Below are 57671 nucleotides of genomic sequence, written 5' to 3' on the forward strand. Positions count from 1 at the left end.
TTGCAAGTATTGTGCTGGCATTTGGAATGGGGTACGCATTTAGTAACCTGAGCCATTTCCATCGATCCACCGAATTGAAAAGGGTAACCGGTATAGGTGGAATTTTCTTCAAGTGTAAAGATCCTAAAAAAGTAAGAGCTTGGTATGCCGATCATTTGGGACTGGCTACAAATTCTTACGGCGCTGTATTTGAGTGGTATCAGGGAGCTGATAGTACGAAAAAGGGATTTACGCAATGGAGTCCTTTTAAAGAGAGCACGGCCTATTTTGGCCCTTCGGAAAAAGATTTTATGATCAATTATCGGGTAGCCAACATTGAGCTTTTAATCGATGAATTGAAGAAGGAGGGAGTTACGGTCCTTGATACGATCGAATCCTTTGACTATGGCAAATTTGCTCATATCATGGATATTGAAGGAAACAAAATAGAGCTTTGGCAGCCCAATGATCTTGCTTATGAAAAGATGGGCATCGATTTGGGGGCCAAAACCACGAAGTAGGTCTATTTAGTTCGTAACGTAGGATCTGTCTTTAACATTTGATAATTAAGATAATCAAGGAATGCAGCTCCGATGGCTCCCAGGCAGTAAGCCGCTAGATCCGACCATAAAAAGCCCTGTCCAAACACGAGCCGCAAAAGCGGATTGCTTCTTACCCAGATTAGTAAAGGATATTGTACAAGCTGTAAAAATTCGATGGCAAAACAAAATACAATTGTCGTCGCAAAAGAAAATAATAACGATTTCCTCGTAAGTAAAAAACGTGATAACCAATAAATCATAACCGCATAAAGTACATCGCCGGTAATGGTAGGAATGGCGGATATTTTCCGTGACAACAAACCCAGGAAGATGGTTAAAGCGACGAAAAGTAGATAATGTATTTTTGGTTTCATCGAAACGAATGTGCTACAGTGTTATTGCCTGAAATATGAGATCGTTTCAACGGGATTACCAAAGATCTTTTTGGTTCCTTTTTTCTGTGTAAATCCAACATGTTGTGCGATTATATTTGCAATGGAGAAAATAACATTCATATCGTTTTGAGGGTGAATAGTGGTAAGTAGTTTTCCATTCTGGTCGAATAGTTGAAGTTGGTTGACCAAGGAACGATTTATTTCCATGGAATGAATTACTTCTAACGGAATCATTTTGTCCTCCTTTCTCGGTTGTTTAATAGATAAGTTATTTTTATCAACTTGTATTTCTATCTTGGGATTGATGAATTGCAATAGTATGACTAGGGGACCGATTACAACGACAGCAACCAATATCCCAAGACCTTTTGCTGAACCAAAATTGTTTACTGCATCGGCTAGTCCGTTTATACCGCCAAAAATTAAACAGCATAGGATAAATACAACAATTAGGTAACCAAATCCAAAGATCAAGCCCTTTTTAACATTATGTGATTTAAATTGAAAGGTATTCATAGCAGTGGCTTCTATTTTTACGCGTTTTTATTTTAGTAAAGATATTTATATTTATGCAATCAGAGCTATCTTAGCGACGGAGATTTTGTTATTTCATTAAAGAAAGCATTGGAAAATATCATTGAAATTAAAAGAACTAATTTTCAGCGGAAGTCAGCATACTTTCAGCTGTTGAATTATGCGCTGTTTTCAATTCTCGGAATTGTGAGTATATTTTGGGATTGGAAAGCCGGTATTGCGCCAATAGTCTGCGTCATTATCTTCTATTTAATCGAGCGGAAAATTGACTTTTGGTCAAATGTTATTTGGTTTATCATCGCTTTTTTACTCCTTTCATTTTCTTTGTCATGGATATTCAGCTTGTCTTTTGGTATATTTATTTTCCAATGTCTATTACTAGCAGCCATTAAGCCTGCTATCGTTATATGGAAAGAAACCAAACAAGAACATACCGATGTGATCTTCGCAATGAGTTCGGAGTATTTTGTATGTTTAAGTCCAGATAACAGTGACTACAAAGGATATGCAATGAATCCTATGGGGTTTAAAAAGCGCTTTCCAATGTCAGCAGTTATTTCAGTTCAACGAGATGGAAATAGTTTAGTTATTGCCTTACAACAGCAGATTGTACGTCCTCGTGAATTGCGTTCAGAAGAAATCGAAATTATTCTCGAATATTTTAGAAAGAATAGACCGGATGTTTTAGCCGCAGTTGAAACAAAAATTATCCGTAAGGAAGAAGACCGAATATATTGGGTCAAGCTTATTGTTATCGGTATTCCATGTATATTGGTTGGACTATCCATCTATTTTTTGGCAGACAACGGAAGGAATACATTGGTCACAATACTTAGTATTGTTGCCGCATTGTTTCTTGGCCTGATTTTATTGAAAATTACAAATTTGATATATCGTTCATAACGATGGAAAAGCCATTTATTTATTTTAAAAAGTCTCCGTACCAATGTCCAGAGGATTTGACGATGCGCTGTTGATTGTTGAAATCAACATAAACTAGTCCAAATCTTGGACGGTATCCTTCAGCCCATTCGAAGTTGTCCATGAATGTCCATACAAAATACCCTTTGACATTTATTCCTTCTTGTTTTGCACGGTAAACCTCCTGTAAAGCTTGTTGTAAATAGCTCAATCTTTTGGGGTCATGCACTAAACCATTTTCAATTTGATCAGGAAATGCTGCGCCATTTTCGGTAACAATTAAAGTGGGGATATTAGGGTAGGCACTAAATTTCTTGAGCATATAATAAATGGAGGCTGGGTAAACTTCCCAGTTCATTTCGGTCATCTCAACTTTGCGCTCTTTCGCCGATACTATCTTCGCTTGAAGATAAGGAACGAACATGGCGTATCGTATAATTTCCCGTGTATAATTTTGTACGCCAATAAAGTCCATATCAAATTTCAGATCTCGCTCATCATTCGCGTGCATATACTTTTCAATTCTACCCAGTATTTTAATCTCTTGCGTTGGATAGCCCATTCCTAGTAGTGGTTCTATAAATAGGCGGTTGAGCAATACATCTGCTTTCTTCGCCGCAACAATGTCTCTGTCTTTCGACGTAAAGGGCTCAACATGGGAGCAAGAAAAAGTCGTTCCTACTTCGCTATTAGGCTGTAAAGACTTAATAATTCGGCCGCCTTGAGCCTGTGCTAATGCAGCATGATGGGCCGCAGCCAAAAAATTGCCCAGACCTTTTCTCTCTGGCGCATGTACACCGAAGAAATAACCTGCAGCAGTAAATACTGTAGGTTCGTTGAGAACCATCCAATGCTTGACCCGGTCCCCGTAGGTTTGCACACATTTGGAAACAAATTCTCCAAACCAATCTTTCACATCACGGTTTACCCAGCCACCTTTCTTTTCTAATGCATGTGGAAGATCCCAATGATATAAGGTAGGCCAAGGCGTTATCCCTAACTCAAGGGATAAATCGATCAAACGATCATAAAAATCCAATCCAGATTGATTTACCTCACCAATGCCAGCAGGAAATATACGACTCCATGATAAAGAGAATCTGTAATTAGGAATATGCATTCCCTGCATCAAATACAGATCCTGGACATAGCGATTGTAAAAATCACAGGCCTCATTACCATGTTGATTTTGAAATATACGGTTTCTTTTCTTGACGAATATATCCCAGATAGAAGGACCTTTTCCATGCAAATCATGTGCTCCTTCAATCTGGTAGGCAGCTGTAGAAACTCCCCAAATAAAATCTTTGCCAAAGGCATCTTTGGTTAATAGCATTTACAAAAATAAAATTATCGGACCTCAATGCCGTTTTTAAAAACAATTAAGTTTTGTGGAATCTTAATGGTGAATAGAATGAACTGAATCGACCTAAAAAGATTCTAAATATAATCCGCTGGAAAAAATAGTTTATCGTTTTCATAATAGATACATTAACTCCGTTGACTACATTAACTATCGCATTATAAAGTAACAAAACTTATATGAACTGGATATAAACTATATGTTAAATATACGAAAAAATAATTTCGATGATCATCGGTAGCTAATTCTTCCGCGTAACGGCTAAGACACTATCCCTCGAGCGTTATTTTTTCATTCAACCATTGAATCGAGTACGCTGGTTGATTGGTGACAGAATCGGTATGGCATCTATTTGATTTCAAATTCTGTAAATATTGTTCTTTTAAATTCTAAAACTTCGGGAGCAATTTTAAAACCTTCACCACCATAGCCCTTATTAAATGTTTCTAAAGCCATCCCTGTTCTGTACTGCGTTGATTCGTTGGATGCGCTTCCATCATTGGACAGAAATAGCAGTTTTCCGATTTTAACATCAGCCCTAGATGCAAGTTTTTTTGCCGATTTTAAAGCATCATCATATGCAATAAGATCTGCTTCTCTTAAAATACTGTCTGCTTTGGAGTGGTCAAATGAGATGGAACCAATTCCACTAATTTTTGTTTCTAACAATTTTCCCGTTAATTCTGTAAATTTCGATAAATCATGTAAAACAAAATCGATTGTTTGCTGTGCTTGATAACCTATAAATTTATTGGTATTACCAATGTATTGATAGTCTTTATTTGCGGATACGCTACTCGTTTTGATATCTTCTTTTTGATGCCCATATTTTTGGAGCAACGCTATTACCGTGTCGACTGTTGCTTGTGTTTCTCGTACCGCGTCTACCATTCTGGGTTTTGTGAAAGTCGTATTGATGGTCAGGGTGACCTGGTCGGGCATGATCCTAATCTTTCCTTCACCACTTACACGAATTCTGTTTTCACTTTCCTTTGATACCGAACCACAAGACGATATTAAAATTATGCTGCTCAAGCATATAAAAAACATTGAGGTTGACTGCTTTTTCATACTATATGATGTTCAAAGTGATATTTTAATTAGTAAGTTTCACCCTAAATATAATAAATATATCCGGAGGTAGAGGCAGCGACTAAAACAATGTCAGCTAAAATAACGGGGTGTAAATTCAAAAAGCAGGCTATAGCCTGCTTTTTGTTCTTGAAATAATACTATTTTTTAATTAATACTTTTTGAGTAAATCTTAAGCTGTTTTTGCAATGACTTTCGTGCCATGTGTATACGTGTTTTCACTGTTCCTTCCGGTATTTGCAAATGCTCTGCAATTTCATAATATTTAAATCCTTCCAAAAACATAGCAAAGGCGTCATAATAGTCTTTCGATAAATTATTGAGCGCATGCTGTATATCAGAAGCAACAAAATTATCTTCTCCGCGGTTGGTTGTTATTTCATTGCGATAACCAGTGCTGATGTATTCACTTCTGTAATTCTCTAACCTTTTGTTACGTGTATATTGATTGATATACGTGTTTTTCATAATGATATAGAGCCAAGACATCAATTTCGGATGTTTCAGGAATTTTTCGATAGATGCTAGCGACCTCACCATGGTCTCTTGAACCAAATCTTCCCGTTCATCCGGATCGTTCGTAAATTGCGCTGCCAAATATTTTAACGTAGGCCTTTTTTCCTTAAACAGTTGATCGATTGTTGTATTTTCCATATTATCAAATTTTAAGTGTCTATCTTTTCTACATTCTCTGCAATTAAGATGCTAGAAAAAACAATTTGGAAGGATGGATTGAGGCAAGTGTTATCAAGCGAGTAGATTTATTTATTATTCTAAATAGTTATTGTACAGTGTTTTGTATAGGTTATTCACTAAGTATATTGGTGCTTTATTTGAACTTTTTTACTTTAACAACAAGTGTTTTCCTGTCTAAATTCCCCCATTTATCTTTTTCTTGCACGTATTTATACGTAGTACTTTAAAGGATACATCTTTTATCTAAATAGGTGTTAATTTTTAAAACTGTTCGTGCCTTGAAGTGGTTATTAGTTACAACATGAAATGGAAAACAATATGGGGGACGTGAACAAAAAACTATATTTTGACCTATCAGATGGACCGAAAGGCCAATCTGAAGGCCTAAAAGATCAGGCGGAGTTAAAGGAGGTATGGGACGGTAGCCAAGAAGATTTTTATAAATCGATTATTAGGAATCAACAGGATGATATCGGAAAAATAGGACGGTATTTTCGCGATGAACTGGCTCAGGAGCTTTACGGAATGCGTATATCGCTTCAGAATTTCACTAATCGTTATGGCGATTTTGAAGAATTACGTTGCCTACGTGATTCATTGACTACCTTAGTTATAGAAATCCGCAATAAAGCGGGATTGCTTTACAATCCCATATTAAATGACCTGGGAATTTTTCACGCCGTTGATGAAGCCGTTGCCAGTTACAAAAAACGATCTGGTTTTATAATTGATACGTTGCTTGACCCTCATTTGCGAGAATTACATCATCAGACGCAAATTCATCTATTTAAATTTCTGACTGCAATGTTTCAATATTTAAATGATGAAATGGCCTCGCAGTCGATCTCAATTTCAGTGCAGGTGATCGAATTTGAAATTCTCGTCAAAGTATCACCTTTTTTTCAACAAGGAGAAGCCTTGTCAGTATCAAAGCCCGAAAACAGACCAATGCGCTTGATGAAGATTGCAGAACTCTACAATGCGCAGATTATGAACGATACGCTTGTGGCAGGTATTTTACTAAAATTGACTATTTAAAAAGATAATAATGATAAAAATCCTATTGGTTGAAGACCACATGGTTGTACGTAACGGAATAAAATTACTATTAGAATCTCAAGAAGGATTTGAAGTCGTTGGCGAAGCGTCGAATGGCAAAGAGGCGCTCGACTTCCTAAGTGCAAATTCTGTTCCTGATATCGTCTTAACGGATATCAGTATGGATGAAATGGACGGCATGGAATTGCTTCAGGTCCTAAACAAACAGTATTCATCTATTAAAGTGGTTATACTATCCATGCTGAATCAGATTAATTATGTCATTGAGGCGTTTGAATCTGGTCTCGCTGGCTATTTGGTCAAAAATGTTGGCTATCACGAATTGCTTTTTGGGTTGAATCATATTGCTAACGGCGGACGGTACATGAGCGAAGAGATCGCCATGATACTTTTAGATCAAGTCCGTTCTGGTCAAAGCTATGCGCAGATCCCAGGAGAATTGCAAACGGATTTTGATATCTCAGAGCGTGAATTGGAAGTGTTAAAATTGATTGCGGAAGGCTACACGAATGTCGAAATTGCAGATAAGATTTTTTTAAGTAAGCGTACTGTTGAGGGCCATCGTCAGAACCTCATAGACAAAGCGGGAGTAAAAAACACGGCACATCTGGTTAAGTTTGCTTTTGAAAGAGGAATTTTGAATTAGAGAAAATTTTCCTGACAAATGATCAGGGAAATTTTGATACGTATAGGTAGTGTCAGTATGCTGGTGTATATATCTTAATGTTTTCGGATAGAACAAGTCTGGAAATTAAATTGGTTTGTGGGAATTGAAAAGGAATGCATTTCGATAATTTTATCAGGAGATTTTTAATTTGATACAAATTGATATTCAATTGATACAATTTACCTCCAGTCTTAGCAAATATTTATTCAATTTTAGGCTTTCACCTATATGATGTATTATAATCAATGAACAAAATATATTTGCTGCCTATTGCTCTCTTGCTGTTTTTTGTCCAAAGGACATTTGCGCAAACTACAAACAAAGATCAGATTGAAAATGTGCACACGCCAACAAATGACATTTTTCAAGCGGATCCGACCATATTCTATCACAAAGGAAATTATTACCTCTATGGTACGAATGGTGATCAGCATGAACAGCAGGGCTTTAAAGTATACCAGTCCAAGGATTTAGATTCCTGGGTAAGTCCGGAGGGAGTTAATTCAGGTTTTGCGGCTGTAAAGGGCGATATATTTGGATCAAAAGGGTTTTGGGCACCGCAAGTATGGTTTGAGAATGGTAAGTTTTATATGGCTTACACAGCCGATGAGCATATTGCAATCGCAGTCGGTGATGCTCCAACGGGTCCTTTTAAGCAAACAGCTAAAGTGCCAATTGCTACCGGACAAAAGCAAATTGATCCGTTTGTATTCCGCGATAAAGATGGAAAAAAATACCTATTTCATGTAAGGTTAAAGGAAGGGAATAGAATTTTTGTGGCGGAGCTGAAGTCAGATTATTCCGGAATAAAGGAAGAAACGCTGAAAGAATGTCTCCATGCAGAACTTCCCTGGGAAAATACGGCAAATGCCGAGTGGACAGTAAGTGAAGGTCCCACCGTCATTCGAGAGGGAAAATATTATTATATGTTCTATTCGGCAAATGATTTTCGGAATAAGGACTACGCTGTGGGGGTTGCTATCGCTGAAAATATTTATGGACCCTGGAAAAAACTGGAAGGTCAACCTGCATTAAGCCGTAAAAATAGCGGGTTTGCCGGAACTGGACATGGCGACATTTTCAAAAAAGGAAAGCAATGGTATTACGTCTGTCATACACATTTTTCAGATGAAAAAGTTGCACCTCGGCGGACAGCCATAGTACCGATTCAATTTGTGGCAAATAGCAACGGTGTCTTGGCTCCCCAATTCGACACTGCAAAGTTTCGATTTTTAAGCACGGATCAACGATCGAGGCAACCTAGAAAATCCTATCAAACAGATGTAGCCTTTGGTGATCCTTTTATTGTATTCGATCCACCTTCGGATCAATACTATTTATATGGAACCGGCGGGACTAAAAATGGATTTATAGCCTATAGTTCCAAAGATCTAAAGACATGGAAAAAGGAGGGAAAAGTATACGATGCCAAACAGCCGAATGGTTGGGGGGAAAAGGATTTCTGGGCTCCTGAAGTCTATCGTGTGAATAACAAATATTACATGTATTATAGTGCTCATTGGAAAGAAAATCCCAAAAAACACCTAGAAAACTATCGTATAGGAGTTGCAGTGGCGGATAGTCCATTGGGGCCATTTAAAGATCTGACCGGGAAACCTATTTTTGATCCTGGATATCCCATCATTGACGCGAATGTTTTTAGAGATAAAGACCATAGAAATTATCTGTTCTATTCACGCTGCTGCTACGAACATCCTGTGGAATCAGAAATTGCAACTTGGGCGGAGAAGAAACTTGGCTATAAAAATATTGAAGAAAGCTGGGTTTACGGAGTCGAATTGGATAGCAGTATGACGAAGGTGATTGGGAATCCGGTTCTTTTAATGCGCCCCCCAGTTACGATGAACGACGCACAATCAGAATGGGAAAGTAGATCAGTTACTTCAGGTGAGGTCAATAGACGATGGACAGAAGGTTCTTTTTTGGTCAAAGAAAACGGATTATACTACATGATGTATTCGGCCAATTATTTTGCAGGAGCCAATTATGCTGTTGGCTACGCAACAGCAACTGCTCCTTTGGGAAGCTATCAAAAATCGGCATCTAATCCGATCATTGAAAAGAATACCAATAGAGGTGGAGTGGTTTCGGGTACTGGGCATAATAGTTTATTTCAGGACAAGGAGGGAAAAATCCGCTGTGTATATCATGGCCGCACCCTAAAAACGGGAGATCAGCGTATCGTTTTTATTAGCGATGTTTTTTTTGATGAAAAAGGACAGTTGAATATCTTTACAGATTGACCTAGGGTCAATCTGTCTTTTTGGATATGGTCCGATTTTCTACATTTTCGTCCCAGTTAGCGGTAGACTTCTTTCCAGGGCTTATACTGCTTCTTGGCTGCGGATTTTTATGTGTGTAGTTGATATTCTCCTCTTCTTCAGGATCGGTTTCATCTATATCTGGTTCAGGATGTTCGATGGGATCAGTGTCATTTGGATCGGGAATAGTACGTTCCCCGAACAATCCTTTACGATACCAGATGTTACTAAAATAATAGGCAATAATTAAACCTCGTTTTACTACTGCATGTTGCAATATCTCTTCCATTTTCAATTTTTTTTTAAGTGATAAGATCCTTTTTATTGGATGATATACTCTCCTTAAATGAACAACGTTAGATGGAAAATAGTTTGAAAGAGTTCAGGATTTGAAACAAAGATCAATCGAGTAACATTTGCTCAGGAAATGGCTTAACAATAGGGAAGTAGAGATGGACAACGGTGCCTATACCAACCTCTGATTCAATTTCTATACTTCCTCCCAATCGTTCCATTATCCGTTTCACCAGCGAAAGCCCAATGCCCGTACCAGGTATTGAACCCACATTGTCGGCTCTGGTAAACATTTCGTAAATATGAGGCAGGTGGTCACTTGGTATGCCAATACCGTTATCCTTGATCTGATAATGGGTATAATCGTCTTCCTCGGAACTATCTATTGTCACTAAAGGCCTGTCTGCCTGTGCAGAATATTTTATTGCGTTAACAATTAAATTTGAAAAAATTTGATACGCGGCACTTTTTTCGCCCCAAATTGGTAATAGGGTACCAAAAGTGGGTTGGCAATTATTGACGTTATATAAAATGCTGTTTTCTTGAAATATGCGCTGAATTGTATAGGCCATAGGAAGTGGTTCCTTGTCTAAAACGCTGGAACGGTGCTGGCTCAACTGGACCATATTGTTGATAATATCTTCAATGTTTGTAACGCTTCTGCTGAAATTCTGGTACCACTTATTGATTTTTGTAAAATCAATATTGTCGGAGTGCTGCTGTAGAAACTGTATGCCCATTTTTAGGATGGACAAAGGATTTTTTAAATCATGAGAGAGGGTATGTGTAAACATTTCCAACTCATTGTTCAAAATCAGCAGCTCTTCATTTAGCAACTGACGTTCCTTTAGTTTTGCAAAAATGGATTCCTTGATAATCTGATTCAGACGAAGGACAAAATTGATTTCAGCATCATTCCAAGGTTTGGCAACGTCATAGCGCATATCTTCCCATATTTTGAGCTGCTTGTTTTCATGCGGCTCATTTTTCAGCTCCATCTGCATCACCTGATTGCGGTTTTCCTTTCTAAACCAAACCAGGTAATAATCGTTTTCCAAGCCAACCTTTAGATACATGAGACCCGCAAAATCAAGTTTATCGTTAAAGTTATCCTGATGATTCAGCCGAAAGTTATAATCTTTGAAGAGGGCTTTATCGGTATGTTTTTGCAGGAATTGAATGATTTCATAAAATTGTGCTTTCTGCGGAGAATGACCATAGTTAAAGACATCGCCCTGATTAAATATGGCCAATCCATCTGCATTGACCAGCTGGGTAAGGATATCCATATGCTGTATCAAAGCACAATTCACCATTTTATTTTCAGAAAGGCTCCTTTTTAACTCTTCTTCAGCGAGTTTAAGAAGCTCCGTTCTTTCCAACAGATTTTGTTTGACATGGCTCTCATACTTGCTGGTGGCTGCCTGGATGGCAAACGTACATAGTTTTCGCTGCTGCAGATCGACCACCCGCTCTTCATCATTCTGTGCGACCACAAGACCCCAAAAGTCATCATCGATACAGATTCTAAAAAACAAGGCGCTTTGTACATTTATCTTTTTTAAAAAAAGCCGATGAAGTTCAGGTAAAGGTGATAATAAGCTCGAGACCGGATCAATTCCTTCGTCAGTATAGTAGAATTCTTGTCCATCAATATTAATATTGGGAGCATATCGATATGAATAGCTCCGATAGTACGACAAGACTTCTTCAGGCATGAAATCTTTCGAGAATTCCATTCCTTTGAAATGGGCTTGTCCATCTGCTGTATGTTCCGCAATCACGGAACTATATCCCGTTTCCTGAACCTGCAAAACGAAAACCCGATCGTAATTCAGTAATTTGTTGATGGCGGAACAAACACGGTCCCAATTATTCGGTTGAATAGTATCTAGCAAAAAATTAAGCTCATTTATTTTTTTTGCGGCAATGTATTTTTTGTGTTGTTGTTCCCACTCGATATAGAAGTATTCATCGTGTCTTCGCAATTTTACGTAAACACGTTCTTTTCTCATTTTAATGGGTAAAATATGGCGCGACTGCCTGTTTTCAAGTAGATCAGTTACTGCATTTTTGATTTTGGATAACGCTTCACCGAATGTATTGCTAAAGCTATCAAAGAAATGAGTTCCTAATAAGTTCTCTTTGGCGTCGTGATCATTTACGACAGATTCGGTTACCCCAACGACATTAAAATGTCGATCTAAGATGACCAGACTGCCAAAAGATTGAAGCGTAATGATGGTTTGATTGTTAGATTGAAATGTATGATTCATAATACCCCAAAACTTCTTATGATATACATAAATATACAAAAAAAATTACGACAACATAGATCGAATCTTTGATAACAGAACGTTATAAATTTATAAAATTGCCTTATTGGGTTCTTTTTACTTTGAAATTAAAGTCCGGCCAATTTCCGTTCGGCAGAAGGAACTAATGCTGAACATTAAACTCTTTGGCGATTGCATGGGCCATCCCTTTAAGAAGTGATTTCCATTGTGGGTAAGATGCCCCCATTTTAGCTGCTAGACCAATGAAATAATTCCTGACATTATCACTCATATTCTCATTGTCGACATTGATGATCTCGTTTCTTCCGGCGTACTGGAACAAAATACTATTCCTCCGTTGTTCGATCAGAAAGGTTGAAGATGAAATCCCTTCAAAAAAATGAGCTGTATTTTTATCCCCAGGATGGCTTGGATCGGGGCAAGGTTTTAATGTTATCGCAAAAACACTATAATCGTCCGTTTTGTCTGAAATGAGGCTGACAACATTCACCCAATCATAACCATCACTACTTGGAAGTCCCGGTCCTGGAATATTGAGTCGGATATAATCATGTAATTCGAGTAAACTATCAATTGGAGTACCATAACCCGCCGTTAATTGAAACACAGTGGCAGGTATCTGAGCGAGTTCATACCAATGGTTGACCTTTCTAAGATTGTTTATAGCCGAAACATAGGCTAAATTGGCAATAGCTTTACTTGGAAACTCGAGGGATTCAAAGCAATCCAGGTGCTTGCCTTCTTTCTGTTCCGGTATGATATTCTTCATCTTATTTCACTTCTTATGCTTAAAATATTTAATTTCTTGCTCGTGTTTTTTTGCCTCCTCAAGGGTATCAAATGTACCCAGATTCCGACGTCGGTTCGTTTCTTTATCAGGATGCTTGGCATATATTCGATATTGACCTGATTTTAGTTTACGTATCATGGCACAGGGTGTTTTGTTTAACCTAGGCTTGCTTTAAGTTTTGCAAGCAAATCATCCGCTTTTGTATGCTCTACCTTCATTTTTCGTATGGTAGGACGTTTACCTTTATCTTTTTGTTTGATTATTTTGAGGAGCTCGTTCATATATTCGTTTTTATAGCTACTGATATCGAAGGATGTGCTGTGTTGCTCGATCAGCTGTGTAGCCATATCCATTTCTGCTTTTTGAATTTTAATTGCAGTAGGTAACTTAAGCTCATCAAGTGCTCTGATTTCCTGTTGATAACGTATTTTATTCAAAACCAATGCATTCTGATAGGGCTTTATAAGGGTTAGGTGTTCTACATTTCGCATGACGAACGACCCTAAGCCCGCCATTTTAGTTTTTTCTAATGCTTTGAGCAATAACTGATAGGCTTTTTCTCCACCTTTCTGTGGCTCCAGATAGTAGGGCGTTTCAAAATATATACTGTCTACATCCATCAGTTTGACAAAAGCATGGAGATTGATAAGTTTAGTCTTTTCCGGACTTGCGTCTTCAAAATCCGCATCTTCCAGCACGACATAATGGTCTTTCATGAAATACCCTTTAACAATATTATCCCATTTTACCTCTTTGCCGGTTTGTTCATTTACCCGCTTGAATTTAATATTGGATAGATCATTTCGATCAAGCATATCCAGATCTAAGGCAGCACTCTCTGTTGCACTATATATTTTAATTGGGATATTGACCAAACCAAAACCAATAGCCCCCGTCCAAATTGCTCGCATAAGTAATCTATTAATTGCTAATAAGATAACCTTGGTAATGCTCAAATGGTTTGAAATTTAATAAAATGCCAACCAAACTATTTCTTTTCAGAAATAGTTATACAAACATTCAATAAGCTTCTATTACAATGGATTTAAAGTCAAATGAACCTTTCTGGTTAATAAAAAACGGTCTTCTAAACAGTTATCCTTCCTTGCAAGATGATCGTAGCTGTGATGTTCTTGTCGTTGGAGGCGGCATTACAGGGGCCCTGATCGCACATCAATGCATAAACGATGGAAAGAAATGTATTCTTATCGACAAGCGTGAAATTGTGAATGGGAGTTCGGCGGCAACAACCTCTATGTTGCAATATGAAATTGATGTGCCTTTGTATAGATTAAAGGAATTAATTGGTGAAGAGGCTGCAGTAGCGAGCTACAGAGCCTGTGGTGAAGCAATTGTCAAATTGGGGAAAATCGCAAAGAAAATCCGGTCCAAAGCTGGTTTTCGAACAAAAAAGTCACTCTACTACGCGGCAAGGAAAAAAGATATCTCCTGGTTGAAGCAAGAGTTTGAAGCCCGACAAGCGGCGGGTTTTGATGTTAAATGGTTAACGGAACAAGATATCAGGGATCGTTATGCTATACATGGCGCTTATGCTGGAATTCTCTCGGCTTTAGGGGCAAGCATAGACGCCTTTTGCTTTACACATGAACTGCTGGCATACAACGTTAGAAAGGGATTATTGATTTTCGACAAAACAGCCTTAGACTCTGTATTATATAAGTCGGGGCATAATCTTGTAACCACTTCGACAGGAGCTAAAATCAAAGCGAAGAAAATTATTTATTGTACAGGATACGAAACGACAAACCTTATTCCTGAAAAATTTGTCGATCTATTGAGTACATTCGCAATCGTGTCAGAAGTCGATAAAGACAATTATGATCGGTATCGCGATCTGCTCATTTGGAATACTACTGAACCCTATCTGTATATGCGTACCACAGATGATCATAGGTTTCTGATTGGGGGAGAAGATGAAGAATTTAAAGACCCCATTAAGCGAGATAGTCTCATTTCAGCGAAATCACTTAAATTGGAAAAGTCATTTAACAAAATTTTTACCGATAGGGTCTTTCACGCAGATTTTGCCTGGGCTGGTACTTTTGGAACAACCAAAGATGGATTGCCCTATATCGGAAAACATGAAAAGTTTAAAAACTCATACTTTGTGTGTGGTTTCGGTGGAAATGGTATCACATTTTCTGTTGCCGCCATGGATATGGCAGCATGCTGGATGAATAACCTAAGCCATCCATTGGACGAATGGTTTAGGTTTGGACGTTAAACAATTGCCTTATCGGTGTGTTTAAGCAGAAAACGGTATAATTTATCCTCTAATTTCGCAAGCGGTAATTTACTTTTTATACTGGGGAATCTTCCCTCCATAAATAAACGTTGTATGGCAGGATGGATATAATAATTCTGTGAAACAGTCTTTGTATTGCCGAGCTGCTCAGCAACATGTTTAATGACCTTGTTTAACTGTCTTTTTCGGGCATTAAGTGCCTCCGCCTGTTTTGTTTGGGCGAGCTGGTAAAAAGCTTCTCGACTGGCTCCCCAAATACGAATGCTTTTACAGCTGATCTGACCCGTAGAATTCTTCCGGAGATACTGATTAAAGGCGGCACCGCAGAACGTGCTTTCGCAGGTAGCACTATCAATCTGAAATATCCTTTTTCCCTTCATTTTTAAAAGTTCTTCCAGAAGCTTAGCTTGTTGCTTATTGGCCCATGACTTTTGCTGAAAAACACCCTTTTTACCTTTATAAGCCAAAGATATCGTATTGTTTTCGATGGTGACGTGCCTTTTTTCCAGTGTACTTAGGCCATATGACTTATTGGTCAGTGTATAGCGCTTATTACCGATACGAATTAATGTGCTGTCCATAATTTTAAAAGCAATTGCACACAATTTGTCCATATCCCAAACCTGATGTTTGAGATGTTTAGTGCTGATCTTTCTTAATTCTTGCAAATATTTACCCATAAAAAGAATATTGCTGAACTTTGCCGCTTGCCGTTGGTCAACGAATTTCGTATGGTAGATATATTGTTTACGCTCTTTTTGATCGAATCCAATAGCTTGCAGATCACTGGTCTTACTTTTGGCAATCCATACATCCTTCCAGTTGGGTGGAATAACCAGTTTCGTAATTCTTTCTAAGATCTTTTTATCAGATACTTCTGTTCCTGATGTATCGAAATATTTAAAAGACTTGCCTATTTTCTTTCTTGTATAACCAGCTTTTACTTTCATATAATAATCTCCAAAGTCAACGTATGCTTAAACCCAAAAATGTTATTTAAATTTCTTATGTGGATGCTTGAGACCATATCAGTTGCCATTTGTTAATCAGCAATTCGATCATGGTTGATCTGTATAAGATCGTTGATCATTCTATGGTCATTTATAAGGTTGGTTTCCATTATATCATGCTGATGAGTGAATTTTTAATCTTTCTTGTAAGAACGGATGAGAGGTCTCTCCGGTTTTCGAAAAAGATAAGATGCGTATAATTCACATATAAAAGGTATTTTCAACAGAATGGGGGATGGACTATCAGATAATTAAAAAGAAAGAGGTAAAAAAAGGCTGCTTTTTTTACAAAAGCAGCCCGCTATAGCTATAATCGTAAATTTTAATCTATTTTGTTTTATTTACAGAAGAAGATTTTTTACCTTTTTCGGTGTCTACTTTAGTTCGATTTTTGTCTAATGTGTTCGGAACTTCCGCTTGTACAATGGTCTTACCATTTCCCTTTCCAATGGGACCGCCACAGATAATCAGCGTAATGACCATATTGTGCTGATTTGTTATTTTAACTTCTGATTTCATATATTTATTATTTAGCGAATTGTCAGTTATCAGGTTAAGTTACTCTAGGTAGATAACCTCAAAAGCTACATTTTGTTTTATTTTAATCTGTAAATTTTAAGCTGTTTTTGAAGCTTTTTTCGCGTCATGTGTATCCTGGTTTTGATTGTTCCTTCGGGCATGCCAAAATAGGTGGCGATCTCATGGTATTTGTATCCTTCAAGGAATAATTGAAATACTTGATAATTTTCTTCGGACAAACTGCACATCGCTTTTTGAATATCATCAGCGATAAACTTGTTGTCACTTTTATTGGATTCTACAGTGTTAGTGCTTTCTAGACCGATGTATGTTTCATGGATGTCGTTTGTACGTTTGGCTTTACGATATTGGTTAATGTAAACATTTTTCATAATAACGTAGAGCCACGACATTAATTTTGGATGACGGATAAAATCATCGATCGATTTCAATGCACGAATAAGCGTCTCTTGAATTAAATCCTCTTTTTCATCGGGATCATTGGTGAATTTTCCCGCAAAATGTTTCAAAAGACTTCTTTTTTCCTCGACTAAAATATTCAAATTGGAATTGCTCATAGTATCGTTTGTTAAATTGATTGATGTTTATTTGATAGGTGGAGGTGCAATTAAAGTGCTACATTTGCGTTTTCAGGTTCATCTAAAACTTGTTTAAACAGGCATAGGGGAAAAATACGTACACATGCGTATTGATCGTTTTGTAGCCTAAACGCTACAAGAATACACAATTGAAAGCGTCCCGATAAAAATAGGTGGCCGATTAGGGGCCGGTCAATTGGGTATTTGTTCCATTAAAAAATGTCTTTATTACGGGTATCCTTCTGTATTTAGTGGAATATGGGAACTGTCTATTTTTTTAAGCAGAAGTTTAAATGATTGTTTTTTATCAGTTTTTATTAAACTAATAAGTTCTGAATGTGGTTCTTAAGAAAAAGGTTGATCACAAAAACAAAATAGAATATGAAAAAGAGCAAGAAATTCACGGTAGTTTTGGGAACGTTATTATTTTGCAGCACACTATTCTTTGCGTGCCAAAATCCAAACAAAAATCCAGCAGAGGGAAGTGGTCAGGCGGACAATATCGCTCCGAGCGCCGCCGATGAAACAAGATACAATTTAAGCGAGCAACAAAAAATGAGCATGCAGAAGGATACCAGTTTGGCAGACACGCTTAGGAAGGATAGTATCAATGCGATACAATCTAAACCTTAAAGGAGCACTTAGAAAAGGTCACTCGTACCTCTTCGTTATATCCACAAAAAACTCCCTTAGTTGTGGGAGTTTTTTTTGTCCTTTTCTTTTTGTTCTGAATCAGTATCATAAATATCTTCTTCTGAATGATCTGGTTTCTCTTTATGTTGATCCTCTTCTGTATTAATCTTTTCTTTAGTGGTACGGTCGCGTTGTTCTTCTTCACTTGGATCAGGGCCAGCCATACTTTTTGGAGAATTTAGTTTGAGATTGACCGCATCTCGATCCGAACCCTTGGATGGTCTACAAATAGGCTTAAGATCGTAGCTGTCCGGTTCGTTTTCCATTGGGGCTATTTCGTACAAGAATGGGGAGCTTTCTTGGGAATAATCTGAAATAGTATCGCCAAATTGAATTGCTGTATTCATAGTCTTTTTAATAGGAACATGAGCCAAATCTGATTGGTTCTCTTTTTTAAAAAATGACACCAAGATATATTTTAAGAATAAATTTAAAACTTTTCATTTGTCGATCTTGTTATTAAACTAAAGTAATTAGATAATAGAGATACTATGAGAAAATTGACACTTCTTTTATTAATAACAGCAGGAATTGGGTATCAGGCCCATGCTCAGAAAATTGAAACCACACCACAGATGTCATCGGATGTCGGAATTGAACCTATTCGACAAGGAAATTGGATGGTCGGTGGATCGATCGGTAATCTTGGCTATAGTTTTGAAGGAAAATCATTTAATGTAGCACTTCAACCACGAGCTGGTTATTTCGTGTCCGATGGATTGGCTATTGGTGCACAGGCAAATCTTGGTCTGGCTACTCAAAAAGATGCTGATAACGAATGGACCTATGGTGTAGCGCCATTTGTGCGTTATTACTTTCCAAATGCGGGATCAAGTACAGGTCGGTTTTTTGGACAGGGAGATATTGGCATTTCAGGAAGTTCTAGGGGCAAAGATGTCGCGCTGGCGGTAGGAGCCAATGTTGGATATGCACATTTTATCACACGAACTGTTGCTTTAGAAGCTACCTTTGGCTACAATTATAGCAAGGCTAATATTAATACAGGCAGCGGTGCGAGTGGTTTAGGCGTTGGCGTAGGTTTTCAAATCTATTTACCAGGTAAACGCTAACAAAAAATAGCAATAGCAATCTTTAACAGCATGTTTCCAATTGATCAATTGGAAACATTTTTTTTGGACGTCACCGTATAATTACTTGCTCTTGTGTATGAAAGACCTATTCTTTTCAAAATGACAAAAATTAGAAAACATTTGAAGCAACGTAGCTGTTTTTCTAATAAAAGGAGCTGAAATGATGACAGGGACAAAAAATATTGGTTTGGTACTCAAAGATAAAATGGGTAAATGGTCTTCTTATAACATTCCATTACTCAAAGAGTGCCGTCTGAACAATAAGCTTGTGAAGAGTAATGAGCTGGAAGGTATTTTTGTCATAGGAAGTTTGGCAACGGGACTATACATATTTTCATTGTATAAAAACCGTTTTATAGACTTGATGGGCAAGCGAATTGGGATAGAGGAAATCTGTGAACATTTTGATAGCTATAAACAGACATTGATATAAGTATATAAGTACACACATTTCATTTTTTTAAAACAAGGAGCATTTATGAGTAATTTAACATGGAAAGGCCGTTGGAACGAGCTGAAAGGTAAAGTGAAACAGCAATATGCAGATTTAACCGATGATGATCTGTTATATGCAGAGGGAAAGGAAGATGAGTTGTTGGGTAAATTGCAACAAAAGACCGGAAAAACCAAAGAAGAGGTAGAAAACTGGCTGGATAAATTGTAATATTTTATCAAGGCCATTTAATTGGCAATTATACGTGTAAAAAATGTGCGATCAATTTATTTTGATCGCACATTTTGTTTTTATGTCAATGAAAAATTGGTTTATCTAATTTTATAGCAAGACGATAAACGGCATTCATCAATCCAACGTGACTGTAGGCTTGTGGGAAATTGCCCCATTGGCTGCCATTGTCCTCGGTAACATCCTCACTGAACAGCCCCACGTGATTGCTGTAGGTTAGCAAGCGTTCCAGGATCTCTTTCGCTTCCTCAACACGCCCGACACAGGCTAGCGCTTCCACGTACCAAAATGCACAGACTAAGAAAGTGGATTTGGGTCTGCCGAAGTCATCTTGATGCTTATATCGATAGAAAAGTCCATTTTCACCTTTTAATTCCTTTTCCAGCATTTCGAGATGATGAAGGGCGCGTTCCGATTTTGGGTCAAGGTAATCCATGACAATGAGCTGCAAGGTACTTGCATCTAAATTCCGGCTATTAATAGCATTCTGATAGACTTTTCGCTCTTCGTCATAACAGGCCTCGATGTAAGCTTCTGCTTTTTTTAAGAGGACATTCGCGCGATCCTCCATATCTTGATAACCATTTTGACGCGCAATCAACAGGGCCGCCTTACATCCGACCCATTGAAAAAGATTGGAATAACAATGGTGGTTGGCAAAATTTCTAAACTCCCAGATGCCGGCATCTTTTTCCTCTATAGTAGCCTCAATCTTTTCGAGAATGAAATTTACCCAGCCTAACACATTCTTGTTTTCATGAATTTTAAAACGCTGGTCAGTGAAAAGAGGTAACAACGCAATCATTGCCTGACCATATACATCATTTTGAATATGTTCAAAAGCCTGATTGCCAATCCGTACTGGACCGTTATCCTGATAGCCTTTTAGGTAAGGTAAGATCTGTTCTGTCAGCTCGGTGGTACCAAGGATACCGTATAAAGGTTGAAGTCTTCCAGGGTTGCGATGCGTTATGCCGGCAATATAATTTGCAAAGCTTTCCATTTCTTCAAATTGACCGATGTGCGTCAATGCTGTTAGGACATAATAACTATCACGTACCCAACAATAACGGTAGTCCCAGTTTCTTCCCGAGCCTGGATATTCGGGAAGACTAGTTGTTGATGCGGCGATAATTGCTCCGGTATCCTCATATTGATGAAGTTTCAGTACCAGAGCCGATCGGATAACTTCTGTTTGATAAATGTTGGGGATACTACATCTTTTAATCCATCGCTGCCAATAACTGAGCGTCTTATGGAGGAAATCCTCACAGGTGCTCACAATGGCCGATTCGAAAGCTGCATCATACGTCAGTATAAGGTATTTATTTTCACTGATAATGGTCCAGCTTTCCTCTTGGAAGAAATGTGAAATAGGCAGATCAGTAGTAAGTCGAATCCGTTCTCCGACCTGATCGTTGCTATAAAGAATATGGTTACTGCCACGGGTAGGCTTAAGTGCCAATCGGCCGTAGTCAGCAGTCGGCTGACATCTGATGTTGACGCTAGGGGCCCCATGCAGTGGTTCGATCTTTCGTATTAGCATCAAGGGTTTAAAATACCGCCCGAATTGTTCAAAACGTGGTGCAAAATCTGTAATACGATAGGCATAGGATTCCGTATGGATTTCCGTGCAGAGCACATTGGAATTTTTGATGTAATATTGCTTGGTTTCCACAACTGCTTCCTCTGAACTGATCTTGAAAGTTCCACCTTGATTTTTATCGATCATACTGCCGAATACAAAGCTATCTTCGAACGATGGCCAGCACAACCATGATATGTTTGTGTCAATGCCAACATGCGCTATGTAGGAACAATTTCCAATGATTCCAGATTGGTAGATATGTCTGTTTTCTGTTGTATTTTCGTTCATTATTTTACGATAAGTTGATTTAAAAATTGAAGAACATCTTCTTGTTCATCTAAATAATATTTTGCTGCAGATTTGTTGCTTCCTACCTTAATACTTATGGTCGATTGCGGTAAATACTTGAATAGATCCTCGTCGGTAATGTCGTCGCCAATAGCCAACATGAAATCTGCTTTTATATGTCCTGCGATTTCCAATGCCGCCTTACCTTTATTAACTTCTGTATTTTTGACCTCAATAACAGCATTTCCGTCCAATAGTTGTAATCCATAGTCGTTGAGCATTGGGTTTAAGGTCTCCTTTAGCTCGGTTGCTTTAAGTTCGCCTAAGCCCAGTTCTACTTTTCTATAATGCCAAGCTAACGAGTAGGGCTTGACCTCAATGTAAGCACCCGGAGTTTGATCGGCCAGTTTCTCCATCAGCTTTTTTACTTCAGGCATCCAGTGGAGGGCCAATCCTTTTTTATACGACCAGTTGAAATTTGGGAAATTTGACCAAATACCATGTTCGGCAACTAAATAGTACGATCGACCGTCAAACCAAGACGATAGGCTCTCTTGTGATCGGCCGCTTATGATGACCAATGTATTGAGTGGATCAGAAATGATATTATCCAAAAGGTTATACAGCAAGGTCGTCGGAGTTGCTTTTTGGGCATGATTCTGGAATTTGACCAAGGTACCATCATAGTCCAGAAAAAAGAGTCTATTGCTACTTTTGCTATACCTTTCTGAAATACTATTCAATACCTTATCTGAGATTCGCCTTGCCCATTCGTCACGTTGTATGGCTTTGGTCTCAGCCAAACGATTGGTAAAGAGCTGCACCCAATGCTGTACATTAAACTTCTGTATAATCTGAATATTGGCATCGGTACGTTCCTGAATTTCTTCGGGCGGCATTTTAAGCGCTTGGTAAATACTGTCTGCCGTTTCTGTACGATTATAGGGGTTAATAATCAAGGCATCAACGAGTTCCTTGGAGGCGCCTGCAAACTCACTTAAAATCAATACCCCCTTTGATAAAGTCTTACTGGCGATGTATTCTTTACTTACAAGATTCATCCCATCTCGCGTAGATGTAATCATACAGATATCGGATGCAACATATAATCCAACCAGCTCTTCGAATGGAAGCGATTTATAAAAATATAGTACCGGCGTCCAGCTTAGATTGCCATAAATGGAATTGATTTCACTCACCTTCCGGTTAATCTCATCTTTCAGTTTTTTGTATTGCGATACCTTATCCCTGGAGGGCACGATAAGCATATATAGCACAACTTTTGTATGCCATTCGGGGTATTTTTCAAGGAAAGTGAGGAATGCACGTAATCGCTCTAATATCCCTTTGCTATAATCGAGCCTATCGACAGCTATAATAATCTTTTGATCGGGAAAATGGCTCCGGAATTGACTTGCAATGGACTGGATTTTAGGCTGACTGCTGACTTCGACGAATTTATCAAAATCAATACCCATCGGAAAGGATTCTATAAATATATGACGGTCTTTGTACTTGAGCTGGTTATGTCCAGACGATACATGCAGTATTTTTTTGCAGGCATTTAGAAAGTTCTGACTATCGGCGAAAGTATGAAATCCGATAAGATCTGCTCCCAGTAAACCTTCAACCAATTCTTTACGTTGCGGAATGTTCATAAAGAGTTCTTCCGAAGGAAAGGGGATATGGTGAAAATAACCTATGTTGAGCTCTTGGTTTTCTAAACGCAACAGTTGAGGGAGTAGCATAAGCTGATAATCATGGACCCAAATAAAATCGGATGGCTCATCGATAGAAAGCGCAGCCTCGCAGAATTTCTTATTTACCATGACATAGGTAGACCAATATTCGCGGTCAAAATGAATGTAGCTCGGCTGATAGTGGCAAATAGGCCAGAGGACCTCATTGGAATAACCTTCGTAGAAATTGCGTATTTCATCTTTGGATAAGAAAACAGGAAGTAAGTTCATCGGTTTGAGAAGCTCGACAATCTTTTCTTTTTCCTCTTCATCTTTGGGAACAATTCCCGGCCAGCCAACCCAAAGTATTTCATCCGTATCAAAGGCGGAATTTAAACCGGTTGCCAGTCCGCCCGCACTCGGCTTGATGATTAATTTTTCTTTTTTTCGCTCTATTTGTATCGGCAGTCTATTTGAAATTATTATTTTCTTCTTTTTCTTCATAAGAATATTAGATCGATTTATTTGCAGTGTGGAAGAGTTATATTGACTATAACGATGGGCTTGTAATCCACTTATCTGAACAACCTCGGGAGAGAATAGTTTGAATAAATTCAAATTAGAAAGACAATAGGGAAGCTGTTGAAGAAAGAACGCGGTAATTTGCAAAAAAAAGACCTCTATTTCTACAGGTCTTTTTTTTGCTATTTCATTAGATTACGATATGCTGACCGCAGCAGCTTTTTCGTTATCCAGCTTTTTCATAAATTGATCGAGGATGTCACCTAATCTCCCTGAAATTTCTCCTAAAATACTTTCCCAATCTTTAACTGTACCATCACAGTTGTCTGAAACAATTTTAATACTATGAAAGGTGAGATTTTTTTGAAAACAGAAATTCGCTAGGGCATAAGATTCCATATCAAATGCCAAAGGGTTAAAATGTTTGATATCCTGATAAAAAGCAGTATTTACATTGATAAAACGATCCGATGTCAAAAGTGCATCTTCGTAGCGAAATTCATCAAGTGATATGGATTCCAATACGCCTTGACCTTTAAAAAACAGGGTGTTTTCCAGGAAAAATCCATCCGTATAAGCATCCCCTTGTGCATAGTATGCCGGATAAAGGACATGGCCTATCGGATGCCTTGTACAGCCTACCGTGCCAACATTGAGAAGAACAGGACTGATTCCTAATGCTTTGATGTCTTCGTAAAGCGTAGCTACGGACAGGAGCGCATTTACTTTACCTACACCAATTTCGTATACAAAAGTCGATTCACTTGTCGAATTAAAAGATAGCTCATTTTTATTTGCTACCAAGATAATCGTTTCAATATCTTTATTCAGGATCATTTAATTTTCTTCGATATATGGATACTCAAATGCCAATTCTTCGGCAGTAATTAGATTTAAGAAGTTAACACAAGCCTGTTTTGAGGTGGGAAAATCCATGAATGTGTAATTTCCGCAGCTAATCGGGTTTTGGAAAGGTACTTCGTATCCTTCTGTAAGAACAGTCTCTAATACTTCTTTCATCAATTCCGCCACATTCTGAGGAGTTTTCGCTGTTCCAGCCAATACCACATAAAATCCCGTGCAACAGCCCATTGGTCCAACATAAATAACCTCATCACCTAAGATGGTTCTAATTTCTGTTGCAAAACAATGCTCTAATGTATGCATGACTTCAGGTGATAGCATACGCTCCGGAGAATTCGGTCTGATCATGCGAATGTCGTAAGTTGTATAACTTTCAACATTGCTGTTATTGGTTGTAGAAGCTTTAGCGTAGATCCCTTGTTTTAATTTGGTATGATCTACCGTAAAACTATTTACTTTTGCTTTTTCTTTTGTGTACATCTTGTTCTGTTCAAAGCTATAACGCTTGTGACGTTATAGGGGTTAAAAGTTGAATATCAAAAATTTCTACAAAGATACTAGATTATTGTAGAAAAGGACGACAAAACTACTATTTTAACACTTCATAATGTTCGACTGTTGGAAATGGATCGTAGTAATGATGTAAAAGTTTCTCCCATTCCTTAAATAATGCCGACTCCCTGAAACCAATGGTATGGTCTTCTAAAGTTTCCCATTCAACCAACAGAATGTACTGGTTGTTTTTTTCAATACATTTACGTAAAGAATGCGTTATATAGCCTTTACTCGCACTAATATATTGGCAAGCTGTTTTATAATCTCTTTCAAAATTGGATTGTTGTCCTTCAATAATTTGCAATACAGCTACTTCTAAAATCATAATTTGTTTTTTTATTAAGTTTAGTAAATACCTCAAACTTAGAAAATTTGTTTCTGATATGCAATACAAGAACAAGCTTATCCGAACAATTTATTTGGCATTCTTTTAATAAGGACTTATGCCTTATTATCCCGCTTTGACGTATTATATCCGTTTTTTACTTGTGAAGTGATGATCTGGGTGACCAATGGAATACCCGGATTACGATTGTGGGCATTCCAAACTAAGGAGAGCGTTGTTCGTTGTGGTAAATTGTTCAATTCAAGGAAAGTGACATCAACATGGTAGCCGTTCTTTAAAGATGAAGGAACAATGGCAACACCCAGTCCCTGAGCAACCATATTGAAAATGGTCAAAGCATTCACTGTGCGTAAAGTAACTTTGGGGATAAACTTATGATCACTAAAAATACTCATGACGAGATCATAATAAGAGTGGCTATAGTTTTTGGAAAATAAGATAAATGATTCATTTTTGAACGCATCAAGACTTGGTTGCGGTGACTTCAATAGGGGATGATCGTTGGGTAAAACGAGGCTAAAATGCTCTGTATGTATAGGCAGACTACATAATCCAGGTGGCGTTTCGGAAAGACGAACAAACCCTAAGTCAAGTTCTTTTTTCTCCAGCAGATCCAGCTGGGTTTCATTCGCTAGTTCGTGAAGTGATAACTCGATATCCGGCTGCTGCTGTTTTAAATTGACAAGTAGTTCCGGCAGGATTGTTTGAACAGCCGACCCGATAAACCCCAGCTTTAAGGTGCTTATTTTACCATTGGCAAAACTTTGAAGTTGAGTTTCAATCTGATCCAAGTGCCGAAATAGTTCTTTCACCTCCTGAAAGAGATATATCCCCGCTTCAGTCATTTGAACATTTCGTTTATTACGCTCAAAAAGTGTTACGCCATAAGATTCCTCCAGTTGCTTAATTTGCCTGCTCAAGCCTGGCTGCGCAATAAACAATTTTTCGGCAGCCCTTCTAAAATGCAGTTCTTCTGCCAATACTTTAAAATACAGTAAATGTCTTAGCTCTATTTGATAATTCATGGTTATCAATTGATGATAAAAATGGTATTTCTAATTATCAAATATAGCAAGTACATTTGAGTAAAGCAGTTATGATAATGGAAAAATTTTTATATGGCAGTGGGCAGCTAACATGCTCCACAGCTTTAGCGATAACAAAAGGAACGGTTACCGGGGAGATTTCCACCGAAGTCAGGGATAAGATCGAGCAAAGCGCCAGTTATGTCAGGAAAATAGTTGAGCGCGGTGAGGTTGTCTATGGGATCAATACAGGTTTTGGTCCATTGTGCACCACACTTATTGATGCAAGTCAAACGCAGCTATTACAGGAAAATATTCTAAAAAGCCATGCTGTCGGTATGGGAGAACCTATAGCCAATGATTTGGCCAAATTGATGCTTATTCTTAAAGTTCACGCGCTTTCTAAAGGATTTTCAGGAGTTCAGTATGCGACGATTGAGCGGATTATTTGGCATATTGAAAATGATGTCATTCCTGTGGTTCCTAAACAAGGTTCTGTCGGCGCATCGGGTGATTTGGCCCCATTGTCACATTTATTTTTACCATTGATTGGCTTAGGAAAAGTTAACGTAGAAGGGGGGATTTTGGAGACAGCTGCTGTTTTGGAAAAACACGGTATGGCACCGGTTCAGTTGGGCGCAAAAGAGGGGCTGGCTTTAATCAATGGAACCCAATTTATGGCTGCACATGGTGTGATGGCTGTTGCCGAGTTAAATCGTGTACTTCAGAACGCCGATATTATTGCTGCCTTAATGATTGAAGGCTTAAATGGTTCAATAAAACCATTTTTTACAGAATTACATCAATTACGCCCGCACCTAGGAAACCGCTATGTTGCTGCAAGCATTTTTAACATGCTTCATGGCTCGGCTATTTTGGAAAGCCACAAAGACTGTTCTCGTGTACAAGATCCTTATTCGCTGCGCTGTATCCCTCAGGTCCATGGAGCATCACGCAATGCTTGGTTTCATTTGAAGGATACCATAGAAATCGAAATAAACGCAGTGACCGACAATCCTGTGATTATTAATGATGAACTAACCATTAGTGGCGGTAGCTTTCACGGACAGTCAATCGCTTTGCCTTTGGATTATGCCACACTGGCCGCATCGGAAATTGGCAATATTTCGGACCGAAGGGTCTATTTGTCTTTAGAAGGTCAAACCAACGGTGTCCCAAAATTGTTAATGAAGTCAACCGGTCTCAATTCAGGATTTATGATCTTACAATATAGCACGGCCGCGATTGCAAGTGAGAATAAAGGACTTTGTTTTCCTGCAAGTGCAGATAGTATTCCTACCTCTTTAGGCCAGGAAGATCATGTCAGTATGGGATCTATTGCCGGCCGAAAATTACTGCAGGTCATTGACAATGTCGATAAAATACTAAGTATTGAACTGTTATGTGCTGCACAGGCCAAGGATTACCATCAGCCATTAAAATCGACTGCAGCATTGGAAGCTATCCATGCAAGAATTCGCCAGTCCATTCCGCATATTGAATCCGATCAACCGATGGAAGAGCTGCTGACGGAGGCACTAAGCCTCGTAAAATCAGGCGAACTGATCACATTGCATCGTCAATATGCTACAGGTGAGATTGAAGCGGATTTGAAACAAAGGTTTGAAATGTTTTAAACGAAGAATGATGGAAAAAGAGCTGAAATTAGTTGGACCTTTTAGGCAGATATTAACGATGTCAAATATGCCCGTAAATGGGGCACTCGACGATAAACAATTGGCTATTATTAAAGAAGGAGGTATTTTAATAGCAGGTAACAATATATTGGAAGTGGGGGATTTTGAGCAACTACAACTGCAATGGGGAAAGGAGGCAGCACTTGTACCTGTAGAAGGAGATCAGGTCGTTCTGCCAGGCTTTATTGATTGCCATACACATATTGCTTTTGCCGGTAATCGAGCGAATGATTTCGCCCTTCGAAATGCAGGCTCAAGCTACCTGGAGATTGCAGCGGCAGGAGGTGGGATCTGGAGCACCGTTTCCCATACGCGGGATTGTAACGCAGAAGAATTGATTGATCTCACTATCCAGCGCGCAAATTTTCTATTAAGGCAAGGAATCACAACAATTGAAGTTAAAAGTGGTTACGGTCTCAATGTTAAAGAAGAACTTAAGATATTACGGGTCATTCAGGAATCGGATCGTCGTACGGCATCAGACCTTATTCCAACTTGTTTGGCGGCACATATGCTCCCACGGGACTTCGACGGATCCGCAAAAGATTATCTTCATCTGATCACAACAGATCTTTTTCCCCTATTGAAATCAGAAGGGCTGTCGAATCGGATTGACGCATTTATCGAAAAAACGGCTTTTCAGGGGGAAGACATTGTGGCCTATTTACGAAAAGCAAAAGAAATGGGTTTTGATCTGACTATTCATGCCGATCAGTTTACCACTTCGGGAAGTCAGATTGCTGTAGAACTCGGTGCTCAATCTGCGGATCATCTTGAAGCATCAACTGCGGCTGAAATAGAACTTATCGCACACTCAGCTACTGTTGCTGTAGCGCTGCCTGCCGCCTCTATCGGCCTTGGATGTGGTTTTACACCTGCTAGAAAGTTGTTGGATGCAGGTGCATGTTTGGCAATAGGAAGTGACTGGAATCCGGGTTCCGCGCCCATGGGACAGTTACTGACGAGTGCGAGTATTTTGGCAACAGCAGAAAAGTTGACGAATGCTGAGCTGCTTGCGGCACTAACCTACCGTGCTGCAAAAGCCTTAAACCTGTCGGATCGCGGCGTGTTGACCAAGGGCATGAAAGCAGACTTTAGTTTATTTAAAACAGATAATTATCAAGATATTACTTACTACCAAGGAAGCTTGCAGCCTACAGCAGTATGGAAAAATGGTCAGGAAGTATTCTCAATATAACAACATGGAAGATACATTTAAGAGCGAGGTTGCGGAAGGTATTCCAACCGTATTACCTCCAAAAGTAGAACGAGATCATACAATAAGTCATGCCCCCAGACGAAAGGATATTCTCACCAAGTCGGAAGAGAAGCTGGCTCTACGGAATGCATTACGTTATTTTCCCAAACAATGGCATACGGTTTTAGCACCTGAATTTTTAGCGGAGCTTCGTAGTTATGGCCGAATCTACATGTACCGCTTTAGACCCCAATATGCAATGCACGCTCGACCGATAGATGATTATCCAGCAGCCAGTAAGCAGGCGGCAGCTATTATGTTGATGATTCAGAACAACCTTGATCCAGCCGTAGCACAACATCCCCATGAACTGATTACCTATGGTGGTAATGGAGCTGTTTTCCAAAATTGGGCTCAATATCGCCTCACCATGCAGTATCTTTCGCAGATGACAGATGAACAAACGTTACATCTTTACAGTGGTCATCCAATGGGTCTTTTCCCTTCCTCACAACATGCACCTCGTGTTGTTGTAACCAATGGCATGATGATTCCAAACTATTCGAAACCGGATGACTGGGAACGTTTTAACGCTTTAGGTGTTACGCAATATGGGCAGATGACAGCAGGTTCCTATATGTATATTGGTCCGCAGGGTATTGTGCATGGCACCACAATTACTGTTATGAACGCTTTCCGAAAACATTTAACGGTAGACGATACAATTCAAGGCAAGGTATTTTTGACTTCTGGTTTAGGCGGTATGAGTGGCGCGCAGCCCAAAGCAGGTAATATTGCCGGCTGTATCACCGTATGCGCTGAAATAAATCCCGTTGCGGCAAGAAAGCGGCATGAACAGGGTTGGGTAGACCGATTGGTAGAAAACATCGATGAACTCGTTGAACAAGTACAGTTGGCGATGGATCAAAAGGAAACAATTTCCTTCGCCTATATCGGTAATATTGTCGAAGTGTGGGAAGCCTTTGATCGCAAAAATATCCACATCACGGTAGGATCTGATCAGACATCATTACATAATCCTTGGTCTGGAGGCTATTATCCGATGGGGCTGACCTTTGCAGAATCCAATGCGTTGTTAGCGACCGATCCTGACCGGTTTAAGCGATGTGTACAAGAAAGCTTGGTACGACATGTCGATGCCATCAATAAGCATGTAGCTAAAGGAACCTATTTCTTTGATTACGGTAACGCGTTTCTGTTGGAGAGCAGCCGTGCAGGTGCAGCGGTATGGAATGATAAAAAGGATCAGTTCCGCTACCCATCTTATGTACAGGATATTCTTGGCCCAATGTGTTTTGACTATGGTTTTGGACCCTTTCGCTGGGTTTGTACGTCTGGAAAGGCTTTGGATCTTCAAAAATCAGACGAAATAGCCATGACAGTTTTAGAAGAGCTCCGAAAAGAAGCTCCCGTGGAGATTCAGCAGCAGATGCAAGATAATATTCAATGGATTAAAGAAGCCGGTAAAAATAGACTTGTAGTAGGCTCCCAGGCGCGTATTCTTTATGCAGATTCAAATGGACGTATTGCCATAGCAAAGGCTTTTAATGAAGCCGTAAAAAGTGGCTTATTTGAAGCACCTATTGTTTTGGGAAGAGACCATCATGATGTGAGCGGTACCGATTCACCTTATCGGGAGACTAGTAATATCTACGACGGCAGTCAATTTACAGCAGATATGGCTATTCATAACGTCATTGGCGACAGTTTCCGGGGGGCTACTTGGGTATCTATTCACAATGGCGGTGGAGTCGGTTGGGGTGAAGTCATCAACGGTGGCTTCGGTCTACTGCTAGATGGCTCTGCAGAAGCAGCTTTTAAATTGGAAAAGATGCTGTATTTTGATGTAAATAATGGGATTGCTAGGCGCGCTTGGGCTAGAAATAAGGAAGCTAATCAGGCGTTAGATCGTGCAATGGAGAGAAATACCACATTGCAAGTTACCCGCGCGCAACTTGTAGATGACGATATTATCGAACAATTATTTGATCTGAGCGAATGAACTTATTGTTGAATAATTCGGAAATATATAACAAAGGAGACCAAGCGGTCTGGAAGGGGCGTATCGATGGCCAGGATCGTGAATGGATGCGTTGGCATCAATTAATGGATTGTGTTGATCTTCTCGAGCAGCCCGATTTAAGGCAGTCCATTGCTTTTCTCGGATTCTGTAGCGATGAGGGGGTTGCACGCAATCAAGGTCGTGTAGGCGCCAAAGATGGACCGACAGCACTCCGGAATGTATTAACAAACCTTCCTGTACATTTTTCTGATAAACTAAAACTTAAAGACTGCGGTGATATACTTATAAAAGACAGTGATTTAGAATTATCTCAGCAGGGGCTAGGGGCTGCCTTAAATTGTATTCTCGAGCAAGAAGGATTTCCAGTCGTCTTAGGTGGTGGCCATGAAGTAACTTATGGCCATTATTTGGGTGTTAAAAAATTTCTAAAGAGTCGTAATCAAAGTCTTGGCATTATTAATTTGGATGCCCATTTAGACATCCGTCCATTGCAGGATGGCAAAGGGAATTCTGGAACGGGATTCTATCAAATCGAGCAGGATCAGTCTAAAGCAGATTTGCTATTTCATTACTTAGCAATTGGTATTCAAGAAATTAGTAATACCAAAGGATTGCTCACCTATGCCAAAGAGAAGGATGTGCAGATTATTGAAAGAGAGAGTTTGGTCATTGAAAAACTTGATCTGATCCGGGAGCAAATTGTTAGTTTTTCCAAATTAGTGGATTATGTGTATTTGACGGTTGATCTTGATGCTTTCGCTGCAGCCTATGCACCGGGAGTAAGTGCATTGGCATTTAACGGTATAGTCCCTGATCATTTGTTTTTTACGATCTACGATATGCTACTGGATCTGCCTAATCTAAAATCTGTCGATTTTGCAGAATTCAATCCACATTTCGATATTGATTCCAGAACGGCCAAACTAACGGCTGATCTCATTTTTAAGTTGATAAACAAATTAGCAATCAAACTTGATTAGCAATTGCCCATTAGCTAAACAGGGGGCAAAAAAAGATGGTTACATTGCTACTACAGCAATATAACCATCTTTTTTCACATTGGCGGGGTCCTAAAAAAGCACATCGGCTAATGCTGGGTCCTTATCAAAAACTGATTTTGCAAAAGGACATAAAGGCATAATTTTTAAATTTTCTTTACGTGCATAGGTCACTGCTGCCATCAATAATTGTTTGCCTAGCCCTTTTCCTGCGTATTCGGAACTTACTTCCGTATGGTCTATAATGAATTTTGTAGGGCCAGCCCAGGTATAGGTCATTTGTGCCACTGACTTTTCCTGATCGATAACCTCAAAGCTACCGTGTTTATCGTTATTTTTTTGTGTTACTTCCATGAGCATGAATTTAATTAAGAAAAGCCAAAATAAACAAAATCCAGCAATATATAATATGAACAGTCATTTAGAAAAACAGCTATTTTTATCAGTTAGATTGCATAATTGGCTTCCGTGTTTTGTAAAATTGCGGTGATTCTTTTGAATAGCTAATATTTTTAGTATGTTTGCTTTGCGTTATGAGTGTAAATCAAAGCAAAAGACAAGAATTTGCCATTGTGGACATAGAGACTACGGGTGGCAATGCAAAATCGAGCAGGATCACAGAGGTTGCCATTGTTATTCATGATGGTAATCAGGTTTTGGAACGTTGGGAGACCTTGGTTAATCCAGGGAAAGAAATTCCGAATTCGATTTTTGCGCTTACGGGCATAGACAATGACATGGTGAAGGACGCTCCGTTATTTGATCAGGTAGCCGAGCAGATTTATGAAATGCTCAAAGACCGTATTTTTGTTGCACATAATGTAAATTTTGACTATTCATTCATTCGATTTCAACTTCAGGAATCGGGCTTCGAGTGGTCGGCGATTAAATTGTGTACAGTACGCTATGCGCGAAAAATAAAACCGGGATTATTGTCCTATAGTTTGGGGCGCCTATGTGATTATTTAGATATCCCGATTGAAAATAGGCACCGTGCGGGTGGCGACGCCGATGCAACAGCCATTCTCTTTGCTTATTTGAAAGTGCTAGATACCGAACAGGTATTTCAGGATATGATTAAACATAAAGCGCTAGATCAACGTTTTCCACCGCATTTAAATCCCTTGGAGTATGAACAATTGCCCAACGAGGCTGGAGTCTATTATTTTCATGACAAAGCTGGAAAAGTAATTTATGTTGGCAAAGCCGTCAATATAAAAAAAAGAGTATTGTCTCATTTTACAGGGAATAATATTCAAGCGCAAAGGCAACATTTCTTAAAAGAAATTCATCATATAAGTTATGAGTGCTGCGGGACAGAGCTGATGTCATTGTTGTTGGAATGTGCGGAAATCAAAAAGTTCTGGCCAAAATATAATAGAGCACTTAAACGGTATGAGCCTAAATTCGGTTTGTTCTCTTATGAGGATCAAAATGGCTATCTCCATCTGGCTATTGGGAAGACAACAAGGGGACAGGAATGTATTCAGCTGTTTCAGCGTGAATATGACGCTATTCAGTTGTTGCAAAGCTTTATTCAGCATGACGCTATTAATCCGCAATTTTGTCAGTTTGGGCACGCCAGTTTGTCTACGAAAGCTTTAAAGAAGACCGAATTACCCGATCGAGACCTACACAATACACGGGTGGAACGTTGTATCGAGGATTGGCTCAAACAGCAGCCATCCTTTGTATTGATCGATAAAGGACGTAATTCCGAGGAAAAAAGCTGTATTGTCATTGAAAATGGTGTTTTTTATGGAATGGGATATATTGATCAATACAGCCAGTATAACGGGTTTGAAGATATAAAAGGACAAGTAAAAAGATATCAGAGCAATCACTACATGATGGAGTTGGTCAAAATGGCAGCAGAAAGACATCCCGCTAAAATACATTTCTTAACAAAATCAAAGATTTTACCTGATGTTGCGACAGAACCTGATTTCTCTTATGAAAAATCGGCTCCGAATAGTCTCTTTAATTTCTTTTAACAGTATATTTTCAGTTCTTATTTTGGAAATGTCTTCCGTTTGGTCATTTCAATCTCAGTAATCTGTTAAAGAAATGTGAAATAGCAATTTTCGCGCGATTTTGGTCCAATAGTTGAAATATTCTTTGTGTAGAATATTAAAAAGACTTTTCATAATTTAGGTTAATAATTGGTTAGTTAAAACCTGGGGCTCCCAACCTCAGGTTTTCTTTTTTTAATATTTCCGGACAAGAATTTTACACTAAGTATTACTTTTATTTCGATTATTCAACATAAAATAACGTTTTTTTTAATTTAAACATGTGTTTCAATTTACTGTTTTTCAATTGATTAGTTTTTGTCCCCCCTTTGTCCCCCTAAGTTTTTTCTCTGTATAGTTAGTTTGAGCTATTTTAGTGTCAGCATACTGTAATAGCGGAATTAGTAAAACAAAGATGGGGCGTTTTCTAAAAGTAGCTGCGGTATATCTTATCCATATCTTTATATATAAAAAGGGCCTTGGCCCTTTTTTTTATCCCTATTATTCAGATTGCTTATTTTAATCCAAAGGTACGTTGACCTAGATTTTGATATAGATCTTTTTCTTCCGTAGGCAATATGCGATCAACCAATTCAAAGCGACAAATAGCAGCGCAAATAGGGCGGAGGATAATCGTTGGTTTTGCCAGCTATCAAACAGGAAATGGTAGCTCAAGTTCCAAAGATTTTGATGCGTATCCCCGATAAGAATAAAAGAAAAAATAGTAGGGATTAATCCGCTAAGACAATAGATAAATAGTGTATTCTTGCCGAAATCGTCAAGGACAGTGTAAATTTTCCCTCTGATGTTTTGAAATTCGATAAGATAGATTAATATACCGAGAAAAGAGAGTGCAATTCCAGTGCTGAATACGGCGTAGCTGCTGGTCCAGATCTTCTTATTAATAGGAAAAACAAATGACCATAGATAGCCTATCAGGATAAAGGACAGACCTACGATAAATAAGTTCATCAGCTCCCTTTTTCCTGTTAGTTTTTGAATAATGTACTTTCCGGTAATATACCCGAATATCGTTTGACTGATGGCCGGTAATACGCTCCAGATATCCTCTGGATCAAACGCTGTTCCCTCGCCGTGATAGAGATGGGATGCACCAAAGATTCGGATATCCAGTGCCGTTCCAAACCAACCCTCCAAACTATAAGGATCCGATGGATTACTATAGTAGCAAATCAACCAATAGAACAAGAGAAATGCCACACCGATGATAATTGTGCCTTTATCTTTAAAATAATATATTAACATGGCGCAACTGAAATAACAGATAGCGATACGTTGCAATACGCCGAAATACCTGTACTTGGCAAATGGAATCCATTCCAGCTTGTGAAGGCTATTCCATTCAACAAAAGGAAAAACATTTAAAAAGATGCCCAGCATAAAAAGGATGCCCGTTCTTTTCGCAACTTTTTGCCAATAGGCTGATGGAGCCTGTTGATCGCTATTTTTTAAAGAAAATGCCATGGAGTTTCCAACAGCAAATAAGAAAAATGGAAATATAAGATCTGTAAACGTACATCCATGCCAGATGGAGTGTTCAAGTTGAGGAAATACATGATGATAGTTGCCGGGATTATTGACGAGAATCATAGCCGCGAGTGTAAACCCACGGAAAATATCCAGTGATTTAAAACGAGTCATAATAAAGTATATTAGTAAAAAAGGCTGTTCAAGGAATTAATCCTTTGAACAGCCTATGCTTGGTCTAATTAATAGCCTGGATTTTGAGTCAGGCTCGGATTTGCCTGCAGTTCCAATAATGGTATTGGAAGGAGCAGGCTATTTTGGTTAAAATTATACTTAATCAGCGTAGGGTTGCTCTGTTTGCCGTTATCGCATGTAAATTTTATTTCATTTAGTTTATTCATTACATCTACCGTGACACCATAACGATTTAAATCATCCCAACGTTGACCTTCGAAAGCAAGTTCCAATCGGCGCTCGTTGAGAATGATGGCCTTTAGTGAACTGGAGCTGACACCGGATAAATCTGACAGCCCTGCGCGATGACGTATGACATTAATGGTGTTTATCGCACCAGAAGTATTTCCCAAGGCGTTTTGAGCCTCTGCTTTAAGCAGAATGATGTCCGCAAGCCGCAAAAGGTAAAAATGATCGCCACTTTGGAAGCTGTTGGCATGTTTTTGCTTTACATTAAATGGGATTTCTGTATCGGCATCTCCACAAGGGTTCCAGAACTCATCTGCCCAAGGGACAGAGAAAAACCAGATGTTGGCATTCTTTCGTTCAGTGTCGCCAGCGTTGTCATAAGCTTCGACTAGATCTTTCGAAGGTGTGCCATACCGGCGCCATTCGTTTTCGTTGATTTGGCCATTTTCATCAAGATCCGGGAAAAAGAATGCGCCACCCCAACAGCTTAGATTGGGACTGCCGGCGATGTAGGGAATCTCTATGATAGATTCACTGTTATAGTTATGTTTACCGTCAAAAAGATCCGCATAGTTTTGAAGGAGCTGATAGCCACCTTTTCCAGTAATCACTGCATCGGCGTATTGCAAGACCTTATTGTAATCTCGATCAGGGCGTTGTGCCCATATCTTGGTCAGCAAGGCATTTGCAGCACCTTTTGTAGCTCTAACCTTGTCAATAGAGGCTTGTCCAAATCCATCGGGAAGATTGTTTGCGGCCACCTGTAGATCCGAATCTATAAAATCATAAACCTCCTCTACAGTTGATCGCTTGATGCGTAATACTTCGGCATCAGTACTGTTGGAGTGTTTTTCCAAGGGGACACCACCGTAAAGTTTGACCAATTGATAATAATGGAAGGCTCTTAAAAATGAAGCTTCTCCAAGAATTTGTTTGCGTCTTTCATCCGAAAAGGTAGGATCTGTGACTTTATCAACATTGTCGATAACGATATTGCATTTTGAGATTGCTCCATACAGTTCTTCCCAATCCCTGCGTACCATTTCATTGGTATTGGTAATGGTATTATAGTCAATTTGTGCAAAATCTATTTCGCCACCACCGGCAGCATGCGCATTGTCCGAACGGATATCGGTCTGTAAAATCATTTCCCATTGATAATAATTGGCATTGCTTCCTGGGCGAGTACCATTGCCTATAAAAGAATTATAGGCCCCGTTTAATGCTTTCTCAATATTGTCTCCGGTGAGATAGGCATTTTCACTCGTTACCGTGGAGGTAGGCTGAAGATCTAAAAACTTTTTGCAGGAATTTAGAGCAAGAGAAGCCAATAAGGCGATGGCTAATGACGTATATCTATTTGATTTCATTGTTTGTAAGCTAAAAGGTTAAAAAGTTAGGTTTAAACCAACAATAAAGGTGCGTGCCTGCGGCGAAGTACCAAAATCGATGCCCGGCGCCATATTGGAGCTCACGGTTTCCTGGTTAGTTCCCCCATACATGCTTACCTCAGGATCTAGACCTGAGTATTTTGTGAATGTTAACAGATTCTCGCCTGTTACATAAAAACGGACCTTATTGAGCTTCCATCTTTCAAGCACTTGTTTAGGTAGGGTATAGGCCAAAGTCATCGATTTTATCCTGAGGTAGGAACCTTTCTCTACAAAACGGGAAGAAATCTGTGAATTGTAGTTGTCATCTGTATTGTTTAGATCCGGACGTGGCATAGTACTATTTTTGTTATTGACTGTCCATCTGTTTAACACGGCAGCACTTTGGTTTCTCGGTTCCCACATACCCTCTGTATAAATACGTGTCGCATTAAGGATATCATTTCCCTGTACACCCTGTAAGAAAAAAGAAAAGCTGAAGTTCTTATAACTAAAATCATTTGTCATGCCATAAGAGAATTTTGGTGTAGCATTACCAATGATAGCCATATCACTCGTTTGAAGACCTGCTTCAGGGTCGGCCATCTGATAGATCATATCTCCGGTCTCTGGATTGACGCCTTTCGCGACGTAACCCCAGAATGATCCCAATGCAACCCCTTCTTTTGCAATCGTACTATTGCCACGGCCATCAATATTTCCGTCATAGTAGGTTCCGCCATCAATATTCAGTACTTTATTGCGATTGAGCCCAAAGGTGACTGTTGTATTCCATTTGAAATCGTGAACGAAATTTCGGCTACTCAATTCGAATTCGAAACCTCTATTCTGTAGGTCGCCGAGGTTTTTCAGCGCAGTTCTATAACCGGAACTATACGGAACTCTTGAGTTGAGAAGTAGGCCTACAGTCCTTTTTGCATAATAATCTGCACCAAATATCAATCTAGAATTAAAGAAACTGGCATCCACACCAATGTCGGTCTGGTTTGTCGTTTCCCATTTTAGATTGGGGTTGTCCAAGGTAGAGGGTGTATACCCCGGTACAACCTGATCGCCGATATTGTACGATCCCGTGACGTCAACTAAACCAAGATAGGAAAAGGCCGGGATTTGGCTATTTCCAACCTTACCCCAACTAGCGCGGATTTTCAAATCGTTTACTGTGTTTTTCAGCGAACTGAAGAAATCTTCATTGGATAAACGCCAGCCGGCAGAGAAAGAAGGGAAGTAACCCCAACGGTTATTAGGCCCAAATACAGATGAGGCGTCAGCTCTCAGATTTGCTGTAAATAAGTACTTGTCGTTATAATCATAACCGATTTTTGCAATGCCGGAGACAGTGGATACAGCAGCATCTATCGCTGTTGGCATCGCCGTAATCATCGAACCTCCATTGACGGTGTGAATCGCTGGATTAGCAAAATTCTGGGTAGCAATATTTGAGATTGTTGTTTGTGTTTTAGTGGTAATATAACCTAATAAACCTGTGAAGTGGTGCTTGTCACTAAAAGTTCTGTCATAGTTTAATGTATTTTCGGACATCCAATACTGATTGTCCTGCTGCTGGAGCGTCGCCATTCCTTTATATTTTCTACCCTCTGTCGTGCGGAACGGATCTACAAAAGTGCGGTACTGGTTGTTAAATTTCTCATACCCAAACAGCGATTTGAATTTTAGTCCCGGTAGGATATTAGCCTCCACAAAGGCATTTCCTGTAAATCTGTTGTTGATATAACTGTGCTCGTTGCCTGTTGCCAATGCAACGGGGTTGTCAAGATCCGTATAGAATGGATCTACTGTGAAAGCCCCCTTATCACCGTATATGCCGATGACTGGAGAGCCCAGGTAAGCATTCATGATGACCCCATTTCGGGAGTTCTCGTTAATGTCCACATCGTACCAACGGTTGTAAGATAAGCTTGTTCCAACTTTAAAGATTTTATTGATCTGGTGATCCAAATTAACCTTAAAATTGACCTTGTTTACTGTATTGGTGATGACCGTACCATTATCTTTTTGATAAGATCCAGAGATGTAAAACCCTGTCTTTTCATCTCCACCGCGTACTGAAGCCTGGTATTTTTGGCTGTGGCCGGTGCGGAATAGCTGATCTGGCCAGTTCGTATCAGCGGTATATTTCGACCAATCCAAGGCTTCTCCCATCTCAGTCATTAATTCTCTATACTGTACCGCATTTAGAACGCTAGGCTTTTTTCTGATGGCTGAAAATCCCTGATAGGTTTCGAAATTTACCTGTGTCTTACCGTTTGTTCCTCTTTTGGTCGTAATCAACACAACGCCATTGGCTCCTGAAGATCCATAGACAGCGGCAGAAGCAGCGTCTTTTAATACCGAAATGCTTTGAATATCTGATGGATTGAGCTCCGATATATTTTCAGTAGGAACACCATCTACAATGTATAATGGATTGCTACCTGCAGTGATTGTTGAGGTTCCGCGAACTCGAATGGAGAAGCCAGCTTGAGGTTGTCCGGAGGATTTTACAATTTCTACCCCCGCCATTTTACCTTCCATGGCACTCGCCAGTTGGGTCACAGGGCGATCTTCAATATCCTTTGTGCTCATGGTTGCAATGGCTCCCGTGATGTCCTTTTTCTTCTGTGTTCCAAAACCGACCACAACGATCTGTTCCAGTTGGTTGTTGGCAGTTTTCATCTGCACGTTGAGGAAGCTATTGGAGCCTACCGTACTACTGATAGTCTCATAACCTATCGAACTAAAGCTGAGTTGATGTGTAGAGGTCGCTTCAATCGAGAATTCACCTTTGCTGTCTGTTTCCGTTTGTTTACCTGTTGTTGTATTGCGGATTGTTACCCCTGTTAATGCTTTACCATCGCTATCGGAAACACGTCCTTTGACAAGCTTTTGTACATTAATCGTGTTTCTTGAGGGCATGTCATCTGTTTTCCTTTTTAGGACAATGGTGTTGTTGACAATTTTATAAGAATACGATAGCTCTTTTAGGTTGTCATCCAGAATTTCAACAATAGAACCATCTTTATGGTTTATTCGGATTTTTTGGTTATCATTAATCTGTGAGTTATCGTACAGAAACACATAAGAACTCTGACGCTCGATCTCTTTAGCAAACTTTGCCAAAGTGTATTCCTTGTCTTGTAACTTTATTTTAGTTTGGTTTACATTCGCCATCGCCAAATTATTTGCATGGGAAACGCATTGGATCGCAAGTAAAGCAGCAAATAGTTTTGCCTTTTTACCAGCCCCTTGGATGGTTTTAAGTTTATACATAATTAGTTGGTTAAGTTTGTTTTATATTAAATAATTTAGAGTTCAACTTCAATTTTATTGTTTTGCAATCGACATTTTATATCCAGGAAGTTGAGGGTCTCAACCAGTTGCTGGGCCGTTGAATTACGTTTTATTTTTCCTGTCAGTTCACGCTTTTCATTTGTTCCTTTATAGACAATATCTACATTATACCAGCGTTTTATGGCAGCGAGTGCATCTTTTATTGGTGTCGATTCAAAATAGAAAAAGCCATTTTTCCAGGCCATTGCCTCTTCGATATTGGCTTCTGCTACGATAAGATTCCCGCCTGTAGTAAATGCTGCTTGACCAGGTTTCAGCATTTTTGACTTGCCGAATTGCGAGACTTGTACAGAACCCGCTATAAGTGTGGTTTTATTGTTTTCATTTGGATAGGAGCTTACATTAAAATGGGTTCCGAATACGCGGATGGTTTGTTCATTGGATCGCACATAGAATGGTCGCTTACTATCGTGGCTGACTTCAAAATAGGCTTCACCCGATAATTTTACTTCACGGCTATTCGACGCAAAAGATTCAGGAAATGTCAAAACGGAGCCAGCGTTTAGCCACACCTTACTGCCATCGGCCAAAATTATCGTATACTCTGTTCCAATCGGCGTTTCAATGGTATTGGTACGGCTAGCAGCAGTATTCTTACTGGCTGTAAATTGATATTGCACGGTTCCGGAAGCAGTTGTAACAACTTTCACCTGTTCATCCTGATGGAGAACGCTCTTTTGGTGGGCAGAAAGGTCAATTTTAGTTCCATCGGCTAAAGTTAATACGGCTGCTTTAATGCCCGGATGAACTTGCTGTTGTGTCTTCACGGCTACCTGCGGGCTATCTCCGGTTGTTCTTTTAACAAGGTAAAGGGGCAATATAAATAACAGTGCCAAAGCAGCAGCTATTCCACCCAATTTCATCCATTGTGGAATTCGCTTGATTTTTGACGCTTGGATTTCCTGCTTTATATTTAAGAATAACAGCTCTTTGAGTTGTTGTTCATCTGTTGAGAGCTCCTCGGGGATAGGGAGAGGTTCGCCATTACTTGTTTCATACCATTGTTGCAGTTCGGCTTCTTCTTCAGGGGTACATGTGCCTTGAAGCCATTTATAAGCCAATTGCTTTATCCGGAATTGATTATGATCAACCATATTTAGGGGTTATTTATATATAGAGTCCCTAAATTGGGCTGATACCCTGACAAGAAGAGAAAAAAAATTACAAAGTAATCAGAAAGCGCTGAATACCAGCGCGTATTTTTTTTAAGGCACGGCTTAATTGGGTTTCGACAGTTTTCACAGAGATGTTCATACTTTCAGCGATCTGTTTATAGGAGAGTCCTTCTTCGCGGGATAATTTGAAAACAAGCTGGCATTTTTCAGGCAGTTCCGAAACAAGCTGATCTAGCCGAACACGAAGCTCTTCAAACTGAAGCCAATTTTCCGTCGAGTTATCAAAATCTACCCATTCCGTATCATGCTTAAAAGCTTCCTGCTTGTATTGTTGTGCCAGATATTTAAATACTTTGTATTTAACGGCCACGGAGAGATAGGAGGCGAGATTGCTTTCAATTTGGAGTTGATGGCGTCTCAGCCAAAGAGAAGTAAAGATATTTTGTACGATTTCCTGCGCATCTTCCAGTGAATTTGTTTTGCGGGCCGCCTGGTAATAAAGCTTTTTCCAATAGCGATCATACAAAGCTTCGAAAGCTAAGCTATCGTCTTGTTGAATCAACACGATCAACTCTTCATCTGAATGGCCTCCAAAATCTTTCATGCAAGACAATAATTTGTTTTTCTATGGTTATACGACGTGAAATGCTAATTTCGCTATAAATGTAGGGACTAAATTATGAATAATGCAACTTTAATATATAAAAGCTGGCTTTAAGCAGCTAAACGCGTATTTTACAAAGGATAGCAGCTTCGAATAGACAAAAAAAAGGAGTATCTGAATCAACAGATACTCCTTTTTTGAAGTGGTGCTTCTTAGAAGTTTGGTTTCAACAAGTATTTATCGTAGAATCGGAAAATATGATCAGCTGCTTCCTCGGCTGTATCCACAATTCGAAACAGTTTTAAATCCTCTTCACTGATATATTTGTTTGAAATCATTGTATTTTGAACCCAGTCCATTAATCCTTTCCAATATTCAGAGCCGACCAATACGATTGGAAAACGTGCAATTTTACCGGTTTGAATCAGTGTGATTGCTTCAAAAAGTTCGTCCATGGTTCCGAAACCTCCAGGCATAACAATATACCCTTGAGAATACTTCATAAACATGACCTTTCTGACGAAGAAGTACTTAAATTCAAGCAATTTGTCGCGGTCAATATATTTGTTGTGAAATTGCTCGAATGGTAATTCAATGTTTAGACCAACAGACTTACCTCCAGATTCGTAGGCGCCCTTATTGGCTGCCTCCATAATACCCGGTCCACCACCGGAGATAATACCATAACCGCGTTCCGTCAATAAGCTAGCAATATCTACTGCCATTTGATAATATTTGTGTTCGCGCGGGGTACGTGCTGATCCAAATATTGAAACACAGGGGCCAATTTTTGCCAATTTCTCAAACCCATCCACAAACTCTGACATCACTTTAAAAATCTGCCATGAGTCTTTTACTTTAATTTCCTGCCATGTTTTGTTTTCAAATGCGCGGATAATTTTATCTTCTTTTGTAATGTCCATATATAACGTTATACATTTAATTTTTAAAACCTAATTTTTCAAAAAGGAATACAATATAGCTATTTTTTTAATACTAGCTACTTTTTCTGATTATTCTTACATTTGCATTATGAATTTTTCTTCTAAACTTCTCGAGAACGCAGTGGCCGAATTTGGAAAATTACCTGGCGTGGGACAAAAGACGGCATTAAGACTGGTTTTGCATCTGTTGAAGCAATCCGACGCAGATGTAGCGCGTTTTACGGCCTCTATCGATCGCTTGAAAGAAGATATTCAATATTGCCAAGAATGTTTCAATATTTCTGACCACAGTATATGTGAGATATGCGCCTCATTCAAACGCGATAAAAGTTTGATCTGTGTTGTAGAAGACACGCGAGATGTGATGGCCATCGAAAATACAAATTCCTATCAAGGTGTATATCATGTTTTGGGAGGATTAATTTCGCCTATGGATGGTATTGGCCCTGCTGATCTAAAAATCGAAGGGTTAATTAATCGAATCCAAAGAGGTGAGGTAGAAGAAGTTATTTTGGCCCTTTCAGCAACAATGGAAGGGGATACCACCATTTTTTATTTATACCGTAAATTGCGTGAGTTTGATGTAAAAATTACAACGATTGCCCGCGGTATAGCCTTTGGTGGTGAGCTGGAATATGTCGATGAGCTGACCCTGGGACGCTCCATTGCGACACGGGTGCCTTACGAGCGCAACGTTGGTTAATTGTATTTCAGATAGATTTGTTTCACGCCTTCGTGTACTTTTCTTCCTTTGTCAATTTGTTGTTGTCGCCATAAGCTGTCGGTAACCATACGATTTGCTTTTTTATTTTTTAAGATATTCACATAAGCAATTTTACCGAGTACCGTCTTCTTTAAACCCAATAGTGAACACGAGTAGTCTCCCAATAGATAATGATTGTAGTAGAGATGAATTTCGCGCATGAGCTTTCGTCCCCATTTGTTTGTGGGGTAGGCTGCTTTAATGGGCTCTTCCATAAGCGCTTTTGCTAAAGCTAAACTATCCTGATCTCCTGATTGTTGTGTCATGGTCCAATAATACAAAGCTTCAATAGCTTGCTCCTCTGTGTCGGGGAGAAGTTGCATTGGAATACCCAGCAATGTTCCGATAAATTTCCAGACATGGAATAAACCTTCAACCTCGTTTTTCAATACATTGAATTTCATGCGTTTTAGTCCTGTTAGGTAAACAAGAGAAAATCCAAGATTGGTTGCAAGCATATCCCATGTGTTTAATGGAATACCCCATTTTTCTGTTTGCCACTGACCGTGCTTTAGGATGTTTAATCGCGCATACGAATGGATACATCGGGTGAGTAGAATGGCCTCTATGCCAATATTACCCTTTTTCAGTGCATCATCGCCTGTGATATCAACCCAAAAGGTTACCGTTTCGGTGAGCCGTTTGACAGCGCCTTTTTTTAGTGCCCCCGTAAAGATCAAAGGTTTATTGATCGCGCTGGATTCATAGCCCCCCATGAGGACATAATCCCGTAACACAATAAGTCCTGATAAACCAGAACGTTGACTGAGCCCAATGCCTTGTTCTATTTTATTCCAATCTAACCAAGAAGGGCTGAGATCTAATGTATTTAAAAAATTCAGCAATACATGTTCGTATGCTGCATCAATAGGCTTGCCTGCAAGTGCATCTTTAAGCAGTTGTTGACCTTGATGGAAACCAATTTTTAGGTGTAGCTGCTCGACAAGTTGGTCGCAGCTATTGTCAAATTGATAGAGTAAAGGAGTAAATTGATCGGCAGCAGCCATGGAAAGTTTCGTTGGCAATTTGCGAAGCAATTCGACACCAAGACCCTTCGACCAATAAAAAGAAAATGAACTTGTATTAACTTGATAACGTTCGGGTACTCGCATATCTTTTATTGAATTGTCCAAACAGTATAACTTCCAGTTAGTGTGATACTATCATTTGATTTATTAAACTTAAAGTCTATATAATCCATTTGACACGATGAGAGATCACTGCAGCAAAATTGACGATCAATTTTAAAATGAAGTCTAAATGAACCTTCGGTAATATTTGTATAAAAAGTCAATCCACTTACGCTAAAGTCACTTAAATGCGGTGCCCCATCTTTATCTTCCAATTGCTCGATAACGTAATCATTGATTTCTTGCTGATGTTTGTCGATGAATGGTATAAGATCTTGACTGCTGAATGGTATGATTAAATCGTCTTTTTTTAGTTGGATTCTGATGTTAATTTCTGTCATCTTATTATGCTGTACTAATAAAGATCTCTCCAGTTTGGAATATATAAACTGAAAATTGCTTCTGTTTCTTTTCGCGTCTTATGAGCAAATTTACAGAAAGCCTTTAGAATAATTAGATTGATGTGTTCTTTTTCGAAATTAATGAGTCGATTTGAAAAATGAAATCCACCTTCAACGATTCTAAAATCGTTTTTGGATAATTTATGGATGGTTACTGTAGCTACATCATATATATCCAACTGTTCTTCCCAATAAGCAATCTGCTTGATTATTTCATGGTAGAGTAATTCCTGACTCCATTTGTGCAGTAATTTCAATGTATTCGTGCTCTTCTTTTGATATACACATATACTTGTAGCTGTCAGTTCAACGGTTGCTAGCGTTGTGGAAGGATAGATCTTGACCAAATAAGGTTTTCCAAATAGGTAGTAGGGGGCTTCTAGATAGGAATAGGATATACCTTCCGATTTACTTTCTGGAGGGTTTAACTTGATGTACTCTTTAAGGAAAGCAACATCGCAATGTGCCGGAGCATGTACACGATAGGGTGATGAACTACCCGAAATTTGGATATAATCTTTATTCCAGGGAACTATTTCATAAAATATACGACCGATTTCGATTTGCATTTCTCAATTTTAAATTAGTTATGGGGCGTCGGCATTCAATATCGCTTGATACCCTAGCAACTGCGTTAAAGTAACATTTTTTTATATTAAACAATAGTTATAATCGTAACAATTTTCTTTTATACAGGGAGTCCAAACAATAAGAGTTTCGTTTGAACAAATTATGGACTACGAGTAATCAACTTCGGACTGTAAGTAGTATGTCTGTACGATGTAGACATAGTAAATACACTTAGAAAAGGTGGACTCAACGTGGACTTACTGTGGACTCACTGTGCTTACAGGACGAAGTTGGTCATAAGTTAGTCGTAATTTTTAGCATTGTTACCAGCTCTCACTAGCTTTTGTTTTTTGTTTTAATATTTAGATACTATCTTTGGAATACTGTTTATGTATCAACCCAACGACCATTTTCCAATATTAGACCTGCAGAAATTTCAGGAAGGGATTATCGCTGACCGCGATTTACTTTTTCATGAACTCATTGGCCCTAGAGAAATTAGTGAACCGCACAAACACGATTTTTTTATCCTTTTATTATTCCAGGAGTCTGTAGGTACACATACAATAGATTTTGACCGTTTTGTACTAGGCTCAAATCAGCTACATCTGGTTTTTCCGGGACAGGTACATCAGTGGCAGATGGCTGATCCTACCTATGCACTGCAGCTCATGATCAGCAGACATTGGTTCGAAAGTTTATTACCTGCGTTGCGATTTCCTATTTCTTATTATCTTAAGCATTTGGTCATAGATCTTTCAACGACCAATTTTCAGTCGTTATTGACAGAATTCAAGGCAATTGCAGATGATTTACAGGATGGTGAGATCCTATGGGAATTGATTTACGCACGGGTCAAAGTAATTACGCTTCTGATCAGCAAGATCGTTCAGGATAATTATGATGATTATGAACAATATCAGGCTAATCCAATTATGGCAAAATTTGTGCAGCTTATCGATGAATGGTATAAAAGTGAAAAATCAGTCGCTTTTTATGCCGAAAAGCTAAATATTTCGGCAAATTATCTGAATGTGTTAAGTAATCGGGTTTTACAGAAATCAGCTTCATTTTTGATTCAGGAACGTGTGTTACTGGAAGCAAAGCGGTTGCTTAAAATTTCGGATAAAACGATCAAAGCTATTGTCTTTGATTTAGGGTTTTACGATAATGCAAGCTTTAGCAAGTTTTTTAAAAGTCATACGAATATGACGCCAAGCCAGTTTAAAGCGCAGCCATAATATCTACACAAGCTGTGATAATTCGTACAAAGATCATTGTCTCAAATCACTTAGCTTTGGTAAAAATGATATAGGTATGAATGAGATCAATCAGAATCAAGAGACATATTTGTTGAAGAATGTATTGCTAGAAACAGGCTTTCTTTATGAGCATGAGGAAATTGTTGCTACAAAAACAGCATTGTTTGACATTCAAATTGAAGCAAATAAAATAAAAAGTATTGAGCCAGCGCAATCGGTAGCGAATGGAAAAGCTTTTGATGTGAAAGGTAAATTGGCATTGCCGCCATTCCGTGACATGCACATTCATTTGGACAAAACCTTATATGGTCTGCCCTGGAAGGCGGTATTTCCAAAAAATAGGACTGTAAAAGATATGATTGCCAAGGAACAGGTGATCATCCCCGAGTTGTTGAAAACCTCTGTCGAACGGGCCGAAAAATTAATCGCGCTTTTACAGGGCTACGGAACAAATTTTGCACGTACGCATTTTAATGTAGATCCAACATCGGGAACAAAGTCATTGGAGCATTTGTTACAGGCGCTGGAACATTTAAAATATTCATTTGCTGCAGAACTGGTTGCATTCCCCCAGCATGGCCTATATTATACAGAATCGGCGAAACTTATGGAGGAGGTAGCAAAATGGGGGCAGGTGGATTTTATTGGTGGTTTGGATCCCTTTAGTATTGACGGCAGTATTGAGAAACCGATGGACTTGACAGTTCAACTTGCATTGGATAATAACAAAGGAATCGATATCCACTTGCATGAGGGTGGGGAATCAGGTGTTAAGACCATACATTATTTGATTGATAAAGCATTGGAAAATCCGGCATTGCAGGGACGTACATTTATCAGTCATGCTTTCGCCTTAGGCTACATGCCGAAAAAGGACTTAGCACATACGGCCGAACGAATGGCAGAAGCGAAAGTTGGTATCTGCAGTTCGGTTCCTTTTCGCAATATGTTGATGCCATTTCGGGAACTGAAAAAAGCGGGAGTGGAAGTTTTTGTAGGAAACGACAATGTTCAGGACCATTGGGGTACTTTCGGTAGCGGTAATATGCTTCAAAAAGCCAATCTAGCTGCGGAATTATATGGTTATGAAACTGAATTCGAGTTATCCCGTTGCCTTCGTTATGCGACCAATGGCAAAATTCCGCTTGATGATCAAGGGAATTCCGTATGGCCGAAAGTTGGAGATGATGCTAGCCTCCTTTTTGTCGATGCGAGTTGTTCTGCAGAAGCAGTTTCTCGCATCTCAACCGTCTATGGGCTTATCCATCAGGGAAATGTGGTCAAATGGAACAATAGTTCCCAAGCTTAATTGAAAGTAGCAAATAATCATAAATTGAGAATGCCAATTTATCGTCTAGAAAATTGGCATTTTCAATGCTGGGGGATAACGTTTAGTGTAGGAAAGTCGTCTTGCAGTAATCTATTTTATAAGAACCTTGCTCATTGACCAATTGAACTTCATTTTTGGTTCGGATGTCATTACCGTAATCAATAAATACGATAAATTTGCTTTCAGTTACTTTGTCGACTTTGACATCCTTGATATCCAATGCGTCGTCATTACCTCTTCCAAATAACCAGGTTTCCTCCGTATATAAGGGGTAGATTTTTCCCCATTTGGCCTTATAAGCTGCCTCAGCTTTGGGTAGTTCTTCATCTGTGAGGTTGGAGGGGCCGTAAATTTCATTCGCATCTTTTAAAAAGTCTTGGAATCGCTTGGTACATAATGCGTCCTCTTTATCCAGATAGTAACAATATTTTCCAGATGCGGAACCTGTACATTGAAAAATTCCTTTCAACCAAGCTTCTGCTTGCTGATTCTGACCCACTGCCGTGTCTTGCTCCGCTGTCCTTGTGCTGTCTTTGAATGGTATTTGCTTTGCAGGATGATTTGCAGTAGTGCTTTTATGGTCTTGCGCTGAATTTGCACAGCTTGCTAACATGCAAAACAGCCCTATTGTTGCATATAAACTTTTCATTTTTTGATATCGTCTTAATATTGGAATAAAATTAGGATATAAATTGGATAACATGATCACGGATTACCACTATATTCAACAGAATATTCATCAAAAAATCTAATTTTCCATTCTTTTTGAAATAATGCAGCGGGCCGTAAGTCTACCATGTCGATTTAAGACGCAATGAATTTGCGTAGTTCAGGACTTCTAATCTTTTTTTACAACAATTATTTATTTTTATTACCTGTATATCAGAGCTATATAATTTTATATGAGTTTTTCTTATTTCTTTTTATTGTTACGCAAATTCCCTGCGTATTAAACCAATGATATTTGTAATGTCAACAATGACAAACGTTCTTTGATGGAAATTATAGCGAAAAGCTTTAAGATATATACTTTATTATGAAGTATAAAAGAGCCTTTCTTCTTCAGATTGCATCCTGGTCACCTGTTTCAGTATAGCAGGTTAGTATTGTTCTCTATGAGTTTCAATATACTGATAAAACGAGAAGTTGAAAGGAAAGTGCTCGTGTTAGAGGTTCGAATCCTCTCCTGTAAAAAAGGTAGCTCAAGGGTAGAGCAAAGCAGTTAGTTGTGGGTCGTAGGTTCGATTCCTACTCCTGAGCAATCAGGATAGTTCAGTCAGGTTAGAATAACAACACAATCGTGTGGGTTCGAATCCTACTTCCATTTTCGGATGGAATAGCATAAGGGTATTGCATCGAACTGTCCATTCGGACATTCAAAGTTAAGACTTTCTTCAAAAAGGTCATTTGGTAGAAGCTTGCTATCTTTTATCCTGCTTATAGGCTGTTTTCATGCGATTGAGCAATTGATTGATGGCCTGAGATTCCTAAGTGAGGTATCTGCGTTTATAATAAAACGTCATGACAATAAGATGGGGTATTTGTTCATCGACTTTTGATTTTAAAAAAGGGTACCAGGACTTTCGAATCCCGCTTGAGGTCAAGGGATAAAAAATAGCAGGTTTTATAATAGAAATGAAGAAAATTTAAAAGAATATACAATGAAAAGAGTACAGCTAACTACAGACGAAATCGGATTGGTTGTTAAGAACAATGCGGTGATCCGTGTTTTGAAATCCGGTAACTACTGGTTGGGATTTGGTGAAAAACTGGAGAAGTACACGATTACTCATCCATTTCCTTCCGGTCGCAATGTTGATGTACTGTTGCAGTTGACAGGTTTTCGCGAATTGGTCGATATCGTTGAAGTAGGTGATACGGAGATCTGTCTTGTTTTTTTGAATGGTAATTTTGAAAAGACGTTAGCGTCTGGCAGGCATGTTTTTTGGAAGGAATTGCGCGAACGCAGATTTCAATTAGAAGACATTACGGAGATTGAGATCCCTGCATCTGTTAATCGTCAATTGCTGGAGAAGCAGAGCTTAGGCTATTATGTACGTCAATATAAGATTGAACCAAATGAGAAAGCGCTGCTTTTTGTAGACGGTGTGTTTGTGGATATTTTGAAGTCGGGAACGTATTGTTGGTGGAAGAATGCAAAAACCATAGCGATTTTAAAAGCTGATATGAGGGTCTTGACATTGGAAGTGGTAGGACAGGAGATCTTGTCCAAAGATAAGGCACAGATCAGAATCAATTTCACGCTGCAATATCAGATTGTGGATATTGTCAAAGCGCTATTGGATAATAAAGAATATGAAAAGCAATTGTATTCGTTGATGCAGTTGACCTTACGGTCCTATATTGGCCAGATGACTTTAGACGAGTTGATGGAGCGAAAGACTGAAATACAGGGCTATGTCTTAGAAAACACATTGCCACAAGTCGCGGGCTTGGGTATAACACTGTTGACCTGTGGCGTTAAAGATGTTATTTTACCAGGAGATGTGCGGGACATCATGAACCAGGTGTTGATTGCGGAGAAGAGGGCGCAGGCAAATAGCATTATGCGTCGTGAAGAGACTGCTTCAACACGGAGTTTGTTGAATACTGCGAAGCTGATGGAAGAAAACAGTATGTTGTTTAAATTGAAGGAAATGGAATATGTCGAAAAGATTGCTGAAAAGATCAATACGATTTCGGTTTCCGGAAATGGACAGATTGTTGATCAGCTCAAGCAATTGTTTGTGAAATAAAAGATTAAAATGTTGAAAGAGGTGCAGGTAGCAACGTAAAGAGATGTTGTTACCTGCTTTGGAGAAGTTGTATGGCTGCTCCATCAAAAAAGAAAGTAAAAAAATGGAAAATAAAAGAATAAATGGCAATGATTTAATTGCATTAGGATATAAAGAGAATCATACTTTGGGTGTTGCATTGAAAATCAACAGTAAAAGACACGGTTTTACTCGGGTAGAAATGCTCGAAAAGTTCAAGTCTGTCCTGGAAGATCCGACCGGGTATTCAGAAGATGCTGTTTTCGGAATTTTGGCCCATGCCATACTTGGACAAGAGGCTGTTGATAAGTCGTTAATTGCATTGAACGAGACTCCGGCGGAATATACGATCTATGGCGCATCTGAAATCGAAACCGGGGCAAAGGTACAGATGAATATCGCTATGAAATTGCCTGTTTCAGTTGCCGGAGCGCTGATGCCGGATGCACATCAAGGGTATGGATTACCAATCGGAGGTGTACTAGCGACCAATAATGCCGTGATTCCTTACGGTGTTGGTGTCGATATTGGCTGTCGTATGGCTTTGTCAATCTTCGATCTACCAGCGTCAATTCTCGAACATAATTTGACGGCTTTGAAGGAAGTTATTATGCGCAATAGTAAGTTTGGAGCTGGTAATGGATATTTGAGACATGAACGTGTAGATCATGAGGTGCTAGATAACAAATTGTTTAGGGAGAACAGTTTGCTTTCTTCATTGAAAGATAAAGCCTGGACACAATTGGGATCTTCAGGTGGTGGAAATCACTTCGTGGAGTTTGGTATCGTCGAATTTGAAGAAAGAGATGAGGTTTTGAACATTGATAGCGGAGCCTATTTAGGCTTACTGACACATTCAGGTTCAAGAGGAATGGGCGCTACCATTGCGGCACATTATACCAAGTTGGCTAAATCCTTATGTAAGTTGCCTTACCAAGCGGAAAATCTGGCCTATTTGGACCTGGACAGCCATGAAGGGCAAGAGTATTGGTTGGCTATGAATCTCGCCGGTGATTACGCGTCAGCCTGCCATGAAGTGATTCATGAAAAAATTAAGTCGGCTTTAGGGGCAGAATTACTTGCAAAAGTTGAAAACCACCACAATTTTGCATGGAAGGAAACATGGAATGGTCGGGAGGTAATTGTCCATCGAAAAGGGGCTACGCCAGCTGCAAAAGGGGTAATGGGGATTATTCCAGGCTCCATGGCTACACCAGGTTTTTTGGTGCGCGGAAAAGGCGAGTTGAGTGCTATTCAATCGGCATCTCATGGGGCAGGGCGATTGATGAGCCGTACACAAGCGATTAAAACCCTATCTTCTCATGAGCTTAAAGAGATTCTTACAGATAAAGGAATTACGTTAATTGGTGCAGGGATGGATGAAGCGCCAATGGCCTATAAAGATATCCATACTGTAATGGCATCGCAAAAGGACCTCATTGATGTTGTGGCCAAGTTCCTTCCAAAGATTGTCCGTATGGCTGATGATGGGAGTAGGGAAGATTAAATTATGAAAAGAGCTCCTTAAATGTATTTAAGGAGCTCTTTTATCATAATTTGATCATGTTTTGTTGATCAATAAGTGAGATTAAAATGGTTTGGCTGTTGCTACTTCCTTATAGGTGTATACGTTATAGGGATATAGTTTTTTAGCTAGCGCTTTCGCAATAAAACTGCTAATAAGTAGCGGTGCCAGAAGCAAATAGCCACCCGGAACAAGACTTGCGATAATAAAGATTGCTGTAAAAGGGGCATGTATTGCTGCCGAAAGCATTGCCGCTGCACCAAAAAGAGCAAAATTTATAACCACCAATTGTGTGCCTAGGTAATGATTGCAAAGTTGGGCAAACAAAACGCCTAATAATGCCCCTGTTACAATGCTGGGTGCAAATACACCGCCATCACCACCTGCACCTAAGGTCAAAGAGGCTACAAAAGGTTTTAAGAGAACAAGCAGGATCAGCGGAAGAAAGTAAGCTAAATTTATGGAATCATGGAGGCTACTTTTTAGAATCTCCCCAAGGCCATGATAGCTATCGCCATAAAGTGCCGGCAAGAAAAAGATAAACGTCCCAACGGTAATTGCGCCCAAGTTGACACGGATAAAATTACTTTTTATGCCTGCAAAATAGGACTTTGCATAAATAACAATTTTAGTAAAATATAACGCTAAAATCCCTCCAATCAGTCCTAAAATAGCGACAAAAGGGATCGCCTGCCATCGCCATGCTTTTACCTCAAATGTAAATAAAGGACTTGCGTCAAGGTAATAAACAAATACGGACGCCACAGCCATTGAAGTTAGTCCACTAATGAGTAAAGTCTTATTATATCTCCGTGCAATTACCTCAAAAGCAAAAAGAAAACCACCCAATGCGCTTCCAAACAACAGTGTGACTCCAGCAATTACGCCTGCGCAGATCAACTCGGTTTTGTAGGCCCAAGCCGGATGTAATCTCTTATACGCTTGGTTGCCTACTGTAGCTGTGGCAACAACTGTGGAGACTTCAACACCGGTTGAACCACCGAAAATTACAGTTAGAAAACCATTGATATAATGTGAAGGAATCTTAAAAAAAGGCAAATGGTCTTTTCTTGTTTCCAATGTTGTATAGATTTCTTTGATCCCTTTATTTTTTCTGTTTTGAAAAGCGTATTTCCGTAAGAAATAAATAGCTGTAATACCTATGCTGGGTAGAATAATAAACAGTTTAGGATTCCAGGAAGATACTCTTTCAAACAATTCTTCCTGTACATAACCTGTGCTGTGCTTGAGGCTGTATGCCAATAAGCAACAAATGATACTAACGAGAGCTGAACTTCCAATTAATTTTAAATAGCTATATCGAACAACTTTTTTTCTGTATGTCGTATTGCCTTGCATAATGTTTTTCTTTAAATCGGCACAAAGGTAAGGGTTATTTAGTTTAAAATAAATGATAAATACCTTAAGACATACTTTTTGTTACGGTATACCGCTAATGGATACCTATATATATATCCACCTTTGCATCTTGTGGATTTTGGGCTTTTTCGCCATATATTTCGAAGTCTGCGGCATACGTTCTTGGTAAATCCGAACTCCATATCTTTTGCCAAGTTTCATAAACGATGCCATCTTCTAAACTTCCTTCTGCAGTAAAGTGTTGGTAATGATTTTCAGCAATATGAATACCGTCCAAGTCTTCGGGCACTTCTTCAAGATTGCTCACTTTACAGCCCAAGAAAGTGGTATAAGGTAAGGTGTGATCCTTTTCATATTCGGTATAGATACAGTAGAGTTCGCTGGATATCTTATTGGGAATACGGCTTAATACATCTTCTTTAAAAAAGCGGCTCCAAAGTTCCGGAATGTCCTTAGCTGCCTGTCCATCTTGGTTGCTCGTACGGATGGCAAGGCCAATTATACTGAATGAAGGGATTGTTTTATTTTTCATGACTTTTAGTTTTCCCCAAAGTTAGATCGGCAAATGACAGCTGTATGTCACGAACAAACAGCTAATGTTGTTTTTTCCAGATTTTATCTACTTGAGACAGGTATTCTGCCAAAGCAGCTGAACCATACCAAGGGTAAAATGAAGCTTCTAAGAGACCATTCTTTATCGCCGGATCGTTTTCTAAAATACGCTTTGCCGCATCAATAGAAGCCATGTTATTTAATATAAAAAGGCCCCGGAAGTTATTGTCATTTTTTCCAAATGGGCCAGCAACAATCAGTTGCCCATTTTTTACGAGAAGATTGATATTTTCCATGTGACCTTTGAAACATTCATTAATAAATTGTTTGTCTGTTGTTTTATTCTCGCCAGTTTTCAGGAGGACAAAGATGTAGGATTTCATTCCATAATCATCGGCCCCTAATTTTTTTGCGAGTTCCTGATCGTAATTTGGGTTCGCTAGGGTCGTTGTGGGTACGATTTTAGTCACATAAAAAGATCTGACTTTTCCCGATTTTCCTTCCACTGATATATGAAGTCGGTTTGTAGCGACGGGTGTATATCGAATGTAATTAGGGAAATCATGGGCTTCATTAACAAAAGAATAGGTACTATCCTGATAATTTAGCTCAAAATTGACTTCTTTCCCATTGTTTTGTCCGATGACCAGTGCTGTATATATGATTTTATCCTTTATTTTGGTCAATTTTAGGTATTCACTGACTATCTTTTGGCCATTTTTCAACGCATAGGAAAGGCCTTTTAATTCATGATCGTTTATACGATCCCATTGTTCGTATTCCTCTTTATTGTCAACCTTCCACGTTCCTTCTAAGAAAGAAGGAAAAGAGACTTGTGAAAAAAGTGGTTGAGCAGCTCCCAAGCAAAAGAGCAGGGTGGCGATTAAAATTGTTTTCATATAGGTTTTATATTTTGACGGTTAAGTGCTTTTATTTAAAGAAAAAGTATGGTACGAAAGCCCCGTGCCGCATAATAGGAGATCGCGCCATTATGATAGGTGAAAACTTGGTTGTAACGTCTGTCACCGAATAAGGCGCCACCAAGCTTACGAATAGCCTCCGGAGTTTGTATCCAGCTGGAAGTTTTTAAATCAAATTCACCTAACATTTGGAGTTGGCGATAGTGTTGTTCAGAAAGCAGCTCGGTTCCCATTTTTTTAGCTTCTTCGACAGCACTTCCAATAGGTTTGTTTTCCTTTCTGTCATCTAAGGCTTTTTGGTCAAAACAGAGGCTTCTCCTTCCTTTGGGACTTTCTTCTGTACAATCCACAAAAGCATACTGCTTTTTGTTTGGATCAATAATAACAAGGTCGGGCTCGCCAGCGCTCTTTTCCATTTGGAACAAGCTCCATAATTTTTGGGGGCTTTCAAGCAATTTATGCACTACTTCGTCCCAGCTGATCTGTGGGTGTCGTTTGGGGAATTTCTGAAACCTTTCTTTTAGCGTTTCGAGTAGCATTGACTGTTCCTCTTGTGTAAGCAAATTTTTCATAATGGTTGTCCTTGTGGTATTAAAATTACGTATTTAATTCAAATGTAATGTAGCTTGATATTGCAAATGGATTAAATTCCTTATTTCAAAATTGAATTAAATTTATATTTTTACGTTCAATTTTTATATAAATATGGCTTCAGGAATATTTGCAATTCTAGATGATATTGCAGCATTGATGGATGATGTGGCAGTAGCGAGTAAAATCGCAACAAAAAAAACTGCTGGAATCTTAGGTGACGATTTAGCGGTTAATGCCGAGAAAGCGACTGGCTTTTTAGCTTCACGCGAGCTCCCAGTTTTATGGGCAATTACGAAGGGCTCTCTGCTCAATAAGTTGATAATTGTACCAATAGCATTATTACTAAATGTCTTTTTTCCAATTGCCATCAAATATATTCTAATTTTGGGAGGTTTCTATCTTGCTTTTGAAGGTGTTGAGAAGATTATTGAATACCTGTTCCATCGCAAACATCCTACGGAGGAAACAAAAGTGGAGACTGTCGTTGCTGAAAACTCAGTTGCTGCTGAAAAAGCGAAGGTAAAATCGGCTATTACGACAGACTTTATTCTTTCTGTGGAAATC

General features: G+C 39.1%; 56 protein-coding genes and 1 tRNA gene (2 of these 57 cut by a window edge). 22 read left to right on the plus strand and 35 right to left on the minus strand.

Annotated features, from left to right (window positions below):
• Positions 1-500 carry the 3' portion of a VOC family protein gene (locus M2419_RS08295; protein WP_200845516.1) on the plus strand. 19 nt of this gene lie to the left of the window's left edge, so the window shows 500 of its 519 coding nt (coding positions 20-519); its start codon lies beyond the left edge, outside the window; the stop codon is at positions 498-500.
• Between the two features lie 2 nt (positions 501-502).
• Here M2419_RS08295 and M2419_RS08300 read toward each other — a convergent pair whose 3' ends face one another.
• A complete protein-coding gene (locus tag M2419_RS08300) occupies positions 503-895 on the minus strand; it encodes a DUF2809 domain-containing protein (protein WP_159726611.1) in 393 nt (130 codons plus the stop codon).
• Positions 896-916: 21 nt separating this feature from the next.
• Entirely contained in the window at positions 917-1432 is a 516-nt protein-coding gene (locus M2419_RS08305) for a hypothetical protein (RefSeq protein ID WP_259254767.1), read from the minus strand.
• 204 nt (positions 1433-1636) lie between these two features.
• On the opposite strand from M2419_RS08305, the gene M2419_RS08310 reads away from it, so the two are divergent.
• Entirely contained in the window at positions 1637-2353 is a 717-nt protein-coding gene (locus tag M2419_RS08310) for a hypothetical protein (protein WP_259254768.1), read from the plus strand.
• 19 nt (positions 2354-2372) lie between these two features.
• Here M2419_RS08310 and M2419_RS08315 read toward each other — a convergent pair whose 3' ends face one another.
• The 3 genes from M2419_RS08315 to M2419_RS08325 all read right to left on the minus strand — a co-directional run bounded on the left by M2419_RS08315 (position 2373) and on the right by M2419_RS08325 (position 5480).
• Positions 2373-3707, minus strand: a complete 1335-nt coding sequence (locus M2419_RS08315; RefSeq protein WP_153848537.1) for a GH1 family beta-glucosidase — start codon at positions 3705-3707, stop codon at positions 2373-2375.
• A 375-nt stretch (positions 3708-4082) separates the two neighbouring features.
• Positions 4083-4805 carry an SIMPL domain-containing protein gene (locus tag M2419_RS08320; protein ID WP_159726619.1) on the minus strand — a complete coding sequence of 241 codons (723 nt, stop codon included), beginning with the start codon at positions 4803-4805 and terminating at the stop codon, positions 4083-4085.
• A gap of 168 nt (positions 4806-4973) precedes the next feature.
• The gene (locus tag M2419_RS08325) at positions 4974-5480 is read right to left on the minus strand and encodes an RNA polymerase sigma factor (RefSeq protein ID WP_075992714.1); all 507 of its coding nucleotides are present in this window, start codon (positions 5478-5480) and stop codon (positions 4974-4976) included.
• Positions 5481-5849: 369 nt separating this feature from the next.
• Here M2419_RS08325 and M2419_RS08330 point away from each other — a divergent pair, with 369 nt between their 5' ends.
• From M2419_RS08330 to M2419_RS08340, 3 genes are all read left to right on the plus strand, one after another.
• Positions 5850-6560, plus strand: coding sequence for a hypothetical protein (locus M2419_RS08330; RefSeq protein ID WP_153848535.1), 711 nt, complete (start codon positions 5850-5852; stop codon positions 6558-6560).
• Positions 6561-6570: 10 nt separating this feature from the next.
• Positions 6571-7227 carry a response regulator transcription factor gene (locus tag M2419_RS08335; RefSeq protein ID WP_120334324.1) on the plus strand — a complete coding sequence of 219 codons (657 nt, stop codon included), beginning with the start codon at positions 6571-6573 and terminating at the stop codon, positions 7225-7227.
• Between the two features lie 266 nt (positions 7228-7493).
• On the plus strand, positions 7494-9512 hold the full coding sequence (locus tag M2419_RS08340; protein ID WP_202883767.1) for a glycoside hydrolase family 43 protein: 2019 nt from the start codon (positions 7494-7496) through the stop codon (positions 9510-9512).
• Between the two features lie 7 nt (positions 9513-9519).
• Here the strand turns inward: M2419_RS08340 and M2419_RS08345 are convergent, their stop codons facing one another.
• The 5 genes from M2419_RS08345 to M2419_RS08365 form a co-directional block, all read right to left on the minus strand.
• Positions 9520-9819, minus strand: a complete 300-nt coding sequence (locus M2419_RS08345) for a hypothetical protein (protein WP_153848534.1) — start codon at positions 9817-9819, stop codon at positions 9520-9522.
• Positions 9820-9931: 112 nt separating this feature from the next.
• Entirely contained in the window at positions 9932-12100 is a 2169-nt protein-coding gene (locus M2419_RS08350; RefSeq protein ID WP_153848533.1) for an ATP-binding protein, read from the minus strand.
• A gap of 163 nt (positions 12101-12263) precedes the next feature.
• Positions 12264-12890 carry a hypothetical protein gene (locus tag M2419_RS08355; RefSeq protein ID WP_153848532.1) on the minus strand — a complete coding sequence of 209 codons (627 nt, stop codon included), beginning with the start codon at positions 12888-12890 and terminating at the stop codon, positions 12264-12266.
• A 6-nt stretch (positions 12891-12896) separates the two neighbouring features.
• On the minus strand, positions 12897-13049 hold the full coding sequence (locus tag M2419_RS08360; protein ID WP_182331993.1) for a hypothetical protein: 153 nt from the start codon (positions 13047-13049) through the stop codon (positions 12897-12899).
• A 17-nt stretch (positions 13050-13066) separates the two neighbouring features.
• Positions 13067-13822 carry a Ku protein gene (locus M2419_RS08365; protein ID WP_153848531.1) on the minus strand — a complete coding sequence of 252 codons (756 nt, stop codon included), beginning with the start codon at positions 13820-13822 and terminating at the stop codon, positions 13067-13069.
• Positions 13823-13950: 128 nt separating this feature from the next.
• On the opposite strand from M2419_RS08365, the gene M2419_RS08370 reads away from it, so the two are divergent.
• On the plus strand, positions 13951-15156 hold the full coding sequence (locus tag M2419_RS08370; RefSeq protein ID WP_153848530.1) for an FAD-binding oxidoreductase: 1206 nt from the start codon (positions 13951-13953) through the stop codon (positions 15154-15156).
• Here the strand turns inward: M2419_RS08370 and M2419_RS08375 are convergent.
• The 3 genes from M2419_RS08375 to M2419_RS08385 all read right to left on the minus strand — a co-directional run bounded on the left by M2419_RS08375 (position 15153) and on the right by M2419_RS08385 (position 17284).
• On the minus strand, positions 15153-16127 hold the full coding sequence (locus M2419_RS08375) for a DNA topoisomerase IB (protein ID WP_153848529.1): 975 nt from the start codon (positions 16125-16127) through the stop codon (positions 15153-15155). The two genes, M2419_RS08370 and M2419_RS08375, sit on opposite strands and share 4 nt — an antisense overlap.
• Positions 16128-16514: 387 nt before the next feature.
• Complete coding sequence (locus M2419_RS08380) at positions 16515-16706, minus strand: hypothetical protein (protein ID WP_153848528.1); 192 nt, start codon at positions 16704-16706, stop codon at positions 16515-16517.
• A gap of 77 nt (positions 16707-16783) precedes the next feature.
• A complete protein-coding gene (locus tag M2419_RS08385) occupies positions 16784-17284 on the minus strand; it encodes an RNA polymerase sigma factor (protein ID WP_153848527.1) in 501 nt (166 codons plus the stop codon).
• A gap of 402 nt (positions 17285-17686) precedes the next feature.
• On the opposite strand from M2419_RS08385, the gene M2419_RS08390 reads away from it, so the two are divergent.
• Positions 17687-17938 carry a hypothetical protein gene (locus M2419_RS08390; protein ID WP_153848526.1) on the plus strand — a complete coding sequence of 84 codons (252 nt, stop codon included), beginning with the start codon at positions 17687-17689 and terminating at the stop codon, positions 17936-17938.
• 56 nt (positions 17939-17994) lie between these two features.
• Here M2419_RS08390 and M2419_RS08395 read toward each other — a convergent pair whose 3' ends face one another.
• The gene (locus M2419_RS08395; protein WP_153848525.1) at positions 17995-18405 is read right to left on the minus strand and encodes a hypothetical protein; all 411 of its coding nucleotides are present in this window, start codon (positions 18403-18405) and stop codon (positions 17995-17997) included.
• A gap of 84 nt (positions 18406-18489) precedes the next feature.
• Here M2419_RS08395 and M2419_RS08400 point away from each other — a divergent pair, with 84 nt between their 5' ends.
• From M2419_RS08400 to M2419_RS08410, 3 genes are all read left to right on the plus strand, one after another.
• Entirely contained in the window at positions 18490-19068 is a 579-nt protein-coding gene (locus M2419_RS08400; RefSeq protein WP_075992701.1) for a hypothetical protein, read from the plus strand.
• A gap of 181 nt (positions 19069-19249) precedes the next feature.
• Entirely contained in the window at positions 19250-19522 is a 273-nt protein-coding gene (locus M2419_RS08405) for a hypothetical protein (RefSeq protein ID WP_153847372.1), read from the plus strand.
• A gap of 45 nt (positions 19523-19567) precedes the next feature.
• On the plus strand, positions 19568-19753 hold the full coding sequence (locus M2419_RS08410) for a CsbD family protein (RefSeq protein ID WP_075992699.1): 186 nt from the start codon (positions 19568-19570) through the stop codon (positions 19751-19753).
• Positions 19754-19838: 85 nt separating this feature from the next.
• On the opposite strand, the gene M2419_RS08415 is transcribed toward M2419_RS08410, so the two are convergent.
• The 6 genes from M2419_RS08415 to M2419_RS08440 form a co-directional block, all read right to left on the minus strand.
• Positions 19839-21650, minus strand: a complete 1812-nt coding sequence (locus M2419_RS08415) for a glycoside hydrolase family 15 protein (protein WP_153847371.1) — start codon at positions 21648-21650, stop codon at positions 19839-19841.
• A complete protein-coding gene (locus tag M2419_RS08420; RefSeq protein ID WP_153847370.1) occupies positions 21650-23833 on the minus strand; it encodes a bifunctional alpha,alpha-trehalose-phosphate synthase (UDP-forming)/trehalose-phosphatase in 2184 nt (727 codons plus the stop codon). The genes M2419_RS08415 and M2419_RS08420 overlap by 1 nt, the downstream gene beginning before the upstream one ends.
• Positions 23834-24046: 213 nt before the next feature.
• On the minus strand, positions 24047-24688 hold the full coding sequence (locus M2419_RS08425) for a hypothetical protein (protein WP_153847369.1): 642 nt from the start codon (positions 24686-24688) through the stop codon (positions 24047-24049).
• A complete protein-coding gene (locus M2419_RS08430; RefSeq protein ID WP_153847368.1) occupies positions 24689-25195 on the minus strand; it encodes an S-ribosylhomocysteine lyase in 507 nt (168 codons plus the stop codon). It abuts the gene before it with no gap.
• Positions 25196-25304: 109 nt separating this feature from the next.
• A complete protein-coding gene (locus M2419_RS08435) occupies positions 25305-25595 on the minus strand; it encodes an antibiotic biosynthesis monooxygenase (RefSeq protein ID WP_153847367.1) in 291 nt (96 codons plus the stop codon).
• A 116-nt stretch (positions 25596-25711) separates the two neighbouring features.
• The gene (locus M2419_RS08440; protein WP_153847366.1) at positions 25712-26641 is read right to left on the minus strand and encodes a LysR family transcriptional regulator; all 930 of its coding nucleotides are present in this window, start codon (positions 26639-26641) and stop codon (positions 25712-25714) included.
• A gap of 77 nt (positions 26642-26718) precedes the next feature.
• On the opposite strand from M2419_RS08440, the gene hutH reads away from it, so the two are divergent.
• The 4 genes from hutH to hutG are packed head-to-tail and all read left to right on the plus strand — an operon-like array spanning position 26719 to position 32560.
• Complete coding sequence (hutH, locus tag M2419_RS08445; protein WP_227550277.1) at positions 26719-28278, plus strand: histidine ammonia-lyase; 1560 nt, start codon at positions 26719-26721, stop codon at positions 28276-28278.
• Positions 28279-28285: 7 nt separating this feature from the next.
• Positions 28286-29536 carry an imidazolonepropionase gene (hutI, locus tag M2419_RS08450; RefSeq protein ID WP_194932910.1) on the plus strand — a complete coding sequence of 417 codons (1251 nt, stop codon included), beginning with the start codon at positions 28286-28288 and terminating at the stop codon, positions 29534-29536.
• A 4-nt stretch (positions 29537-29540) separates the two neighbouring features.
• On the plus strand, positions 29541-31559 hold the full coding sequence (locus M2419_RS08455) for a urocanate hydratase (RefSeq protein ID WP_153847364.1): 2019 nt from the start codon (positions 29541-29543) through the stop codon (positions 31557-31559).
• Entirely contained in the window at positions 31556-32560 is a 1005-nt protein-coding gene (gene hutG, locus M2419_RS08460) for a formimidoylglutamase (RefSeq protein ID WP_153847363.1), read from the plus strand. Before M2419_RS08455 ends, hutG begins: the two co-directional genes overlap by 4 nt.
• 90 nt (positions 32561-32650) lie before the next feature.
• Here hutG and M2419_RS08465 read toward each other — a convergent pair whose 3' ends face one another.
• A complete protein-coding gene (locus M2419_RS08465; protein ID WP_153847362.1) occupies positions 32651-32932 on the minus strand; it encodes a GNAT family N-acetyltransferase in 282 nt (93 codons plus the stop codon).
• Between the two features lie 179 nt (positions 32933-33111).
• On the opposite strand from M2419_RS08465, the gene M2419_RS08470 reads away from it, so the two are divergent.
• Complete coding sequence (locus tag M2419_RS08470) at positions 33112-34572, plus strand: exonuclease domain-containing protein (RefSeq protein WP_194932909.1); 1461 nt, start codon at positions 33112-33114, stop codon at positions 34570-34572.
• Between the two features lie 558 nt (positions 34573-35130).
• Here the strand turns inward: M2419_RS08470 and M2419_RS08475 are convergent.
• From M2419_RS08475 to M2419_RS08500, 6 genes are all read right to left on the minus strand, one after another.
• Positions 35131-36252: an acyltransferase family protein gene (locus M2419_RS08475; protein ID WP_153847360.1), complete on the minus strand. Its 1122-nt coding sequence runs from the start codon at positions 36250-36252 to the stop codon at positions 35131-35133.
• Positions 36253-36320: 68 nt separating this feature from the next.
• Positions 36321-37871: a RagB/SusD family nutrient uptake outer membrane protein gene (locus M2419_RS08480; protein ID WP_153847359.1), complete on the minus strand. Its 1551-nt coding sequence runs from the start codon at positions 37869-37871 to the stop codon at positions 36321-36323.
• Between the two features lie 18 nt (positions 37872-37889).
• Entirely contained in the window at positions 37890-41162 is a 3273-nt protein-coding gene (locus M2419_RS08485) for a TonB-dependent receptor (RefSeq protein ID WP_153847358.1), read from the minus strand.
• 35 nt (positions 41163-41197) lie between these two features.
• A complete protein-coding gene (locus M2419_RS08490; protein ID WP_153847357.1) occupies positions 41198-42337 on the minus strand; it encodes a FecR family protein in 1140 nt (379 codons plus the stop codon).
• Between the two features lie 67 nt (positions 42338-42404).
• Positions 42405-42962: an RNA polymerase sigma-70 factor gene (locus tag M2419_RS08495; RefSeq protein ID WP_153847356.1), complete on the minus strand. Its 558-nt coding sequence runs from the start codon at positions 42960-42962 to the stop codon at positions 42405-42407.
• Positions 42963-43174: 212 nt separating this feature from the next.
• Positions 43175-43879, minus strand: a complete 705-nt coding sequence (locus tag M2419_RS08500; protein WP_167512255.1) for a TIGR00730 family Rossman fold protein — start codon at positions 43877-43879, stop codon at positions 43175-43177.
• Between the two features lie 115 nt (positions 43880-43994).
• On the opposite strand from M2419_RS08500, the gene recR reads away from it, so the two are divergent.
• A complete protein-coding gene (gene recR / locus M2419_RS08505) occupies positions 43995-44609 on the plus strand; it encodes a recombination mediator RecR (RefSeq protein ID WP_088161620.1) in 615 nt (204 codons plus the stop codon).
• Here recR and M2419_RS08510 read toward each other — a convergent pair.
• Genes M2419_RS08510 through M2419_RS08520 form a run of 3 tightly spaced genes read right to left on the minus strand, consistent with a single transcriptional unit; the run spans position 44606 to position 46769 of the window.
• Positions 44606-45781 carry an oxygenase MpaB family protein gene (locus M2419_RS08510; protein WP_153847355.1) on the minus strand — a complete coding sequence of 392 codons (1176 nt, stop codon included), beginning with the start codon at positions 45779-45781 and terminating at the stop codon, positions 44606-44608. The two genes, recR and M2419_RS08510, sit on opposite strands and share 4 nt — an antisense overlap.
• A gap of 5 nt (positions 45782-45786) precedes the next feature.
• A complete protein-coding gene (locus M2419_RS08515) occupies positions 45787-46140 on the minus strand; it encodes a hypothetical protein (RefSeq protein WP_153847354.1) in 354 nt (117 codons plus the stop codon).
• A gap of 14 nt (positions 46141-46154) precedes the next feature.
• Complete coding sequence (locus M2419_RS08520; RefSeq protein WP_153847353.1) at positions 46155-46769, minus strand: hypothetical protein; 615 nt, start codon at positions 46767-46769, stop codon at positions 46155-46157.
• Positions 46770-47159: 390 nt separating this feature from the next.
• On the opposite strand from M2419_RS08520, the gene M2419_RS08525 reads away from it, so the two are divergent.
• Together M2419_RS08525 and M2419_RS08530 are read left to right on the plus strand one after the other, a co-directional pair.
• Positions 47160-48011, plus strand: a complete 852-nt coding sequence (locus tag M2419_RS08525; protein ID WP_159726649.1) for an AraC family transcriptional regulator — start codon at positions 47160-47162, stop codon at positions 48009-48011.
• A 76-nt stretch (positions 48012-48087) separates the two neighbouring features.
• The gene (locus M2419_RS08530) at positions 48088-49341 is read left to right on the plus strand and encodes an amidohydrolase (protein WP_182332011.1); all 1254 of its coding nucleotides are present in this window, start codon (positions 48088-48090) and stop codon (positions 49339-49341) included.
• A gap of 82 nt (positions 49342-49423) precedes the next feature.
• Here the strand turns inward: M2419_RS08530 and M2419_RS08535 are convergent, their stop codons facing one another.
• Entirely contained in the window at positions 49424-50011 is a 588-nt protein-coding gene (locus tag M2419_RS08535; RefSeq protein ID WP_227550276.1) for a hypothetical protein, read from the minus strand.
• Between the two features lie 547 nt (positions 50012-50558).
• On the opposite strand from M2419_RS08535, the gene M2419_RS08540 reads away from it, so the two are divergent.
• The 3 genes from M2419_RS08540 (at position 50559) to M2419_RS08550 (ending at position 53643) form a co-directional block, all read left to right on the plus strand.
• Positions 50559-50620: transfer RNA gene (locus M2419_RS08540), tRNA-OTHER, on the plus strand.
• A 403-nt stretch (positions 50621-51023) separates the two neighbouring features.
• Positions 51024-52118: a slipin family protein gene (locus M2419_RS08545; RefSeq protein ID WP_182981630.1), complete on the plus strand. Its 1095-nt coding sequence runs from the start codon at positions 51024-51026 to the stop codon at positions 52116-52118.
• A 103-nt stretch (positions 52119-52221) separates the two neighbouring features.
• Positions 52222-53643 carry an RtcB family protein gene (locus tag M2419_RS08550; RefSeq protein WP_159726655.1) on the plus strand — a complete coding sequence of 474 codons (1422 nt, stop codon included), beginning with the start codon at positions 52222-52224 and terminating at the stop codon, positions 53641-53643.
• A gap of 81 nt (positions 53644-53724) precedes the next feature.
• Here the strand turns inward: M2419_RS08550 and M2419_RS08555 are convergent, their stop codons facing one another.
• The 4 genes from M2419_RS08555 to M2419_RS08570 form a co-directional block, all read right to left on the minus strand.
• Positions 53725-55020: a chloride channel protein gene (locus tag M2419_RS08555; protein WP_153847348.1), complete on the minus strand. Its 1296-nt coding sequence runs from the start codon at positions 55018-55020 to the stop codon at positions 53725-53727.
• A 94-nt stretch (positions 55021-55114) separates the two neighbouring features.
• The gene (locus tag M2419_RS08560; RefSeq protein WP_153847347.1) at positions 55115-55573 is read right to left on the minus strand and encodes a GyrI-like domain-containing protein; all 459 of its coding nucleotides are present in this window, start codon (positions 55571-55573) and stop codon (positions 55115-55117) included.
• A gap of 61 nt (positions 55574-55634) precedes the next feature.
• Positions 55635-56492: a DUF6265 family protein gene (locus M2419_RS08565; protein ID WP_153847346.1), complete on the minus strand. Its 858-nt coding sequence runs from the start codon at positions 56490-56492 to the stop codon at positions 55635-55637.
• Between the two features lie 35 nt (positions 56493-56527).
• Positions 56528-57085, minus strand: a complete 558-nt coding sequence (locus M2419_RS08570) for a DUF4256 domain-containing protein (RefSeq protein WP_153847345.1) — start codon at positions 57083-57085, stop codon at positions 56528-56530.
• A 133-nt stretch (positions 57086-57218) separates the two neighbouring features.
• Between M2419_RS08570 and M2419_RS08575 the strand changes: the two genes are divergently transcribed.
• On the plus strand, positions 57219-57671 hold the 5' portion of the coding sequence (locus M2419_RS08575; RefSeq protein ID WP_153847344.1) for a DUF808 domain-containing protein. It continues 417 nt past the right edge of the window; the window shows 453 of its 870 coding nt (coding positions 1-453); the start codon lies at positions 57219-57221; its stop codon lies off the right edge, out of view.

Origin of the sequence: Sphingobacterium sp. BIGb0116 (assembly GCF_024808035.1) — a bacterium.
GTDB lineage: Bacteria > Bacteroidota > Bacteroidia > Sphingobacteriales > Sphingobacteriaceae > Sphingobacterium > Sphingobacterium paramultivorum.

Bases quoted from the DNA above. Each gene is read 5' to 3' on its own strand.
- M2419_RS08300 (WP_159726611.1), bottom strand. From the start codon at position 895: ATGAAACCAAAAATACATTATCTACTTTTCGTCGCTTTAACCATCTTC.
- M2419_RS08305 (WP_259254767.1), bottom strand. From the start codon at position 1,432: ATGAATACCTTTCAATTTAAATCACATAATGTTAAAAAGGGCTTGATC.
- M2419_RS08315 (WP_153848537.1), bottom strand. From the start codon at position 3,707: ATGCTATTAACCAAAGATGCCTTTGGCAAAGATTTTATTTGGGGAGTT.
- M2419_RS08320 (WP_159726619.1), bottom strand. From the start codon at position 4,805: ATGAAAAAGCAGTCAACCTCAATGTTTTTTATATGCTTGAGCAGCATA.
- M2419_RS08325 (WP_075992714.1), bottom strand. From the start codon at position 5,480: ATGGAAAATACAACAATCGATCAACTGTTTAAGGAAAAAAGGCCTACG.
- M2419_RS08335 (WP_120334324.1), top strand. From the start codon at position 6,571: ATGATAAAAATCCTATTGGTTGAAGACCACATGGTTGTACGTAACGGA.
- M2419_RS08340 (WP_202883767.1), top strand. From the start codon at position 7,494: ATGAACAAAATATATTTGCTGCCTATTGCTCTCTTGCTGTTTTTTGTC.
- M2419_RS08345 (WP_153848534.1), bottom strand. From the start codon at position 9,819: ATGGAAGAGATATTGCAACATGCAGTAGTAAAACGAGGTTTAATTATT.
- M2419_RS08350 (WP_153848533.1), bottom strand. From the start codon at position 12,100: ATGAATCATACATTTCAATCTAACAATCAAACCATCATTACGCTTCAA.
- M2419_RS08355 (WP_153848532.1), bottom strand. From the start codon at position 12,890: ATGAAGAATATCATACCGGAACAGAAAGAAGGCAAGCACCTGGATTGC.
- M2419_RS08360 (WP_182331993.1), bottom strand. From the start codon at position 13,049: ATGATACGTAAACTAAAATCAGGTCAATATCGAATATATGCCAAGCAT.
- M2419_RS08365 (WP_153848531.1), bottom strand. From the start codon at position 13,822: ATGCGAGCAATTTGGACGGGGGCTATTGGTTTTGGTTTGGTCAATATC.
- M2419_RS08370 (WP_153848530.1), top strand. From the start codon at position 13,951: ATGGATTTAAAGTCAAATGAACCTTTCTGGTTAATAAAAAACGGTCTT.
- M2419_RS08375 (WP_153848529.1), bottom strand. From the start codon at position 16,127: ATGAAAGTAAAAGCTGGTTATACAAGAAAGAAAATAGGCAAGTCTTTT.
- M2419_RS08380 (WP_153848528.1), bottom strand. From the start codon at position 16,706: ATGAAATCAGAAGTTAAAATAACAAATCAGCACAATATGGTCATTACG.
- M2419_RS08385 (WP_153848527.1), bottom strand. From the start codon at position 17,284: ATGAGCAATTCCAATTTGAATATTTTAGTCGAGGAAAAAAGAAGTCTT.
- M2419_RS08390 (WP_153848526.1), top strand. From the start codon at position 17,687: ATGAAAAAGAGCAAGAAATTCACGGTAGTTTTGGGAACGTTATTATTT.
- M2419_RS08400 (WP_075992701.1), top strand. From the start codon at position 18,490: ATGAGAAAATTGACACTTCTTTTATTAATAACAGCAGGAATTGGGTAT.
- M2419_RS08405 (WP_153847372.1), top strand. From the start codon at position 19,250: ATGATGACAGGGACAAAAAATATTGGTTTGGTACTCAAAGATAAAATG.
- M2419_RS08410 (WP_075992699.1), top strand. From the start codon at position 19,568: ATGAGTAATTTAACATGGAAAGGCCGTTGGAACGAGCTGAAAGGTAAA.
- M2419_RS08415 (WP_153847371.1), bottom strand. From the start codon at position 21,650: ATGAACGAAAATACAACAGAAAACAGACATATCTACCAATCTGGAATC.
- M2419_RS08420 (WP_153847370.1), bottom strand. From the start codon at position 23,833: ATGAAGAAAAAGAAGAAAATAATAATTTCAAATAGACTGCCGATACAA.
- M2419_RS08425 (WP_153847369.1), bottom strand. From the start codon at position 24,688: ATGATCCTGAATAAAGATATTGAAACGATTATCTTGGTAGCAAATAAA.
- M2419_RS08430 (WP_153847368.1), bottom strand. From the start codon at position 25,195: ATGTACACAAAAGAAAAAGCAAAAGTAAATAGTTTTACGGTAGATCAT.
- M2419_RS08435 (WP_153847367.1), bottom strand. From the start codon at position 25,595: ATGATTTTAGAAGTAGCTGTATTGCAAATTATTGAAGGACAACAATCC.
- M2419_RS08440 (WP_153847366.1), bottom strand. From the start codon at position 26,641: ATGAATTATCAAATAGAGCTAAGACATTTACTGTATTTTAAAGTATTG.
- hutH (WP_227550277.1), top strand. From the start codon at position 26,719: ATGGAAAAATTTTTATATGGCAGTGGGCAGCTAACATGCTCCACAGCT.
- hutI (WP_194932910.1), top strand. From the start codon at position 28,286: ATGATGGAAAAAGAGCTGAAATTAGTTGGACCTTTTAGGCAGATATTA.
- M2419_RS08455 (WP_153847364.1), top strand. From the start codon at position 29,541: ATGGAAGATACATTTAAGAGCGAGGTTGCGGAAGGTATTCCAACCGTA.
- hutG (WP_153847363.1), top strand. From the start codon at position 31,556: ATGAACTTATTGTTGAATAATTCGGAAATATATAACAAAGGAGACCAA.
- M2419_RS08465 (WP_153847362.1), bottom strand. From the start codon at position 32,932: ATGGAAGTAACACAAAAAAATAACGATAAACACGGTAGCTTTGAGGTT.
- M2419_RS08470 (WP_194932909.1), top strand. From the start codon at position 33,112: ATGAGTGTAAATCAAAGCAAAAGACAAGAATTTGCCATTGTGGACATA.
- M2419_RS08475 (WP_153847360.1), bottom strand. From the start codon at position 36,252: ATGACTCGTTTTAAATCACTGGATATTTTCCGTGGGTTTACACTCGCG.
- M2419_RS08480 (WP_153847359.1), bottom strand. From the start codon at position 37,871: ATGAAATCAAATAGATATACGTCATTAGCCATCGCCTTATTGGCTTCT.
- M2419_RS08485 (WP_153847358.1), bottom strand. From the start codon at position 41,162: ATGTATAAACTTAAAACCATCCAAGGGGCTGGTAAAAAGGCAAAACTA.
- M2419_RS08490 (WP_153847357.1), bottom strand. From the start codon at position 42,337: ATGGTTGATCATAATCAATTCCGGATAAAGCAATTGGCTTATAAATGG.
- M2419_RS08495 (WP_153847356.1), bottom strand. From the start codon at position 42,962: ATGAAAGATTTTGGAGGCCATTCAGATGAAGAGTTGATCGTGTTGATT.
- recR (WP_088161620.1), top strand. From the start codon at position 43,995: ATGAATTTTTCTTCTAAACTTCTCGAGAACGCAGTGGCCGAATTTGGA.
- M2419_RS08510 (WP_153847355.1), bottom strand. From the start codon at position 45,781: ATGCGAGTACCCGAACGTTATCAAGTTAATACAAGTTCATTTTCTTTT.
- M2419_RS08515 (WP_153847354.1), bottom strand. From the start codon at position 46,140: ATGACAGAAATTAACATCAGAATCCAACTAAAAAAAGACGATTTAATC.
- M2419_RS08520 (WP_153847353.1), bottom strand. From the start codon at position 46,769: ATGCAAATCGAAATCGGTCGTATATTTTATGAAATAGTTCCCTGGAAT.
- M2419_RS08525 (WP_159726649.1), top strand. From the start codon at position 47,160: ATGTATCAACCCAACGACCATTTTCCAATATTAGACCTGCAGAAATTT.
- M2419_RS08530 (WP_182332011.1), top strand. From the start codon at position 48,088: ATGAATGAGATCAATCAGAATCAAGAGACATATTTGTTGAAGAATGTA.
- M2419_RS08535 (WP_227550276.1), bottom strand. From the start codon at position 50,011: ATGAAAAGTTTATATGCAACAATAGGGCTGTTTTGCATGTTAGCAAGC.
- M2419_RS08545 (WP_182981630.1), top strand. From the start codon at position 51,024: ATGAAAAGAGTACAGCTAACTACAGACGAAATCGGATTGGTTGTTAAG.
- M2419_RS08550 (WP_159726655.1), top strand. From the start codon at position 52,222: ATGGAAAATAAAAGAATAAATGGCAATGATTTAATTGCATTAGGATAT.
- M2419_RS08555 (WP_153847348.1), bottom strand. From the start codon at position 55,020: ATGCAAGGCAATACGACATACAGAAAAAAAGTTGTTCGATATAGCTAT.
- M2419_RS08560 (WP_153847347.1), bottom strand. From the start codon at position 55,573: ATGAAAAATAAAACAATCCCTTCATTCAGTATAATTGGCCTTGCCATC.
- M2419_RS08565 (WP_153847346.1), bottom strand. From the start codon at position 56,492: ATGAAAACAATTTTAATCGCCACCCTGCTCTTTTGCTTGGGAGCTGCT.
- M2419_RS08570 (WP_153847345.1), bottom strand. From the start codon at position 57,085: ATGAAAAATTTGCTTACACAAGAGGAACAGTCAATGCTACTCGAAACG.